Here is a 57,671-nt window from a genome sequence, read left to right as displayed (position 1 = left end):
TGCTCTCTGCTCTTCTTAAACGGTCTTCTACTTTTATCTCTTTTGATTTTTTGTTGTAGGATATGTAGTTTCTTACCAAAAGAAGCGTGGCAGCAAACAATAAAATGGCTATAGCTGCTCCTTTTCCAAAACTGATCAATGACAATATAACCCCTGATGCAATAAATGCAATAATGGCAGTACTGAACCAGCCAGCGATAACGTTAAGTACACCGGCTACACGGTATACGGCACTTTCTGCACCCCAGGCCCTATCGGCCAAAGAAGTACCCATGGCCACCATAAAGGTTACATAAGTGGTAGAAAGGGGCAACTTGTATGATGTGGCAATGGAAATTAGAATTCCGGCAACCATTAAGTTTACCGAAGCCCTGATCATATCAAATGCAGGTAGCTGAAGTACTTTGTCCTTGGAAAGGTTAACGGTAGGTTTTTCAAACCGCTTGTCAACCTTATTTTGCAAAGATGTTGGTATCGCGCTGGAGACCCACGTGGATAGGCCTATTGAAAACCTTACCAATCCTCTTGATAAAAAGTTGGGTTGGAACTTTTCTTTGGCCTCGCCTTCGCGTGAAAGGTTTATCTCGGTATCGGCTACGTACCTTGCTTTTTTGGACATCCAAAGAGTTACAACCATGATCATCCCGGAAAGGAACAATAACAATGTAGGTGTTTCTACCTTAGTGGACAGGATTCCCATGCTAAATTCAGTGGCTGGAATTCCAGAACCGATCCATGCTTGATACGATTGCCACGCAGCGATAGGCACCCCGATAAAATTCACAAGGTCGTTTCCTGCAAAAGCCAGGGCTAGGGCAAAGGTTCCAACGCCAATGATCACTTTGTAAATATTTACTTTGGCAAATTGGATAAGCATGTACGAGATCAGAGCCCAAAAGACAAAGTTGATCAATATTACTTGGTAGATTTGAGTCTCGAGAAATTCCTTGATCGTGATGCCTCCAATAAAACCATAGGTTTGATCGGCAAAAGGAGTTCCTTTAATACCTTTCAGCAATATAAAATAAGATATTGCAGATAGTGCGATACCGGCAAACACAGCTCCGACCCATTTTGCTTTTTTCTGAAATTGGTAGGACAACAGCAATCTCGATACCCATTGTACAAAAGCACCGATGGTAAATGCAATAACAACCGAAGACAGAATGCCAACGATAATTTCGATCGCCTTGTCGGTGTTGATGTAATTGACCACATCAGAGAAACTACCATTTGTGTCGGCTATTTTTAATATGGCCATGGCAACGGCAGCACCTAAAAGGTTAAAAACTATTGAAACCGTAGTTGATGTTGGCATTCCCAAGGTGTTGAAGAAGTCCAACAACAGAATATCCGTAATCATCACGGCCATAAATATGAACATGATTTCGTCAAAGTAAAACTCACCTGGATTAAAAATGCCCTTTCTGGCAACTTCCATAAGACCACTCGAGAAAATAGCGCCACATGCAATACCAACACTGGCAACGATCATTATGGTTTTAAATGAAATGGCCTTGGACCCTATTGCCGAATTCAAAAAGTTAACCGCATCATTGCTTACACCAACAACAAGGTCAGCAATAGCCAAAATCCCTAAAGCGACCAAAATCAAAAAATAAATGTTGTCCATAATTAAAATTCAGAAAAATTTTTCAAATATCTAGAGAATGCGTTTTTATTAGGTTACGTTAAGGTTATTTTTTAGAAATGTACGTCCACTTGTAAACGATACATTAATGTATCAAAGCCATCATCTATATCTAAATAACTCAAATCGGTTTGTACCTTTAGTTTATGGCCCACAATATATTTTGATAGGCCTAAGGTGTATTGTGTTTCAGGTTTTTTTTCAGTTATATGGTAATCTAAGTCAATATCGGTATATCTAGCCGATATCTCCCAATTATTTTTAAATAGGTAACCCGACTGTAGGTTAAGGCCATTTCCCACTTGCACAACATCACCCGTTTCGGTGTTGTCCGAGTTTAGGGCTATTGGACTTTCTGCATCACGGTAGGCGTATTCGCCCATCAGGGAAAAGCCACGATACTTGAACATTAAATCTAAAAATAAGGTAGAGATGTTGGTTTTGTGGAACCCAGTGTCATTGAACATATAACGTCCCATATTACTTCGAGTTTTTACAGCATTGTTGTTTAGGTCGTACGTGGCTCCAAACATTAACTTTGGTTTCGCTTCTCGGCTTAGGTCCGCAGCTTTGTAATCTCCCTTGTTGGCAAACTTCCCAAAAGGAAGTAGTTCAAGCCTAGTGGTATATTGGTGTCCGCCTAAATTACCTTCGGTAACGTTTCTGCCCTCACCCTGCGAGAAAGCAAATTTTTCACGGACCAAAAATGTGTTGCCCAAATAAAAATGATGTCTCAATTGAAAACCCATATCCCTATCAATATTGAACCAGGTATTCAATAAAGACCGATCTACTTGTTGAAGGTTTCCGGATGAGATGACCCTTTCAATATTACCGGGCAACTTTGTTTGTCCGAACCAAAGTTCAAAGTTTTGGTAAAAATTCCACATGACAACTGCATCTAAAATGTATCGAGGTGTATTTTTTGTGAATTCTGAACCTCCAGAAATATCTCTATTGGATAAACCAAGCTCTATTTTGTACCTGAGTTTTGGAGAATAGGCAAAACCATTGAACTTAATTCGGGCCCGTCGAACCAAAAAGTTTTGTTCTGGAACGGTAAGAGTGTTTTCATTATCATCTGTCCAGCTAAAACTGGATAACAACTGTATTCTAGTCCCCAATTTCATGGACCAAGTACTGTCTTTCCCCATTATGTTCAGCAATCCATCGCCAAACTTTGTGGAGGATAGCTCTTGTGAATAAGAAAATTGTATGCAAGCCAATAGAAAGGAAAACCCGATCAGGGTTAACTTTTGGGTATTCATTACGGTACTAGTTTTTGTCGCTGCAAATAACAGTACCCAATGTTAAATTAACATTTCCTCTATGTTATCATAAGTATGTTTTTTTCATAAAAAAGGCTACCTTTTTAAGGTAGCCCTCAGATTTCGAAGAATAGTCGACAAAAACTAATATCCGTATAGAAATCTTTGTCAAAAATGGACTATGAAAATTTCTTTACTGTAATTTTAAGTTTAATTAATTATTAAGCATTGCTTAATGGAGTGTTATCCTGTTTTCTTGGTGTATAATCTAGGTTAAACGTATATTGCACCAATAGTTAACTATGAACTGGGAGCAATTACTTTCTTTAAAACGACACGGAGATACAGGAAAACGATTACGAAAGGAACAGAACGAGACCCGTTTGGGGTTTGAGGTAGATTATGACCGAATCATTTTTTCATCCGCTTTTAGAAGTTTGCAGGACAAAACCCAAGTGTTTCCCATGCCTATAGCGGTAGGTTCCCAAAAAAACTTTGTGCATACACGTCTAACCCACAGCATGGAGGTCTCGGTGGTGGGAAGAAGTCTTGGACGAATTGCGGGACAGCAGATCTTGACCAAATATCCATTTTTGTCCGAAGTACACGGACATCATTTTAACGATTTTGGAGCTATTGTGGCCGCAGCGGCCCTTGCCCACGATATTGGCAACCCTCCCTTTGGACATAGTGGGGAGAAAGCCATTGGCAATTATTTTAAACAAGGCAAAGGAAAGCAATACAAGAATGAGCTGAGCCCTGAAGAATATCAAGATCTCATTGATTTTGAGGGGAATGCCAACGGATTTAAATTATTGACCGAGTCGCGTGAAGGAGTTCCGGGAGGTCTCCGGTTAAGTTATGCCACCTTGGGCGCCTTTATAAAATATCCAAAGGGATCGTTACCCAAGAAACCGTCGAAAAACATTGCGGATAAAAAATTTGGCTATTTTCAATCCGAAAAGGAGTTTTTCCATGAACTCGTGGAAGAAATTGGTCTGTTGCCCAACCCAAATCATCCTAAAACAGGGTTTTTGAGACATCCATTAACGTATTTGGTGGAGGCTGCCGATGATATCTGTTACACCATCATCGATTTTGAGGATGGCATCAATTTGGGATTGATTCCGGAGGAATATGCGTTGGAGTATCTCATCAATTTGGTGAAGGATAACATCAATACCAAAAAATACAATGCCATGACCACCTCAAGTGACAGATTGAGTTATTTGAGGGCACTTGCCATTAGCACTTTGATAGGTGATGCCGTGGATGTTTTTGTAAAAAATGAAGATCAAATCCTAAACGGTGAGTTTGATGTTTCCCTGCTCGACAAAGGTAAATACAAAGCACAGGTGGCCGATATCATCAAGTTGAGTGTGGAGAAAATCTATCAATCCACCGAAGTGGTGGACAAAGAACTGGCGGGATACCGTATTATTTCGGATTTGTTGGATATGTACACCACGGCCCTAATCAACGTAAAGGAGGGAGAGGATACCAACTACGACCGATTGCTCATTAAAAGTTTACCGGAAAATTATAGGAACACGGATAGCTCAATCTATAAAATATTGTTGGACACGAGTTGTTTTGTGGCCAGCTTGTCCGATAGTGCAGCGGTGCACATCCACGATAAACTTACAGGAAGAAAGGTCTAAGAGCCTGTTTAGGAATTGATATAGGCCATTTTTGATGCAGTTTGAGGCATAATTTTTAAGCATAGCCGTGGCTACGGTTCAAAATTAGGCCCTAAAACGAATAGAGCAACCCAACTCCCAATAACTGCTTAAACTGGATTTTGGCGACGCCAGGGCTTATTATCGTTCCGTCCTCAGCAATTTCCTCATCAAATTTAATGTCATCATCATAGATGATGTGGGTGCCGACGTTGGCGTTCAGATATTCGTTTACTTTTAGGTTAAAATTCAATTCCCAATCCACGTCTATATTCCCAAAACTCCGTAAATAATCGGTATAAAGGTTGAGGCGATGGCTCATGAGCACATTGTTTGCAATTTCGGTTTCCCAGGTATTGGTGATCAAAAAACCAAGTTCCAAAAACACATTTTCCCCTTCCTCGACCCCAAAGGCACCTTGATTGGACAGCACTTCATCCAAAACAAAAGTCGATTTCATGGTAGCAGGCGAGATATAAAGGTTGAATTTGTCCTTTGGTGGAATGTAAGAGGTACCGACACCCATAAATAAATAGCCCGGGGCCATAAATCTGGAAATCGGGTTTTCCCTATCCGGATATTTATAACCGTTGGAAAATTGGGTCCTAAAATTTGCTTTTACAGAATAGTACCAATTGGTAATGGTGTCCTTTCTAAAGCTTAAGGTGGTGGACAATCGAATCTGGTCGTCCGTTTTCCGAAGCTTTCTCCCCTCTTGTGCGTTAAGACCATATCGAAATTGAGCCTCGTTGTTCCAACTTAAATATCGGAATTTATAATTTCTGACAAAATCGGCGCTTGCCAGTGCAGAAACAGAATTATCGCCACCGGCATTCCAGTTTACAAAAGCAACTTCACTAATGTTAAGCCCAAATTTGTTTACCTTCTTCCAAAAAGAGGTGGGCTTGAACCGCTTGTACCAAACGCTCAGGGGCTTAACTTTGTTCAAAACCGTTCGTGGGTCGGTTAGTTTCGCATTTCTGGTCAAATATTTCAATTTCACATCTTTAATGCGAATTATTTTAAAGTTGCCATTGGTGCTATCAATTTCAAAGGCTTTTAATTGGGTTACCTGTGCATTGGCAGATAGAAAAACGGTGAGAAAAAGAATTAAAAAACAATTTATTCGCATTGGTCTAAGGTTGATTGTATGTGTGAATGTAGCGCATCAAAATCTATACCAGCCAATTGATGGGTCTCGGGTATTGTTCCCTGTTCCACAAAATGGTCGGGTACTCCAAAAATTTTAACAGGTTTTGATAGCCCTTCTGCGTTGGCAAATTCGAGAACGGCAGTGCCAAAACCTCCTATTTTCGCCCCATCCTCAATGGTTATGATGTGTTCGTATTCGACAAAAATGGTACGAAGTATGGTGTGGTCCAATGGCTTTACAAAACGCATATCGTAATGTCCGACCGCCTCGGGCCTATCCAATTTTTTGATAAGCTCTAAAACAGTGTTGCCAATATGACCAATGCTCAGCACAGCAATTTTTGAACCTTTCTTCAAGCATCGGCCAGTACCCATTTTAATAAGGTCAAACTTACTTTTCCAATCAATGGTCACTCCCCGGCCCCTTGGATATCGTATTGCAATGGGATTGTCCAGTCCTAGCTGGGCCGTGTACATGATGTTCCGCAGTTCCATCTCGTTCATTGGGGCAAAAATGATAAGGTTTGGGATGCAGCGCAAAAAGGCCATGTCAAAAACACCATGGTGCGTAGGGCCATCTTGCCCCACCAAACCAGCACGGTCCAAACAAAAAATTACAGGAAGCTTTTGGAGGGCCACATCATGGATTACCTGATCGTAGGCCCTTTGTAAAAAGGTGGAATAAATGTTGCAAAAAGGAACCAAGCCTTGTGTGGCCATCCCAGCGGCCAAAGTAACGGCGTGTTGCTCGGCTATGCCTACGTCAAAAGCACGGTCGGGCATTTGGTCCATCATAAATTTGAGGGAGCTGCCACTGGGCATTGCAGGGGTGATTCCCACAATTTTTTCATTTTTCTTGGCCAATTCCACAATGGTGTGCCCAAAAACATCTTGATATTTGGGTGGTTCAACCTGTACCGGTTTTTTTAATCGCTCTCCTGTGGCTTTGTCAAATTTTCCTGGGGCATGGTATACTACTTGGTCTTCTTCGGCCTGTTTTAGCCCTTTTCCCTTTGTGGTGATGATATGGAGCAGTCGCGGACCTTCAACTTTCTTTAGTCTTTCTAATTCTGCAACCAACGCTTTTACGTCATGACCATCGATAGGTCCTGTGTAGTTGAGGTTGAGACATTCAAAAATATTCTCGTCCTTGGCAGTTCCGGCCTTAACATTGGTCAGATACTTTTTCAAGGCCCCCACACTGGGATCTATTCCGATGGCATTGTCGTTTAAAACAATGAGTGCGTTCACCTTGGTCACCCCCAGATGGTTAAGCCCTTCGAAGGCCATTCCGCTGGCAATGGAGGCATCGCCCACCACTGCAATATGTTGTCTGGAGAAATCACCTTTTAATTTAGATGCCATTGCCATTCCCAAAATAGCTGATATGGCCGTAGAACTGTGACCCGTTCCAAAATCGTCGTATTTGCTTTCGCTTCGTTTTGGAAAACCACTTATTCCGCCCAATTGACGATTGGTTTCAAAAATTTCCTTGCGTCCTGTTAGAATTTTATGTCCATACGCTTGGTGGCCCACATCCCAAATAAGTTTGTCATCTGGGGTATTGAACACATAGTGCAGGGCAATGGTGAGTTCCACAACCCCTAAACTTGCGCCTAAATGTCCTTCTTTAGTGGAAACAATATCAATAATAAATTCCCGTAATTCTTGGGCAAGTCGGGGCAACTCATCCAATGGTATTTTTTTGAGGTCTTCGGGGGATTCGATATGTGTTAACAGTGTTTCCAATGAATAAAAAACAAAAGTATCGATTCTCCCCAAAATTATTTTATGTGTAGCTTAGCAATCTCTTGAAAAATGACATAATAATCGTGGAGAACCCATTTGATGACACTTATTTTATGAAGAAAGCCATGCAAGAGGCGGAAATTGCCTTTGAAAATGGCGAAGTTCCCGTTGGAGCCGTCATTGTGGTGAACAATAGAATTATTGGGCGGGCCCATAACCTCACAGAACGCTTAAAGGATGTTACGGCCCATGCTGAAATGCAGGCGATTACGGCAGCCTCCAATTTTTTGGGAGGCAAATATCTTCGGGACTGTACGTTGTACGTTACTTTGGAACCCTGCCAAATGTGTGCGGGTGGCTTGTATTGGAGCCAAATTTCGAGAGTTGTCTATGGTGCTTCAGATCTAGAACGCGGTTTTAGCGTAATGGGCGGACACTTGCACCCGAAAACCGAAGTGGTTGGAGGGGTTATGGAAAACGAGGCTGCTGAACTGCTGAAACGGTTCTTCATACAAAGACGAAACTTGAACTAAATAAAAAACCCCAGCAAAGCCGAGGTTTTTAAATCAAATCAAAATAAAATATTGTTATCCGATTACCTGCACTCGTGCAGCAACCACTCCTTTTCTTCCTTCTTCTTCAATGTATTCTACTTTGTCGCCTTCGTTCAGTTCCACACCGTTCAATGCCGTAGCATGAACAAAGATGTCTTTACCTGTGTCGTCGTTTGTAATAAACCCATAACCTTTGGATTCATTGAAAAATTTTACTGTACCAGTCATTAAAAAAATAAATAAATGTTAAATCACGAATGTAACTTTTTTTGTGGCTGGTTGGATAAAATGAAGTTTAAATTTTATGAAAATTATTGATTTTCAGTCTTTTCCCGCTCTTTTTCTTGCATTTTTTTAATGTTTTCATGGGTAAGCATATAATCTTTCATGTTTTTGAATCTACTCTCTTTCCAAAGAAAAAGCGGCATGGCCACCAAAAAGAGTCCCACCGTGCCTCCTCCAATATATTTTGGGGCCATGGGATCTTCGTTGTCCAAAGTAAGTCCGTAGCCAATGGTGCCGAGGGATGCCAACATGATTAGGAAAATGATATGTTTCAATTTGATTTTCATTGCGAATAATTAATAAGTTTTCTGCGGTAGGCCGTCAATAGTTTGGATTTGGATATAAAGCCTTCGTATTTGCCATTTTTAATGACAGGTAAATTCCAAGCACCGCTATCCTGAAATTTTTTCATGACTTGTTTCATATTGTCCGTTTCGTAAAAGATAACCTCTGGAGGGGCATGCATCAAACTTTTAACAAAAACAGTGTCATAAATTTCGGTATCGAACATCATAGGTCTAATATCGTCCAATACAATGATTCCAATCAATTTTTTGTCATCATCCAAGACTGGAAAAAGATTTCTTTTGGATTTGGAAACGGATTGATGCAACATTTCCCCCAAGGACATTTTTGGATGTACAGATCTAAAATTCTTTTCTATTACGTCGTCCATTTCCATAAGCCCAAGTACCATTTGGTCCTTGTTGTGTGATAATAGCGCCCCGATTTTGGCCAATTCTTTGGTGTAAATGGTGTAATCCAGTGCGTTTTTGGTTATTAAATAGGAAATCGCTGCCGTAATCATCAAAGGTACAAAGAGTTGGTAACCCCCAGTAATTTCCGCTATTAGGAAGATGGCGGTCAAGGGCGCATGGATTACCCCTGCAATGAGACCCGACATTCCAATTAATGTGAAATTGCTTTCGGAGACCGAAATGCCCAGCCCAAGATTGTTGATTACTTTGGCGACTACATTGCCCAGTGCACTTCCCATCACCATGGTAGGAATAAACACTCCACCTGCACCGCCTGCACCTATTGTGGCCGTCATGGCAATGGCCTTAAAAATGGTGATGCCGAACAATAGGGCGATTACCACCCAAATATTATGGGTATAGTCATCAAAGGGAGTGGTGCCGAGCGCTTTTAAATGGTCGCCATCCAATAGGTTGTTGATGAATCCAAATCCTTCACCGTAGAGTGGGGGAATGGCATAAAGCATCACCCCAATGGCAATTCCGCCTACCAAAAGTTTATATTTTGGACTTTTCAGTTGTTTGAAAAGCGATAGGATGTAAAAATACATTTTGGTGAAATAAATCGAGGCAAATCCCGTGCCCACGCCCAATAAAATGTAAAAGGCGGTGTCTTCCAGTTCAAAACCTTCGGAAAGGGAGAAACTGAACAATACTTCGTTTCCCAAAAAGAAATAAGAGGTCAACACCCCGGAAATGGATGCCAAAAGCAAGGGCAGCATAGACAGCATGGTTAAGTCCAACGTAAACACTTCCACGGCAAAAATGATGGCGGCAATCGGCGATTGAAAAATGGAGGAAATGGCCCCTGCCGATGCACAGGCCACCAAGAGTGTTCTCGTCTTGGCATCAATATGAAACAAACGGGTCAAATTTGAGCTCAATGCAGCACCCGATTTTACGGCAGGGCCAAGCAAACCTACGGAACCACCAAAACCCACGGTTATCGGTGCCGTGATCAGGGGTGTGTAAATGTCCTTGAGCCTGAGCAGCCCCCTTTTTTTGGAAAGGGAAAATATGATGGAAGAAACCGCGTGTTGTAAAGGTTCCTTGTGCACAAATTTTACATAGAGATAGATGAGCGTCAGTCCTATGGTGGGCAATATAAAGTATAGTTGGTTCTCCGAAAAAACAATCCCTTTTTTTAATAAGGACTCTATGAAATAGGTGGTGTTTTTAAGGGTAACGGCTACCAGTCCTGCCAAAAACCCAACAATCAGGCTCATTATTTGAATAAAGGTCCTGTTGGAGATATTTTTATATCGCCATTTAAGGAAACGGGTGAGCAGTTTTTTGTTGCTGTAGGGCATCGAGGTCTATAATACTATTAAAAGTATTAAAAAATCCCGCTAACAAAGCGGGATTTTAATTTATCATAGATCCAATTTTAAATGGAGCTCTTTGAGTTGCTCTTCGTCAATGTTTGCTGGGGCATCGATCATTACATCCCTACCACTATTGTTTTTAGGAAACGCGATAAAGTCACGAATGGTTTCTTGTCCTCCCAAAATGGCGACCAGTCTGTCCAGACCAAATGCAATTCCACCATGGGGAGGTGCTCCGTATTGGAAGGCATCCATCAAAAAGCCAAATTGTGCTTTGGCTTCTTCTGGGGTAAAGCCCAAATGTTTAAACATGGTGGCTTGAGTCTCTTTATCATAAATTCTTATGGAGCCTCCACCGATTTCGTTTCCATTCAATACCAAATCGTAGGCGTTGGCCTTTACTTCCCCTGGTTTTGAATCCAACAATTCCAATTGGCCAGGTTTTGGTGAGGTAAATGGGTGGTGCATTGCGTGGTATTTACCGGTTTCTTCGTCCAGTTCCAATAATGGGAAATCCACTACCCACAATGGGGCAAATTCATGAGCCTTTCTGAGTCCCAAACGAGTTGCTAATTCCATGCGCAAAGCGCTCAATTGTGCACGGGTTTCGTTGGTGTTTCCGGAAAGTACACAGATGAGGTCTCCTGGTTTGGCTCCGGTTACCTCGGCCCATTTGGCCAAATCTACTTGGTCGTAAAACTTGTCCACGGAAGATTTATAGGTGCCGTCTTCGTTACATTTTACATAGACCATTCCCTTTGCACCGACTTGTGGACGTTTTACCCAGTCCACCAATTTGTCGATTTCTTTTCTGGTGTACGAAGCTGCTCCCTGAACAGCAATTCCAACAACCAATTCTGCGGAGTTGAACACGTTGAAATCTTTGTGCTGGGCTACTTGGTTGAGTTCGCCGAACTGCATTCCAAACCGGATGTCGGGCTTGTCGTTTCCGTACAAGCGCATCGCATCGTCATAGGTCATTCTGGGGAATTCTTCCACCTCGACTCCTTTGATTTCCTTCAAAAGATGTTTGGTCAAGCCTTCAAAGGTGTTCAAGATGTCCTCTTGCTCCACAAAGGCCATTTCACAGTCAATCTGTGTAAACTCGGGTTGGCGGTCGGCACGGAGGTCTTCATCCCTAAAACATTTCACAATTTGGAAGTACTTATCCATTCCTCCGACCATTAGTAATTGTTTAAAGGTTTGCGGGGATTGGGGCAGGGCGTAGAACTGCCCTTCGTTCATTCGGCTGGGCACCAAAAAGTCCCTAGCTCCTTCAGGAGTGGATTTGATTAAATATGGTGTTTCAATATCGATAAAGCCTTGGTCGGATAGATATTTTCTGACCTCCATGGTCACTTTGTGCCTAAAAATGAGCTTGTTCTTAACCGGGTTCCTTCGGATGTCCAAGTAGCGGTACTTCATTCGGATGTCTTCACCGCCATCGGTCTCATCTTCTATGGTAAAAGGAGGAAGCAGGGACTTGTTCAAGATGGTGAGCTCGGTTACCAGCACCTCGATCTCTCCGGTAGGGATATTTAGGTTTTTGGAAGCGCGTTCTATCACCTGTCCCTTGGCTTGGATAACGGTTTCGCGACCCAATTCCCTGGCTTGTTCCAACAATGCTGTGGAAGTACGCTCTTGGTCAAAGACCAATTGGGTAATTCCGTAACGGTCGCGCAGGTCCACCCAAGCCACAAAACCTTTGTCCCGGAGCTTGTGCACCCACCCGCTTAAAACTACTTCTGAACCTATATCCGATGCCCTTAGTGCACCACAAGTATTGCTTCTGTACATGATGTTTGTTATGAGAGCGCAAATTTAATAGGAATGTAGATATTTTAAGGGAGATATGTTCTTTTTCTAGCTTGATAAGCTTTTTTGCTTTTAAATCACCCACAAAGCAGACAATTTTTACGTAACATTAAATTAACATTGATATTGATTTGTTGGCAATTTTGAAGGAATTAGGGTCATGAATCTTCGATAAAACGTTGACAAACCATCATTTGTGTAAAATTTAACTAATTGAAATACAGTTAATTAAAATTTTAAGGTTAATTTAATGTAAACTAAATATTATCTAAGCATTTATTTAACGTAAAATTTAAGTAACTTTGATACGTTATCACTAAGTATAAACAATATTAAATCCCATAAAGAATGAAAAAAGCAATATTATTTTTGGCGGTGATGTTTGCGGTTAGCGTATCTGCTCAAGATGCAAAACCGACCTTTGAAAAAATGGGAAAAATGGTGAAAGCCACTTATTTTCATGACAATGGCGAAATTGCCCAAACAGGTTATATTTTGAACGGAAAATTACACGGTGATTGGGTAATGTTCAATGTTGAAGGTAAAAAAATTGTCACGGGCCAATACGAAAATGGAGAAAAAACCGGTAAGTGGTTTTTTTGGAAGAACGATGGATTACGTGAAGTCGACTTTACGGATAACCGTATAGTACAAGTAAAAAATTGGAACCAAGGTGATGCCGTTACGGTAAATCAATAGTTGAAAATCAGTATTTAATAAAAAAGCCCCGACCAATTTGGTCGGGGCTTTTTGTTTGTTGAGACTTTTTATTCGGTTATTACTTCGGGTGTTTCATGCCTGCTCTTCCATTTTTGGATTCTAATTTTAAGCCTGTAGCTAATATTGAAAAGCACGGGCACAATGATCAATGTTAAGAATGTAGCGACTATCAAACCAAAAATAACGGTCCAGGCCAATGGTCCCCAGAAGATAACATTGTCACCACCCATATATACTTGAGGATCAAAATCCGAGAACAGGCTAACAAAGTTGATGTTCAATCCTATGGCCAATGGAATCAAACCGAGTACGGTTGTAATTGCCGTGAGCAGTACCGGGCGCAAACGGGCTTTACCTCCTTTAATTATGGCCTCTTTTACATCTTCACGGTTCAACAACTCATCATCGGAAAGGCCAAGCTGTACTTTTTTACGGTCGATTAGAATTTGGGTGTAGTCCAATAGTACCACGCCATTGTTCACCACAATACCAGCTAAGGAAATAATTCCCATCATGGTCATCATGATCACAAAGGGCCACCCTGTAATGATCAATCCACCAAATACGCCAATAAAGCTCAGGAATATTGCCATCATGATTATCGCTGGCTTGGAAATGCCCCCAAATTGGAAAATGAGCAGTAACATAATCAGACCCAGCCCTAAAAAGAATGCACTCATCAGAAAGGACATTTGTTTTTCCTGTTCTTCTATCTGGCCTGTATAATCAATTTTAACTCCTTCTGGCAAACCTTTAAACTCCTGCATTTCGTTCTGAATTTCCGTAACAATGGCCGCAGCATCGGTAAACCCTGGTTTTAAAGCAGAGTATACGGTCACCACCCTTTTAGAGTCGACGTGCTTAATGGCACTGAAAGACGAGGTGTTCTTTTGGTTTGCAACGGCGGATACCGGAATTTCCTTTATCTGCCCATTGGATGGATCTCTAAAGATGATTTTCTGATTGAACAGTGCACTTGTATTGTATCGGATGTCTTCATTAAACCGAACATTGATGTCATAATCTTCACCATCCTTTTTATAAATACCGGCCTTATCACCAAAAATAGACCTGCGCAGCTGCTGGCCCACTTGGCCAACGGAGACACCCAATTCTCCCGCCTTGGCTCTATCCACTTCAACCTGCATACCGGGTTTGCCTTTGTTTACATCCACTTTGAGCTCTTCAATGCCCGCAATGTTTTTACTGTTGATGTAGTTGCGCATGCGTTCGGCCGTACTTATCAGGGTATCGTAGTTTTGACCTTCGATTTCTATATTGATGGGATATCCCGCAGGTGGGCCCACAGCATCTTTTTCAACCGAAATGGTTACGCCGGGATAAACTCCTGAGAGCGTATCTTGAATTTGTTGGCGCAGCTCCTCGGTATCCAGTCCGTTCCGATATTTAAATTCACGCATCGATAGCGTAATTTTACCTCGATGTGGCATTTCTGCGGCAGAACCTCCCTCGGTAAATGGGTTTTCTGCACCCTTTCCTACTTGTGACACACTGGATTCTACCAAATAGTTAAAATCACCTTTCGTATACTTGTCCCTTCCGGTTACTCCATAAACCCTTTCCTCGATATCCTTGGTAATGGCATTGGTCTTTTCTATGTCGGTTCCCTGCGGATATTCTATGTATACAAAAATTTCATTAGGGGTATTATCTGGGAAGAACTCCACTTTGGTACGCTGTGACCCTAAGGACATCCCGAAGAAAACAAACGACAATATCAAGAGGAGGGAAGTGAGACCGAAATACCAATAAACGTTTTTGCCTCTGAGTGCCTTTTTCAACTGGCCTTCGTAAAAATTCTCCAGACTTACCAAACTTTTGGTCTGGAATCGACGTGCCGAAGGCTTTAAAAAGTATTTGTAGATCCAGAACATACCGGCAACTACGATCAGTAAAGTGCCGAGTCCACGAACAGGTCCTCCCACAAAGTAGATGAACAGTCCAAATACGCCTAGAATTATGCTCAATCGGATCAATTGTTTTCTGGTCAGTTCTTTTTCTCCAATCTGCATAAACTGTGAAACCAACATGGAATTCATAAATATGGCCACAAACAAGGAGGAGCCAAGTACTACCGATAATGTGATTGGGAAGAAAATCATAAACTCACCCATAATGCCCGGCCAAGTTCCCAATGGGACAAAAGCAGCGACGGTGGTAGCCGTGGATATGATAATGGGTATGGCTATTTCCCCAATTCCTTTTTTGGCCGCTTCTTTACGGGACATGCCTTCTTGCTCCATAAGGCGGTATACGTTTTCGACGACCACGACCCCATTGTCCACCAACATCCCCAATCCCATAATGAGACCAAAAAGAATCATTGTGTTCAGGGTATATCCGATTGCGGACAAAATCATAAAGGACATGAACATGGACATGGGTATGGCGAAACCAACGAACAGTGCATTTCTAAAGCCCAAAAAGAACATCAATACGGTTACCACAAGTATGATCCCAAAAATGATGTTGTTTACCAAGTCATCTACTTGGTTCAGTGTTCTGCTGGAAGAATCGTTGGCAATGGTTACCTCAAGGTCTTTTGGAAGATAGTTTTCCTTAGCTTCGTCCACCACTTCCCTGATGCGGTCCGATGCCTCAATGGTGTTTTTGCCAGATCTTTTCTTAATATCCAGCATTACAACCGGGGCACCATGCTCCCGGGCATAGGTGGTCTTGTCCTCTTCACTAAAAGAAACGGTGGCAATATCACGCAGATAAATGGCCCCATTCTCGGATTTGACCACAAAATTTTCCAATTCCGATGGCTTTTCGATCTCACCGATAATACGGATAGTCCTTCGTTGGCCACTGGTGATCAAGTTGCCTGCGGACATGGTCATATTTCCGTTGGATATAGCTTGGATAACATCATCGAAACTCACTCGGGAAGCCATCATTTTGTAGACATCCACGGCTACTTCGACTTCTTTTTCCTGCGCACCTCTAATATCGACCTCCTTAATTTGAGGAAGATCTTCGATTTCATCTTCCAAGTATTCGGCGAACTCTTTTAGCCTCTCAACCGGATAATCCCCGGTAAGGTTCACGTTCATAATGGGGAAAGATTCCGCCAAGTTTAAATCAAAAACATTGGGCTCCACTTTGGCCCCATTAAAAATAGGCCAATCTTCACCGGCTTTTTCGGAGTCCACTTCGTCCTTAACCTTTTGCTTGGCCGTCTCCACAGCAATCTCTTCGTCGAACTCCACAATGATCATGGAATAATCCTCTTGTGAGGTCGATGTGATCTCCACTACGTTGCTGATGTTCTTCAGCACATCTTCCAGTGGGTCGGTGATCAAACGCTCCATATCCTCGGCAGTATTTCCCGGATAAACGGAACTCACATAAATTTTGGTTTCTTCTACCTCCGGAAAGTCCTCTCGGGGCATAGAAAAATAGGAGGATAAACCTATTATGAAGAATAAGCCGATCATTACATAGACCACGGACGGATTGTCTATGGCCCATGATGATAGGCGAAACTCTTTATTTGCGTTCTTTTTAGCTTTTTCCATTTGGCTCGGTTAGTTTTTAGCGGTTGTGGTTGAGTCCAACACCTTAACGGTTTGGCCGTCCCTAATGCTTCGGGCTCCCTCAACTATAACTTGACTTCCGGCTGAGATTCCTTCAAGGACTTCTAAATAATCGCCTTGTGTCAAGCCAGGTTTTATAATGGATTTTTTTGCGATCAATTCTCCATCTTGATCGTCGATAATGTATACATATTGTTCGCCCTCTGCGTTTTCCGAAACAACGCTTTGTGGGATAAGAATGGCATTTTTATTTGTATAATCGTTGATTTTTACCTGAGCGGTAAGGTTTGGTTTTATATGTCCATTCTTGTTGGGAACGGGCACCTCTGCTATAAAGGAGCGATTGCTGGGGTTGATAAAGTTTCCGGTTTGGCGCACTTTTGTCTTGATGGTTTCACCCAATACAGGGAAGTAAGCTTCCACCTCTTTGCCAGGGGTCACATTGGGCAAGTGGGATTCAGGCACTTCTACATCGATGTACATATCGGAAAGGTTCACAATTCGGAACACTTCGGACCCTGGACCTGGACTGACCACGGTTCCTTCATCTTTGATCACATTGTCCACAATGCCGGAAAAAGGCGCACGGATTGAAGATTTTCCAACTTGGCTCTCCAATTGCTTTACGGCACTTTGTTGTGCCTCAAATTGCGTTTTGGCCTGTAGATATTGTATTTCTGAACCAATATTTTGTTCCCAAAGCCTTTTTTGACGCTCAAAAGTTGTCTTGGCCAGTTCCGCTTGTGTTTTTAATTGTGCCAACTGACTGGAAAGTCCACCATCATCAATGGAGGCCAACAGCTGACCTTTGGACACTCGCTGACCTTCTTTCACGTAAACACGGTACAATGTACCTGACATTTCCGGATACACCAGCACGTTTTGGTCGGTAACAACGTCACCTTGTAATTCCAAATAATGTTGGAATTCCTTAGGTTGTACAGTCAATGTGGAAACCAAAGGCAATTTGGAGTTATCGTCCAGTTCCAAGATGGCCTCGTCCAATTTTTTGACTTGCTCTTCCAGTGTTTTTAGTTCTTGGGTAACGGCGTTACGTTTTGTCCTAATGGCCTCAACGTCCTTGCTTGCAATTACTTCTTCCAAGGAGTTGTTGCCACTGCCTCCACAGGCCGCTAAAACGGCAGCCGTAAGTATTATATATATAGTTTTTTTCATGATGGAATGGTTTTCTCTTTTGTTATTGATTTAAAATATTTTCCAGTTCGGTTTTTCTATTGATTACATCGACCATGGATTGTAAATATTCTTGCTGAGTGGTATATAATTGGGTTTGGGCCTGTCTTAATTCAAAGCTTGTGGCCAAACCTTCGGAATATTTAATTTGATTCTTTTTTTCAATGCGCTCTGCCAGTTCAAGATTATCCTTGGATGTACTGTACTCCTCGATGGCAAGTGTGTAGTCGCTCTTTGCTCTTTTCCATTGAAGACGAAGCTGGGCTTGGGTTTCGGTAAACTGGGTCTTTGCTTTTTCCAAGGCAATTTTGGCACGTTGGGTGCTTGCACTCCTTCCCAAAGAACTAAAAATGGGTATATTAAGGTCAACACCTAAAATGGAGGAGCCAAACCACTGCTGGCCGCTGCTCAAAAAGTTGAAACGGTCGCTGAAGGAGTTCCCCCCATAATTTACAAAAGCGTTCAAAGTGGGCAGGGCACGGCTTTTGGCCAATTTCAACTCAAGGAAACGTTGCTCATTGAGGTTGACGGCCATTTTATAGTCCACGTTTTTCTCAATATTGAACTCTTCGTCCAATAAGCCCAAGTCTATTTTTTCTTGGGTAAGGTCATCCAAATTTTCGGTTAATACCGTTGGCGTTTCTATGGGAAGTCCTAAAACCAGATTCAACATTTGGAGCGTAATTTCTTCCATGCGACGCGCATTTTTGAGATAGTTGTCGACCGAGGAGAGTGTAATTTGCAATTGATCTACACTTTCTTCATCCCCTAAACCGTTTTCATAGGTTAGTTTGGTTTCATAAAGGTTCTCTTCCAATGTAGCTTTGTTCCTTTCGGATATCAAAACACTTTGTTGTGCCAAGAGTACATTGCCATAAGCCTCAACAACGGATTTACGAACGTCCAATTCAGTTTTTTCCTTATTGTTTTGACTGTACTCCAAAAATGTTTTGGTGGCTTGAACGCCTACGATGTAGGATCCATCAAAAATCTGTTGGGTCAATGTGGCGGTGGCCGTCATGGATTGTGGCTGGCCAAAAACCACTTCAACAAAATCCCCGTTTTCGCCTCCAAAAAAATCGGCCGGTATCTGGGAAACAGGTTGTTTTAATTGATTTTGGTAACTAACACCGCCATTGATTTGAGGTAGTCCGGTGGCAATGGTCTCCCATTTTTGCTTTTCGGCATCCAAAATATCCCTGTCTGCGTTTAGTGCGCTATAATTATGTTCAAGAGCATAGGTAATGGCCTCGTTCAAGCTAAAACTGGGTATGGTGTCTTGTGCCGATGCCAACCATGGCAGTATGAGTAGTAGACTGATTAACGTTTTTCGCATTTATTCTTGATTTGAATTGATGATTGAATTGAGTATTTTTCTTCCTTTCGGTGTCACGATGCCTCTTAGGTGATATTCCAGGTAAAAATCCAAAAGCTCGGGCTTGCTGAATATTTCCGTAGGAAACATAGTATTGTCCTTTATGCTGGTAATCCCGGTAAAGTATATTCTGGAAACAAACTCCACATTGAGGTTATCGCGGTAAATCCCCAAATCCATTCCTCTTTTTACATTTTTGGCCACGCATCTGTGGGTACATTCAAACTGTACATCTTTAAGAGAAGCATAGATTTTTGGATAATATTTTTGCAATTGGTAAAGTGGGGACGACTTTTCATCCTTTAAATGGACCATTATAAATCTTTTGATCTCATAAAGCTCCTCAATAGGGTTTTTTTGTAATGCTACAATATCGTCTATGCCACAGGTAATAAAATCGGACATTGTCATTGCCGTTTGTTGCACTAAGTCCGTTTTGTTCCTAAAATGTGAGTAAATTGTTTTTTTGGATATCCCTAGTTCGTTTGCTAAATCATCCATGGTAATGCTTTTAAACCCTAGGTTTAAGAACATTTCTGTTGCTTTGTTTATAATATTTTCCCTCATAATCAGGGAGCAAATGTAAGTATGGAAACTTTAAAAACAAAAAAAGTTTCCGTGGTTTTACAATTTCTTAACGAAGGATTGATTTTTTGTGTCAAATAGATTTTTTACCGTCCACAAAAACAGGCCGAAGTTGTAAATCTTTGCTGGAGTTATCGGAATCAATGTTTCCCAACTGCCAAAAAAAAGGGCTGAACTTGAGCGAATACTTCTTTTTTGTTCTATTTTTCTTCTGATTTATCATGATTTTCGTTTTTGATTTTTTCCACATATGTTTTAAAGGCTTCCTCACCTTCCTCTTTCCAAAATTGATCGTAGTGTTTCCACTCATCAAAATCCCTTCTCCACGGCGAACACTTGTTGGACGATTTAACCTTCTTTTTGTGACTGGAACTGCCCTTGCTTTTTCCACCACCTCCGCCTCCAAAGCCGAACAACAGCTTTGCTAGAACAAAAATGCCCAAGGCTTGCCAGTAAGTTACCGTTCCCACGCCAAAAAGGTCCGGCATGAGCCAGTTCCATAACCGCATCAATAAATAATTGGCCAATAGAAAGACTAAGATTCCCAGTATGACCATAGCGGTAATTTTAACCACTTTTTTTACAGTGCTCTCCACTTTTTTTTCCACGGCTTTCTCAAATTCTTTTTTATGTTCCATAACTCATCTCTTTTATATTTTCTAATTTTTTTGATAGTTCCGACATGGCACGGTGCCTTCTGGACATCAACGTACCTGCTGGTATTCCGGTTCTTTCTGCTATCTGTTTATAGTTATATCCTTCAAAATCGATGGCGATTATGATATCGCTATAGGCCGGTTTAAGATTTTCCACTGCCTTTTTTAGGGCTTGCTCCAGCTCTGGTGAATAACTGTTGTCCGCATCGCCATAAAAGAATTCAGCAAACTCCCGCCATTGGTGGTCAATATCCTCGCTCGGGAGTTTTCTTTCTTTCTTGCCCCGCATAATGTCAATAATTCGATTGCGAACGGCATTGTACACAAACCCACCGACATTGGTTATGGGTAAAGCGTCATCCGCTCTTGAAAACATTCGCAAAGCAACATCCTGCACAATATCCTCGGCATCCCGTTCCGATGTGTCCCTGATTTTCGACTGCACATAGGAGCGCAATGAGCCATACTCCTCATTAAAGAAGTCGGTCAGGTTATTTCGGTTATCGGTTTTGGCTGCCATTCAACAGGATCAGGTTGCTATTCACTTATAGAGACGAAGAAAAATCATTCTATTGCAGTTTTTCTGAATTTTTTTCAAAAACAGTGCAGTTTTTAGGGTTTGGATACAAAGTATCCAAGTTTTCAGACGGAGCCTTCTATTCAAATTCAATATTTGCACGTATTTTTGGTCCCATGTCAGATATCGATACCATTAGTCAATATAGGGAGCAGTTTGTTACGTATCTAAAAGCAAGAACCCAATTGGGAAAACCCAACAACCTCTACGAACCCGTTCAATATATTTTGGGATTAGGAGGCAAACGGATGCGACCCATACTCACTTTGATGACCGCAGAAGCCTTTGGCGGAAAAATCGAAAACGCCATGGATGCTGCTTTGGCCGTGGAAATGTTCCACAATTTTTCTTTGGTGCATGATGATATTATGGACGACGCACCTTTGCGGCGCGGAAAGGCCACAGTACACGAAAAGTGGGATGTAAATACGGGAATCCTTTCCGGAGATGCCATGTTGATTTTGTCCTATCAATTTTTTGAAAATTACCCTGCGGAGACCTATTTTGAGCTGACCAAGTTGTTCAGTAAAACGGCACTTGAGGTGTGCGAAGGCCAACAGTACGATGTCGATTTTGAGACCCGTGACGATGTTACCATTCCCGAATATCTTAAAATGATCGAATACAAGACCTCGGTTTTGGTTGCCGCCGCCATGAAGATGGGGGCCATTGTGGCCAAGGCTTCTAAAAAGGATGCTGACGCTATTTACGAGTTTGGACGTAACCTCGGGATTGCCTTTCAGTTGCAAGATGATTATTTGGACGCCTTTGGCGACCCCAAAACTTTTGGTAAACAGGTTGGAGGAGACATTATGGAGAACAAAAAGACGTATTTGTACTTAAAATCCTTGGAAAAAGCTTCCAAAGATGATCAAGATGGTTTATTGCATCTGTATTCTATTAAACCTGAAGATTCTACGGCCAAAGTGGAGGCAGTGAAAACCATTTTTAAGGAAAGCGGAGCAGTGGGGGAAACCAAAAAAGCAATCCATAACTTCACTCAAAAAGCGTTTGATGCACTGGCTGAAACTGGTCTTCCCGAAAAAAACAAGGCGTTGCTACAACAGTTTGGTAAAAGTTTGATGGAGCGGACGGTTTAGAACAGCCGATTGAACAAAGCTTTAATGAACGGCATGGGTTTGGGAGCTGTCACTATTTTTAATTCTTCCCACAGATTAGTTTCGTTTTCTAGGAATTTCAAAATCAAGGAAGCCTTTCTTCTTTTGAACATCGACTCGAAGATTTCGTGTCCTAGATGATTGCTCTCATATAAAATGTCCAGCAAAAGCATATCGTAGAACAAAAACCTGCTTTTTTGATGGAACTCAGACAACGGTTTCCCGGTTTTCAGATGACTTACCAATTTGGGCACTTGCAGGCTCGTGTTATAAAACGTGTAGCCTGTACTTGGTTTGGCCCATCCACCAGCAATCCCAATATGAAAAACACGATTCGTATTGTGTTGATGAAACGGATAGCAGGTCATGGGAATACTGCCAAACTCCGTTTCCTCAATGGTGTATTTGGTATCCTGGTACTTTTCTTTGATGTACGTTTTGATGGCTTCTTCGTATTCGCTTTTCTCCAAAAGATGTTCCGAAAACAAGGTGTATTCCACCAAAGCTTCGGTATCCGAAAGGGGAAGTACGTACATAAAGCGTGTATTACCTTTTTGAGACACGGAGAAGTCCATAAAGGTCGCCTCCTCTTTTTTAAATACCGACTGTTCGGTTTTTATTTGCCATCCTACAAAATGTTGTTGTAAAACGGGAAAATCCTTTTGCTTTAAAGGGATAGAAGCATTATATAGACTAGAAAATACCGTTTGTCCGATAAATTTTTGAGATGAAGTGGTCACTAAAACTTGGTTTTCTGTCTCTTCAATATTGGCAACCTCTTCCTGAATCCAAGTAATGTTGGGATAGGCTTTTACCTTTGGTAAAAAGTGGTTGTAGAAGTCAATGCCGCGGAGCATTTTGTAGGTGTAGGGTGCAATAGAGGTGGATTTTTCAAGTTGCTGTCCGCCCACATAAATGCTGTCCCAAGTTTTGTGGATCAAATCATCAAACGGGCCTTGGCCCTGTTCCCAAAAACACCAAGTACGGTCGTTTTTGGACTTGTCGTTCTTGTCAATTACCAAAATGGATTTGGAAGCAAAGAACTCATCCTTGCCCAAGGCATCCGCCAACAAAAGGCCGGCGGCACCTGCTCCTAAAATGATGTAGTCGTAGTTGGTCATACTTCAAAAAAGTAGGAAGATATTGGTTTCCTTAAAGAGTGACTTTATTTTTTATTAAACTCCTTAATGCGTAAATCATCTCTCATTTCTTTTATCAATCGATTTTCTATTTCTTCAAATGGTTTGTTAGATCTCAATTTATTTCCTGCCTTAAAAAAATCAGTTAGGTCTTCAGGGTCTTTATTTGAAATATGCATGTAAAAATTTTCAAATATATCCTGGAATTCCGATCTTAAAACTTTTAAATCAGATAGCATCGAATCCGAGAGAAAAGGTTGGTTAATATTATAGAACTGTATGTAATCATTTATGTTTTGCATTATCTCCGAACCCTCTTCTTTCGTTCCAACATATCTAAATCTATTGAGCTCTTTTTTTATTGAATATGTTTTTCTGAGAAGCTCTCTGTAGATGTCTATCTTTTCTTTAAAAACACCACTATAAGCAGTTTTTTGTCTTTCTATTGACTTATCCACCCTTCCTTTTATTCATAAATAAAAAATTAAATTACCAACTATGGTTAAAATGGCTGGTAGAATTGTCTTTAGCATAATAATTAGTATTTTGGATTCAATGACAACGTGGAAAGAGAAAGGTTTATCATCAACTAAGATAACCAACTTTCCTCATCTTAAAAAACCGTATACCGCAACCCAAAGAACCCGCGAATGCCTTGGTTGGGGCCGTACACGTAGGCGGGGTCAAACGTAAGGGCGTAGGGATTGTTCGGTGTAGCCACGGCATTACCAGAACTGTCAAAGGTTACTTCTTTGTCAAAGGGGTCGTTGGCTCTGGCGATGATAAAAGGATTGCCCCGGTTCGGCGTCCAATCCAACAGGTTTTTGATTCCTCCGTACACTTCAAAATTGTTCAGTCCTTTGTAGGTAAACTGGATATTCTGAATACTCCACGTATGCGAATATCCCTGTCTTGGGTCCAGTTCACCCAAAAGCGGCAATCGCATAGGGCCATATAAATTTCCCGTGTAGTCCGCTGTCAATTTTAACGAGTGAAAGGTGTACGACAAATTCCACGTAGCGGTAATGCTTTCGGTAAGGATTTGCTGCTGGGTCACCCCATTTTCAGTGCTGCTCACATCTTGCCAAGTGGCGCCCACCATAATCTTGAAACTGCTGGGAAAAGCAACATCCAAATTGGCACTAAGCCCTTGCGAAACTGATTTTCCATCCAGATTATCATAAATGATTTGGTTGGGATTGGTTTCGTAATCAGGCAAGATTACGTTGGAAAATCTAGTGTAGAACGCCGAAGCATCTAGTCCGATAAAGGTACCATTATCACTATAAATCTTCTTCAAATAGTTGATATTGACATTAACTGACCGTTCGGGTTTCAGCTCTTCGGCAATCACAACATCCCTTGCACCTGTGAGGGCAGCGTGATCTTCGGTAAACAAATTGACTACGCGAAATCCCGTTCCAGCGTTCACCCGAAAAATATCGTTTTTGGAAACCTTCCATTTGTAGGCGGCCCGGGGAGTTAAAATATTGCCGTGCCGTTGATCGTAATCATACCGAAGCCCGGCCAAAAAGGAGTGTTTGGCGGCAAATTTGTATTCATCCTGGGCAAAAAAGCTCGGAATCCAAATATTATCGGCCTCAGTGGTCGCAGGGGTGTTGTCGTCATAATAATTATACCGAACCGCACTCCCGAACAGCAAATCGTGATTGCCCGCGGTTTTGTCCCAAGTCAGTTGGGCAAAACCAATACGCTGGTTGGCCAAATATTCGGTGTCACCATATACCGAGTTTTGGTTGTGGTCGTTATAAGAAAAAGATAGGAGCAATTTTTCTTCAAACGGTAACTGATATTTCCCCAGCACTTCCCATCTTCGGGTATAGATGCTTTCGCCATAAATTTCATTGCCACCGCGAAACTCTGGTGTCCATTGCATTTCGCCACCCCAACGGTCCTCATAAAAAAAGCGTCCAGCCAAAGAGAACAAACGGTTATTACTTCGCTCAAAATCCCACTTTTGAAAAATGGATATACGATCTTGTAGCGTCAAATCGGTAAAATTGTCGCCATTATTGTCTACGGGAACGTCATAATTAAAGTAGTTGAGTCCCAAAAGCAGGTTTGTTTTGTCTCCAACCGAGATTTTGCTTCCCACATCCAAATTGTATTCGCCCCAACCCGTGGCAAAGCCATCGGCAAAAAATTCTGGTGCGCTCAAAGCATTTTTTGTGATGATGTTGATTAAACCGCCCACAGCTTCACTACCATAAAGTGAGGATGCAGGACCTTTTACAATTTCAATCTGTTCGATCAGAGAGTTAGGAATCCCTGTGAGGCCATAGACTGTACCCAAACCACTAACAATCGGCATCCCGTCGATAAGCACCAAAGTGTATGGTCCCTCTAATCCGTTGATGTGAATATCTCCCGTGTTGCACACATTGCAATTGATTTGCGGACGCACCCCGTTCACATTCTGGAGCGCATCAAAAACACTCGCCGTAGGATTCTTTTTTAGAAAAGTGGGGGAGTAGACTTCCACGGGAACCGGACTTTCCAATCGGCTCACGGGTTTGAGGGTGCCCGTGACCACGGTTTCATCCAAACTTTGTGCGGAAGGCTCTAGTTGTACATTGATGGTTTTATTGGCTCCCGCCTCAATATTGATTTTGGTTTGATACGGTTGATACCCCAAAGAAGTCACCAATACTACATAGTCGCCTGGCTGAATGTTGTTCAACTCAAATAAACCATCAATATCCGTGGCGGCTCCCATTTCTGTTCCTTTGAGCTGCATATTTGCCAGCGGCAACGGTTCTCCATTGTCCGTAACCTTCCCGTTTAAAGAAGCTGTTTGCCCAAAAGAACAGATGCTTATAAAACCAAGCAGCAAAAAAACGTTATGCCTGCAAATTATTTTCAATGGATATAAAATTAAATTTAGACAAAACTAAAAATAGATTTTGTTAAATAAAAATGTATTTTTGAAAAAATATTTTTTGATGACTAGATCGGAGGAGAATTATTTAAAGACAATTTTTCATTTAGGTGGTGGCGATTCCAAGTCCATAACTACCAATGCTATTGCGGAGCAAATGGAAACAAAACCATCTTCCGTAACCGACATGGCCAAGAAATTATCGGAAAAAGGATTGGTGGATTATGTCCGGTACCAAGGCATTTCATTGACCGATGCAGGGGTGAAAACAGCTTTGTCCATTATTAGAAAGCACCGATTATGGGAGGTTTTCTTAGTGGAAAAATTAGATTTTACCTGGGATGAGGTACATGAGGTGGCCGAGCAATTGGAGCACATTAAAAGTGAAAAATTGGTTGACAAGATTGATGAACTCCTGAATTTCCCCAAATATGACCCTCACGGCGATCCCATTCCCACCAAGGATGGAAAGTTCCAAGAGCGTGATGAAAAATTGCTCAGCGAAATGGCCATCAATTCCAAAGGAGTATGTGTTGGGGTTAAGGATTCCTCTGTGCCCTTTCTCAAATTCTTGGATAAAAACAATATTGCCTTGGGAAACACGATCAAAGTAATGGACAAAGAAGATTTTGATAATTCCCTGCGTATTCAAATGGAGGGCAAGGAAATGAGGATATCACACCAAATAGCGTCTAACCTTTACGTAAAAAAGAACGATTAATGGAACAAGTAATTCATTATTTTCAAGAAATAGACCCGGTATTGGCCGCGTTGTATGCGACGCTTTTTACATGGGGATTGACTGCTGCCGGGGCAGGTCTGGTTTTTTTGTTCAAAAACCCAAATCGGGCCTTGTTGGATGGAATGTTGGGCTTTACGGGAGGTGTTATGGTCGCCGCCAGTTTTTGGAGTCTTTTGGCACCAGGCATTGAAATGAGTCCCGGCGACGGTTTTGTTAAGGTGATTCCAGCAGCTGTCGGCTTTTTAATGGGTGCTGCCTTTATTTTTGGGCTCGATAAAATTTTACCCCATTTGCATATCAATTTTAAAATGGACGAAGCAGAAGGGGTAAAGACGCCCTGGCACCGCACCACGCTACTGGTCTTGGCCATTACCTTGCACAATATTCCCGAAGGATTGGCGGTAGGTGTCTTATTTGGGGGTGTTGCCTCTGGCTTTGAGGGCGCAACCATTGGGGGTGCTGTGGCTTTGGCCTTGGGTATTGGTTTGCAAAACTTTCCAGAAGGTTTTGCCGTTGCCGTACCAATGCGCAGGCATGGTCTCAGTAGAAGAAAAAGTTGGATGTACGGTCAGGCCTCGGCCTTGGTAGAGCCCATTGCAGGGGTATTGGGGGCTTGGGCAGTTCTTACTTTTGAGCCCATTCTTCCTTATGCCCTTTCGTTTGCCGCGGGGGCCATGATTTTTGTGGTGGTGGAGGAGGTAATCCCCGAAACGCAACAAGACAAATACACCGATATCGCCACAATGGGCTTTATCGGTGGATTTATAATTATGATGACACTGGATGTAGGACTGGGATAAATGCTATCCCCCGATCAAATCAAAAACACCTTTGGTCAAAAACTGATCGGTTTTGTTCAATTCTGTTGAGATGATTTCGGTATAACCATCATAGGTATTACCTTGTTTAACGGCGATACGTTCAAAAGTATAGCCTGCACCTTGTTTATTTACCAATTTCAACACGTAGGAAGTCCCCTCGGACTCAATTACTGCTTCTTCCGGCAAAGAGAGGGTTTTGATGGTGTCCGTCATAATCTTGGCATCCACGAACATACCGGGCAGGAAGTTCGCCTCTTCCTCATGTTCCAGATGCCCGTGTACTTTAATAGATCTTTTGGCATCGTCAATAGAGGTGCCCACCAAGTAAACTTCACCATTAAATGCTTCTTCGGAGGCTTCAGTAATCCTAAATTGTATTTTTTGTCCCTTCTTCACCTTCAGGATATCCTTTTCAAAAACCGTGAGTTCCAAGTGTACATGCTCATTGCTCACAATCTCCAAAATCTCGGTAGCGGAGGAAACATAACTTCCTTTGGCAACGTTCATTTTTGTGATGCTTCCCGAAATAGGTGCATAAATGGCGGCTTGCGACGAAATATTCCCTTGTTCTACCTTGCTAGGAGAAATGTTAAGCATTTGCAATTGCTCCCGCAAGCCTTGGTAACGGGCCTTGGCTGTTTCATAATTGCTCTTGGCCTGAAGAAAGTTCTTTTGCGAGGCTATTTTCTCTTCAAAAAGCGTTTCGTTTCGTTCAAATTCTGCTTTTAAATAATCCAACTGATTGAAAACCTCCATATATTCTTGCTGCATCTTCAAAAACTCCTGATTTTCCAAAACCACCAAAAGCTGTCCTTTTTTTACTTTGTCACCAACCAACAGCGACGTCTGTTTCACAAAACCACCCATAAAGGCCATAACGCTAGCTCGGTTTTCGGGGGGCACATCTATCATTCCAGAAGTCTCCACCATTTTGGGGAAAGTTCTTTTTTCCATTGGACCAATAGTGAGGTCATTGGTGTCGAATTGCTCTTGCGTGACCACGATTCCTGTTTCTTCTCCTTGCCCTTCAGAGGCTGATTCTTTGTTGTTTTTATTGCCACAGCCCATCAATAGAAGGAAAACAGCGGCTATTTGAAGTATATTTTTCATTGTTATAATGTTATTGTCAAGTAGTTAATGGCGATTACAGTTTGATTGTATTCGTTGAGCACATCCAGATAATTGAGTTGGATCTCGTACGCATTTTCCAAACTTTGAATGTATTGGAAAAAGTCGATTTCCCCATTTTGAAAGTTTCCAGAGGCCGCTTTCAAAATTTGATCGGAAAGATGACCGCCTTCATCTTCGTAATAGGAGAGTTCCTTGGCCTGTTGTTCCAATTGTCCCAACAAGGTTTTGTAACGCTGGTTCATCGCAACGGTAATTTCGGTATTCTGCATCTCCGTGATCTTGGTCTGGATCTTGGACGATTTCACCTTGCTACTGTGCCCAAAGAAGAAAAGGGGAATACGAACACCCAGCTGAATACCGTAGAGCGATGTTCCCAAGCCCTTGTTGGTCCCTTGAAAATACTCCAGGTTCAGGTCGGGCAGCAATCTATTTTCCTCCAGACTCTTTTGGGCATTGCTCAGTTCTTGGCGGTTGTCCAAAAAGGAAGTTTCCGTTTCCAACATTCCTTCCGCATTCAACACCCTAAGTTTTTGTGGTTCTTCATCCACAATTTCCAAGGTGTCCTCACTTTGCACCAAACTCACAATCTGATTATAGGTGGTGAGTAGTTGCTGCTGTATCTTGGAATAGGTGTTGGCAATTTGCCGTTGTTTGGCCGTGGCTGTCACCTTTTCCAGATAATTGGTCTCCCCGAGTTCAAAACGTCGGTCGGCTGCGTGCGCAAATTTGCTGTAAATACTGTCCAGCGAAGCGTAAAGCCTTGCTTTTTGGTTCAAGGTCTGGTATTGATAGTATGCCATGCTCAAGCTTTGGTACAGTTGCTTCTTTTTTATTTCGAACGATGATTTTTGAAGCTCATAGTTCGATTTTTGAAGCCTATTTTTTGCACCGTACACTGTAGGAAACTCAAACTGCTGCTGTGCCCCAAAAACTTTAAGTGGGGCTCCGTTCAATGCCAAATTGTTTTCATCATATTGGTAATAAATATCTGTTTTGTCAAACATAAAGGCAGTTCCCTTGAGACTTTCCGCCTGATCTACCAGTAAGGATTCTGCTTGGATTCCCTTATTGTTTTCAAGGGCAAGCGCCATTAAATCTTCGAGATTCAATTTAGTTTGCGAAAATCCTGGCGTGGCCATCAAGATTAGCATAATGGTCAAAGCGCTCTTGTTCGCTTTACGGTCTTTTCTTCTTTTTCTCATCCCACGAAACTTAATATTGTGTGAATACGCATATAACACGGGCAAAACCACCAAGGTGAGCATCGTTGCCGTTACCAATCCACCGATGACGACGGTAGCAAGCGGTCGTTGTACTTCGGCACCCGCGTTTGTGGATACCGCCATGGGCAAGAAACCTAGGGCAGCTGCAGAGGCGGTCAGTAATACGGCACGGAGCCTATCTTTGGTTCCCTGTTTGATGAGGTCTTCCATCGAATCAAAATCATTTCCCTTGAGTTCTTTGAAATGTTCGATCAATACAATTCCATTTAGTACTGCAATACCAAAAAGGGCGATAAAGCCGACCCCGGCAGAAATGCTAAATGGCATATCCCGTAACCAAAGCAAAAGCACACCTCCAACGGCAGATAATGGAATGGCCGAGAAAATGAGCAAAGCTTCTTTCACCGAACCAAAAGCAAAATAGAGCATGATAAAGATGAGCAACAAGGCAATGGGTACGGCAACCATTAATCTGGCTTTCGCATTTTGAAGATTTTCAAACTGACCACCATAGGTGATGGTGTAGCCCGGGGGTAATGTGATGTTTTCGTTGACCAAGAGTTGCACGTCGTCCACCACAGATTGAAGGTCTCGGTTCCTTACGTTGATACCGACAACGATTCTTCTTTTTGTATCGTCACGAGAGATTTTTGCCGCACCTTTTTGGTAGGTGATATCGGCCAGTTCGCTCATTGGAATTTTTCCACCGTTGGGAATATCCACATAAAGGTTTTTTAAGTTAGAAATATCTTGACGGTTCTCGGAATCCAAACGAACGGCCAAATCAAACTGTCGCTCGCCCTCAAATACACTACCTACAACTTTTCCTGCGAATCCCATGGAAATCATTTCGTTGAGGTCGGCTATGTTGAGTCCGTGGCGTGCAATTTTGGCCCTGTCAAAGGAAACGTTCATTTGCGGAAGACCCTCCACTTTTTCCACAACAATATCGGAGGCTCCCTCCACATTTTGGATGAGATCTTTGATTTCGTTGGCCTTTTTGTTCAAGGTTTCCAGATTTTCACCAAAGATTTTGATGGCAATATCGGCCCTTACCCCGGTAATCAATTCATTGAATCGCATTTCAATGGGCTGGGTAAATTCCACCTCCATCCCTGGGATTACTGATAGGGCTTGCTTGAACTTATCCGCTAGTTCGTCCTTGGTCTCGGCAGATGTCCATTCACTTTTTGGTATAAGTGAAATGATTACATCGCTTTCCTCCATGGACATGGGGTCCGTTGGTACTTCCGCGGCACCAATACGACTTACTACCTGTTTTACTTCGGGAAATTGATCTATTAATATCTGTTCGATTTTCGTGGTAGTTTCCACTGTTTTAGACAAAGAGGTGCCCGTTTTCAATACAGGTTGTATTACAAAGTCACCTTCATCCAATGTGGGTACAAATTCACCTCCCATGGAAGAGAACAGTAAAACAGCTCCAACCAACAATGCGGCCGCTAATGAAAGCACCAATTTTTTACTCCTCATTGCCCATTCGATGACAGGCCCATATTGCTTATTGATCCAGTTGACCAAACGTGTGGAGATACTTTTTGCAGATTCTTTGGATGGCTTCAGGAACATGGCCGATGCAACGGGTACATAAGTAAAACACAAAAGAATTGCCCCTAACAAGGCAAAGCTAAACGTCAAGGCCATAGGCTTGAACATTTTGCCCTCCACACCGCTCAGTGAAAGAATAGGAATAAATACAATCAAGATGATAAGCTGCCCAAAGACTGCGGAGTTCATCATTTTCGTGGCACCTTCCAATGTTATGGTATCCTTGATGGCTTGCGTTTCATTTTTTCCCAGATTGGCAAGCTGTCCTTTCTTTTGGGTAATTTGGAAAGCAATGTATTCCACAATAATGACCGCACCATCTATAATTATACCGAAATCAATCGCACCAAGGCTCAACAAGTTGGCATCCACACCAAAAAGGTTCATCAAGGTCAGTGCGAACAACAAACATAGTGGAATTACCGATGCCACTACAAGGCCCGAACGCCAGTTGCCCAAGAGCAAGACCACCACAAAAATGACGATCAAGCACCCCAAGACCAAGTTCTCGGTTACGGTGAATGTTGTCCTTCCAATGAGTTCACTACGGTCCAAAAACGGATTAATATAAACGCCTTCGGGCAAGGATTTGGAAATGGCGGCAACCCTTTCTTTTACGGCCTCTATTACCCGTTTGGAATCGGCATCTTTTAGCATCATAATCTGCCCGAGCACTTTTTCGCCTTCTCCATTACCAGTAATGGCTCCAAACCGTGGTGCACTGCCAAAACCAACTTTGGCCACATCCTTAATATAAATAGGGATACTGTTTCGGGTAGTTACCACGATATTTTCGATATCCTTTAGGTTGCCCACCAAACCTTCGCCCCGGATAAAGTAGGCTTGGTTTACTTTTTCAATATAGCCGCCTCCGGTAACACTGTTGTTCTTTTCCAATGCCGTAAAAACCTCCCTCGCCCTAATGTTGAATGCATTGAGCTTTTGGGTCTGAATGGCCACCTCGTATTGCTTTAAGTGTCCACCCCAAGTATTGACCTCGACCACGCCAGGAATACCTGAAAGCTGACGTTTTACAATCCAGTCTTGAATAGTTCGTAGCTCCATAGGGGAATACTGATCTTTATATTCGGGTGCTACATCTAGAATATATTGATAGATTTCTCCCAAGCCCGTTGTGATGGGTCCCATCTCAGGGCTTCCAAATCCCTCAGGGATTCGGCTGGATGCGGATTTTATTTTTTCGGCGATGAGCTGCCGTGGCAAAAAGGTGCCCATATCGTCCTCAAAAACGATGGTGACCACCGAAAGGCCAAACTTGGACACGGAACGGATTTCCTTAACGCCCGGTAAATTTGCCATTTCCAATTCTACTGGATAGGTCACAAATTTTTCCATATCCTGGGTAGAGAGGCTCCTTGAGGTTGTAATAACCTGAACTTGGTTGTTGGTAACATCGGGAACGGCCCCGATAGGTATTTGTGATAGCGAGTACAACCCGACCAGGGCTATAGCAGCTGTAAAGAGTAGAACAATGAATTTGTTCCTTATACTAAAACTTATAATTTTTGAAAACATGATTCATAGAAAATGATAGCATTATTAAAATGGAGTTAGGCTTGCTAAAAGGTGTTCAACAAACCCGAAATACTATGAATTATGCGTTTTTGGGCGGTTGGAATGGGTCGTCTCCCCAAATGAGGGAGTAAGACATTTGATAGTGAAAATTCCCTTTGGAGGCCAAAGGAATTTCCGAATAAGAATTAATAAAGTTTTCCTGCCCCAGCACAAAGACCAATGGTTGTGCGCAGGGGGCTTGATGATGTTGAAATGGAAGTTTTTCGTGCTCTTTTTTCTCCTCTTGGTGTTTTTCACTGTGAGAAGCTTTGAGCTCTCCGTAGTGCTTGGATACAAAAACCATAAAGTTATCACCATATTCCTTATTGTGGAATTGGTAGTGCTCCACCAATTGTCCAAGCTCCACCAAATCCTTAAAATGGACGTTGGAGCTCTGAAGCAATAACAGCAGGGATATCCCTATGATAACTATTTTATTCATCCTAACTACGTAAAGTTACGAATATTACGTAGCAGGATCAATAATAGGGCTTAATTTAGAATAAGTCTCATTTTTAAAAACCATGAGCGGCTAGTTGGCCTCGATGGTCGATATTCCATTATCTTTCAAAATAGCATTCACTTTTGGAAGCTCTCTGTCCAATGTGCTGTTCAGTTTGGACATATGACTGTCCAACTCTGCCGTAAGCTCATCAAACACCACATAGGCGGCATCAGTTGGTCTTGCATCCCCATTCTCAATGCTACGTTGCAATGCATTGAATCTGTTGTTCAATTTAATGGGGAAGTTCAAGGGGTCTTGTCCCGATTGGTTCTTGGTTTGATAAAGGTCTTCCTCAATCTCTGTAAGGGTTCCCATAAAATCTTCTGAAAGCTTTTTGAACTTTCTGCTGGAAACGCCTTTGCCCAAACTATCCATTTGTTTGCGGATGCTTCTGATCTGAATCACAGCTTCGTTGGCAATGGTAGCTTTGTCGGTTATTTTGGAAGCCAATTCAAACTGTTTTTGAAGGTCTTCCGCAGTGATTCCTTTCAAATTGGGATTCATTTCTATCTCAAATGGATAGCTTTTGATGACTTCTTCACCTACTTTCATTTGAATTGTATAAGTGCCGAGAGGTGCTTTTGGGCCTGTGCTGGCCGATGCCCCCCAAATTATGATGCCATCAAAAGTGGTGGGTCCAGGATATCTTAGGTTCCAGGTAAAGGTATTGATGCCCTTTGCCGTGGTTGGTTTGGTACTGTTCCCTCGACTCCACCAAGATGCATTATCGTCTTTTTCATATTCTGGTTGGTTGCCGCCAAAAGACTCAATTAAATTATTGTCAGCATCAAAAACTGAAAAGGTAACCGTATCCACTTGCTCTTCCAAATAATACTGAAAGTTAGCTTTGTAGATACCTCTAATCGCATCTGTGGGCTTAAAAAGCACATTTTTTTGACTTTTTAAGTCTTCGGAATATTCCCGAAAAGGTTGGATGTCGTCCAAAATCCAAAATCCTCTACCGTGAGAGCCCAAAACTACATCGTTGTCTTTGATCACCAAGTCCCGAATCGGGGTGTCGGGCAAGTTCAATTGAAGCGATTGCCATTCAGCCCCATCATTGATGGAGAAATAAACCCCGTGTTCGGTAGCCAAGAACAATAGACCTTCTCTCTTGTGGTCTTCGCGGATAGCTCTGGCAAAATGTCCATCTTTTATTCCGGTAATGATTTTTGTCCAAGTTTTACCGTAATCATGTGTTTTAAAAACATACGGGGCCCTATCATCTACTTGGTATCTGTTGGCGGCCATATATAAAGTTCCAGGGTTATGGATGGATTCTTCGATGATGCTCACTCGGGAGTATTTAGGAAGCTCTTCTGGAGTAATATCTTCCCAGTTTTCCCCACCATCTCTTGTAATGTGTATTTTTCCATCATCCGATCCGGCCCAAATGGTGTTGATATCGTGATTGGATGGTGCCAAAGCAAACACGGTGGCATAAATCTCCGGTCCGTTCATGTCCATAGTGATGACACCGCCGGTTTTGCCAAGGGTTTCTGGGTCGGCATAGGTAAGGTCTGGACTTATCTTTTCCCAGGTCTGTCCGTCGTTAGTGGTTTTCCAAACGTGTTGGGAACAGGTGTACATTACGTTGGGATCTTTGGGAGCGAACATAATGGGGAAGGTCCATTGCCAGCGCTCAGGAAGGGCACTGGCAGGTTCTCCGGAGAAAAACCGCGGATACACCTGAATGTCACGGGTTTGACCGTTGCTTCTGTCATAACGTGTTAAGAGTGCGCCTTGGCTTCCTGCATAAAAAATATCGGGGTTGGTCGGGCTTTGGGTGATCCAACCGCTTTCGCCACCTCCAACGGCGTAGTACCATTCGGAACTTGGACCTCTCGCTTGCATAAAGTCCCATCCATCGCTGGGCATGGCCAAGGTAGAATTGTCCTGCTGGGCACCTGCCACATGGTAAGGAACGTCACTAGTGGCCATTACATGATAAAATTGCGATGTAGGATAATCCTGCTCGGTCCATGTTTTACCTCCATTAATGCTCACCACGCCCCCACCGTCGTTAGCGTTGATCATCCTGTCGGGATTGTTCGGATCTATCCAAAGATCGTGGTTGTCACTATGGGGAGTAGTTATTCTTTCGTCAAATGTTTTACCTCCATCGGTAGATTTAAAGAAACCAACGTTTAAACCATACACTACATCTTTGTCTTTGGGGTCGGCATAGATTCTGGAGTAGTAAAATGCTCTTTGTCTCAATTTACGTTCGTTATTGGTCAATTCCCAAGTTTTACCCGCATCATCAGAACGAAAAACACCCCCTTCGTTGGCCTCTACAATGGCCCAAACACGGTCGGAGTCCACAGGAGAGACGGTCACGCCTATTTTACCAATGGGACCTTCGGGCATACCTTGGTTTTGCGTAAGGTCTGTCCAAGTTTCTCCACCATCCGTGGATTTCCACAGTTTACTATCGGGGCCACCGCCCCACATTTTCCACGCTTTACGGTACACTTGCCATGTGCTGGCATAGAGTATATTGGGATTGTTTCGGTCTATTATTAAATCAGCGGCACCTGCTTTGTCGCTTACATAGAGGACTTTTTTCCAAGTTTTGCCACCGTCCACAGATTTAAAAACACCACGTTCTTCGTTTTCGCCATAAGGATGGCCAAGCGCGGCAACGTAAACAATATTTTCATTGGTGGGGTCTACACGAATCCTGGAAATGGCCTGGGTTTCTTCCAGTCCTAGGTGTGTCCAAGTTTTTCCACCATCTGTGGTTTTGTAAACACCATCACCTTGGGTAATGCTTCCTCGCAATTGTGTTTCCCCCATCCCGATATATACCACATCTGGATTGGTTTCGGCTACTGCGACCGCTCCCACGGAAGAGCTTGTTATTTGGCCGTCGGTAACAGACTTCCAAGTGTTTCCACCATCAACGGTTTTCCAAAGACCACCTCCTGTGGCTCCAAAATAATATTCGTTGGGCCTAGAGGGGCTTCCAGCTGCTCCTAAGGATCGACCCCCTCGGTTGGGACCAATGTTCCTCCATTCGAAACCACTGTAAAAACTTGTGTCAATGGTAACGGGGGATGCATTTTGTGCGTAAATAAATAGTGTTGAAAAAAATATGGAAAGCAGTACCCATATCTTTGTTGAGGTTGTTGGTATTCGCATGATGTCAAGGTTGGTTGTGAGTAGTTAGAATAAAGTTACAATTTAATCAAACTTTTTGAATTGGATAAGTATTCCGATCATAGTTCCAAATCATCATAATTGATTCCTGGTGGATTAAAGAGTCCCCATCGGTCCAACGAGTAGTTCCAAGGGTCGAAAGTTTTCACCCATTCTGCAAAAAGAAGCCTAAACCCCTCAATTTCTTTTCGCAACAACTCAAGGTACTCGGAATGCTTGAAACCCCATAATTCCAGTCCCGAACAACCAGTTTGGACTTCACGTGCGACCTTTCTGATAATGGTGGCATTTTCCATACGTATTGCATAAAGATCGCCTCCTTCAGCTCCTGCTATTTTAGGGCAAATAAGCATGGCATCGTTACGTAATTGGTCGGCATGGTGACGCAACAGGCCTAGCTCTGTTTCTTCAAGAGCTGCATACTCCTCTTCATCATTTGCCAACGATGCGATTTTATCTGCTAAATCAAAAATGACCCATCCCTTTTTGTAAATGGGCATCTTTTCAATATCTCGTCTGCCTTTGCCAGGCTCATCATCGTCTTCAAACATGCTTTTTTAGTCGTTTAATTGTTGTAAAATAACCCCATAATCGTGTTGCAAGTCTTCATGAAGCAATGGGATTTTTTTGTTGATGTACTCCAATTGTCGGTTGTATAAGTTTTTTAGCGTAGTATTTCTGTTGATGGATGGACGAAAGGACTTTAGCTTCCCACAGAAGTACAGCAACAGTTCCACCTCGGTGGCTTTATTTCCCGAATAGCGAATATACTTTTTGATGGTCCGCAGTATTTTCCGAACGCTTTTTTTGATATAGAAATAACTATTGATGTTGATGTCGTCAAACATGGCGTCGACCTCTTCCTTTACCGCTTCAATATAGCCTTCTTCGCTTTCGGATTCAAAAAGAAGATAGGTTAGGAGTTCCTTGTTCTCTTTTTTGAACCTTGCCAATCGCAAACAAAGTTGCATGGTCTCTTCCTGGGATTTAAACTTCAGTTCTTTTTTGAGTTGTGCAACCGTAGCAGCTTTCATAATAAACTATCTTAAATAAGAAGCTCCGTTCACATCTATAATCGTTCCTGAAGAATAGGCCGCTTCGGAAGATGCCAAGAACAATATGGCATGGGCTACTTCTTCGGGTTGTGCCATTCGTTTAAAGGGTGATTCGCGGAGCAAGTTTTCGCGCTCGGCAGGGGTTAGGGTCTCTTTGGCCATTTCCGTTTCGGTAAACCCGGGCGCAACAACTCCAACATAAATGTTGTGCGGGGCCAGCTTTTTGGCAAGGGATTGGCTCATGGAATTCAATGCCGCTTTGCTGGCCCCATAAGCTGGTTTGGTAGGCTCTCCGCGAAAAGCACCACGGGAGGAAACGCTCACAATATGTCCGCCCCCTGTTTTCATCATGGCCTTGGCTCCCCAATAACACAAATTGGCCACGGCAAAAAGATTGGTTTCAAAAGTCTTTTCCCAAGCGTTGGTCCAATGTTCAAAGTCGACTTTGTCTATTTCGTGAAAAATGGAAATGCCCGCATTGTTCACCAAAATGTCCAGTTGGCCATAGGTTTTTATAAAATCATCGATCAAGGCCTGTGTCTCTGACTTTTGGGAAATGTCCCTTTTAAAAAGATGGTGCCCTTTCCCTGTCAATTCTGCCAGGGTTTGTTGGGCCACTTTGTCATTACTTCTATAATTGACGCCAACTTTGGCCCCTTTTTTGGCGAAGGCCATGGCCGTTGCTTTTCCGATGCCCCGTGAGGCACCGGTAACTAGTACATTTTTTCCTGTGAAATCCATAAACAATGTTTAATACTTCAAATATACTAGGATTGCATGTTCTTGACCCTTAAAAAGAATTGAACTACCTTTAAATCTTACCAAATAGCACTTAGCTGTAAGAAGATGAGCAAAAGAAAAAGACATTGGTTGTGGAATGTATTGATTGTACTGACTGTAATATTTTGTGTGCTTGTTTTTGTGGAGCATTATAAAAATTGGCACAAAATAGAAGAGGGCAACCTCAAAATATTTTCAGGAATCTATTATCAAAAAGTACCGTTGACGGAATTGGACAGTGTGTTATTGGTGGAAAAACTCCCCGAGATGGAGCGCTCGAGCGGATTTTCTTGGATGGAAAAGGAAAAAGGAGTTTTCAAGGATTCCATCACAAATACCAAAGTTTATGTTTTTGTGGATGACCTGTATCAACAAAAAATTAAAGTGGTACACCACGATTCCCTAAAAATGTACCTGAATCTTAAGGACAGTCTGGAAACCCAAAAATTATATGCTATTTTGCAGCGTAATTTACTGGGTGATACTGAGCAACCCAAATAATTTCCTAAATAGTCCTGAATTATCATGAGAATACTCCTTTTTGCTCTATTTTTAGCCCCTTTATCCATGTTTTCACAAAATAGTATTTCGGTTCATGTGCACAATGTGCCATCCAACAAGGGGCATGTAAATGTTGCTGTCTATAATTCGGATGACACTTTTTTGTCTTTTGATGGAGTGTTTAAAGCTGGGACAGAAGTAGCTCATGAAGGTATTGTTCAATTAGTGATAGAAGATTTACCTGAAGGGGAATATGCCCTGGCAGTTTTCCATGATGAGAATGGAAATGGGCAACTGGACACCAATTGGTTGGGTATACCTAAAGAAAAGGTGGCCTTTTCCAAAGGAAAGATGAAAACCTTCGGTCCTCCTAAATACAAGGAGTGTGCATTCCAAATCCACTCAGATTACGAAATCAACATTAAACTTTAAAAGTTAAAAGATGGGAACAATTTTTATGGCCCAGCTTATGGGAGCCTTGTACGGATTATTGGCTGTAATATTTGGTGCTTTTGGAGCCCATGCCTTAAAAAAGAAATTGACCCCCGAACTGTTACAAAGTTTTGAGACAGGGGTCAAATATCAAATGTATCACGCTATCGTACTTTTGGTTCTGGGCTTTAATTTAAGCTTCGACAAACCATTGGATGCTTGGATAGTGAATAGCTTTATTTTCGGAACTTTATTGTTCTCCTTTAGCATTTATGCCCTTTGTTTGGGTGCGGCAAAAGGCAATAAGCCACGGTTTTTAGGCCCAGTTACCCCAATTGGAGGTCTGCTTTTGGTCGCAGGTTGGGCCCTATTGCTCTATTCTTTTGTTTCCAATCTGATCTAGAGACGCAGGTACATATTTCCGTTTATCGTGTTGAGTTTTAATCGATGGGTTGCATTGTCAAATCTGCCCTCTACTTTTTGGCCAACGTAGCGGTCACTTACGTTAAGGTCCATACCTTGATCAGCGTAAATATTGCCATGTATGGTCTCGGCAACCAGTCTCGTATTCTTTAATACCAAATCTATTTCACCATTGATGGTCCGTAGGTCCATGTCACCGTCATATTTTTTGATGTCGATGTCACCATTGATCAAATCTGCGGTAAAATCCCCTTCAATAACTTCGGCCCTTAGGTCACCGTTTATGCTGCTCACTTTGAACGTTGCGTTTTTGGGAACGTATAGGACATAATTGAAATCGTAGGTGTCATCCGAAAAATAGTACCCCTTTTTATTGGGTCTGGTTTTGTCCCATTCCTCCTTAAAAGCATCAAAAACATTCTCAACATTGGAAGCAATGTTCAGGGAGCTGGAACTTTCATCAATATCAAGTTTGTATTTATCCAAATACTTTCCGTCTTCAATAGTGATATCTGCCTTAAAATAGACGGTGGATTTATCCCAGGTTTTTACCTCGATGTTGTTGGCAAATTTCACATCCAAATCAATGGATTGCCCTGAGTAGTTAAAGCTTTTTTCAATAATTTTTTGAGCACTCAAGGATAAGGTTGCCAATCCCACAAATGCTGTGATGATTAATTTTTTCATGACTGTTCGATTTTTGATTTTAATATTGAATTGATGTGTTGTCATCTTGAGCCTTTCGACTTCGCTCAAGGCAAGCTCCATCAAAAGATTGAAACGCATCTCGACTGCGCTCGATATGACAGTTTTATTTTTTTCTGAGGTACATGTTTCCGTTGGTGGATTTCATGGAAATTTTTACACCACCACCGTTAATTGATGCCTTAATGTCTCGTCCCAAAACTGATTTTAGTCCGTTTTTGTCCTCGGCCTTTACGTCAAAGTCCGTGTACACATTCCCATTTAGGGTACTTAGGGCCAAATTGGCCGGTGTGCTGCCGGGAAGGCTTACGTCTACTGCACCGTTGGTGGAGTAAAGGGAAATAGGAGAGTCCTGAGTCACTTTTCCGAAAACAACTTCGAGTTGACCATTCAAAGAATTGGCCGTAACAGGTCCGTTTACGTTCCATATTTTTACACTGCCGTTTAACTGGGCATCTGCCTCAATTTCTCCAGAAAAGCCATCGATTTCAATATCACCGTTCCATGTGCTTTTTACAGCAACATTTTGTGAAGCGGGCAAATAAATTTCGGCCCCCTTGCTTTTTCGGAGGTTGTGAACAATAAGCGTGTTTCCGTCCTGTACTACGGAAAAACCGATGTTGGTGTTGTCCGTGCCTCCTTCGCCGACCAATTTTAAGCCTTTGGCCTTTTCCGGTGTTTTTACCTCAGGCCCGGACTTAATCAGAAGTTCGTTGGCACTATGGGTTTTTACCACAATGTCCGTTTTGGACTCTATTTTTACCCATTGGATGCCACTTAGGGATTTGGTGTAATCGCTTTGCGCTTTGGCAATACTGCCCACAAAAAGGGCCATTAAAATTAATGTGAATTTTCTCATGATATTCGCTTTTTTGATGTTTATGATATACTTGGCAATACTGCCCTGATTTGATCTTTTATAAAGGGTTGTGTATCTTCTTTTTCCAATAATTTCTTCATGGGTTCGGCCGCTTTTTTCTCCTGAATCTGAACCAATGCCTGAATAATGGCCACCTGAATACTTGGATTTTGTTCTTGTTCCAAGGCTTCGATAAAAGTGTTTTTTACGGTTTCGGACGAAGTGAACTTGACCAATGCCTCGAAGGCCGTCATCCGAACGTTGTCGTTTTCATCGTACAGCAATCTATTGGCGAGTGCTTGGATGATGGCTTCATCGGGTTGTTCAAATTCCTCGATATAGTTTACCCCTTGGATTCGCTTGCTCGCGGATTGATTTTCCATGAGCGATAGCATGGCTGTTTGTTTCATCTGATTTGTTTCATCCTGTAATTGAGCAATATTTTGGTTCACTTTTCTTTGTTGAAATACACTTCCCATTTGAAAAGCTGCCACCAAAAGGGCAATGCTGGCTGCAATTTTTAGCACATTTCCAGTCCAATTAAATGAAGGTTTGGATTCCATGTGAACCACTTTTCCCTGATTCATTTTTTCTTCTTCAAGGACTGAATCAAATTTTGCTTTTATTCTATCGGTTGGTACGGGAACATCTTCTTCAAGAACATTGAAAAAGGTTTTCATCTCTTCCAATTCCTTTTGACATTCGGCACATTGTGCTACGTGTTGTTCAAACTTGGTCTTTTCCGACGAGTCCAACCTGCCATCTAGATAATCCGGTATTTGGTCAAAAACATGTTTCTTTTCCATGGCTATATACTTTCTAAGTAAATATTCTTCAACTTCTTTAAAATCCTGCACACTCGGGTTTTTACAGCTCCTGGGGTACTTCCCATTATTTCTGCCAGGTCTTCGTACCTCACTTCCTTGTATCGGTTCAATATCACCAATTCACGGTCATAAGGGTCCAACTGGCTCAAGGCATATTGTAAATGAGCATTGTTTTCGGAAATGTCATTTTCCTCTTCCACTGCTTTGTATGCCAGAACTTCGATATCGTCATGCGGTCTTTGGTTTCTTGTGTAATGTGTTTTTAGGTTGTTCCGTGCTATGGTGAACATCCAGGACAAGAAAGACCCATTGTTGTATGAGTTCCGATACTTGATCAGTTTGTAAAAAACATCCTGTGTAAGATCTTCGGCCAACATACGATCACCCGACATTTTGTACAGAAAATTGTACACGTGTTTGTGGTGTCGGTCAAAAAGTTCCTTGAGCAGATCCAAGTTGCCCTCGGATACTTTTTGCATGATCATTTCATCTGAAAGTGTTTCCAAATGCTGTTTTTTAGTTGGCGTTTACTATATATAGTCAGGAAATTAAGAAAGGTTACACGAACAATTAAAAAAAATGTGTTTTTCTAAGTTTTCGGAAAGAATGAGGGTTTGTAAGCCTATTGATGTGTGGTTATTTTAATAACCCCACTAGCGGCCCTTGAACCATAAGAAGCAGCTTCTGAACCGCTTAGGGCATCAATACTTTTAATGGTGGCACTATCCACTAATTGATCAAGGGATTTAAATGAGTTGCCCAAAATAAAACCATTTAATACATATAATGGCTCGGTCGCCGTTCCGGAGATTTGGTTTGCCGACTTCATAAAATAAGGTGTGCCGCCTCTAAGGGTGATTCCGGGCAAACGCCTTATCCTGTCCAGTAACGGAATGGTTTTGTTGTTTTTTTTGGATATTTCTTCGGAAAGATTCTTGTTGTAAACGGTGTTTTTGCTTGAAGAGCAACCACCCAATATCGAAAGAAATATTAGCAAGAAAATAATCGCAAGGTTTTTCATCAGAATGAAAATATCCTACAATCTATCGATTTTTGATGAATAATAGCATAGAAAAACAGCTAGTAAATTAACCACAGCCACAATTGTCCTGACCACAGGAATTGGAATTGTTGTTCCCTTTGTTGAAGAGTGATTTGGGAAGCAAGAATTTCCAAACCAAATAGCCTGCTGCTACAAGCAAGGTTCCGTATGCCAGTATTTGTTGAATCATCTTTGTATTAACTTAGGATTTGGTATGCTATCAAAGCTATAATATAAGCAAAAACACTCATAAAGCCCAATTGGATCATGGGCCATTTCCATGAATTGGTCTCTCTTTTTACAATGGCAAGCGTACTCATACATTGCATGGCAAATGCATAAAAAAGCATCAAAGAAATACCCGAGGCCAAGTTGAACAGTGGTTCGCCATCTTCGTCCAGCTCAGCGGCCATCCTATTTTTAATGGTTTCTTCTTCGTCGTTGCCCACACTGTAAATGGTTGCCAAAGTTCCCACGAATACCTCGCGGGCGGCAAAGGAGGTCAAGACCGCTATTCCAATTTTCCAGTCGTACCCCAAAGGTCTTACCAAAGGTTCAAAGGCTTTTCCGGCTTGGCCAATATAGGAATGCTCCAGCTTATAGCTCGATATTTCCTGTGCTATGGCTCTTTCTGAAAGTTCTGCTGTCAAAACCTGAATGGAATCCTGAATAACCTTGGGTGCCATACCTTTGGCTTTTGCGAATTCACGATAGGATGCTATATTGTTTTGAATGTAATTTTGGCTGTAGGCGCTTAGCCCTTTATTTTCTATACGTTCCGTCACAATACGGTCGGCATCCTGAAAATCATCGGAATAACCATTGGAACCCAAGAACCACAATACAATGGAGATGGCCAAGATGATTTTACCAGCACCTAGCACAAAACTCTTGGTTTTTTCTATTACGGTGTATACCACATTTTTCACCAAAGGAAGGCGGTAGGTGGGCATTTCCATCATAAAAACGGACCTACTTTGTATGTTGAGGATTTTATTCAACACCATTGCGGACAATAGGGCCATTCCAAAACCAATCATGTACAAAAGCATCAAGGTCAATGCTTGGTAGCTAAGCCCCAAGAAGCTGCCTTCTGGAATTACCAGGGCGATCAAAATCAAATACACGGGCAATCTGGCGGAACATGTGGTAAAAGGTGTTACCAATATGGTAATGAGCCTTTCTTTCCAGTTTTCAATGGTACGGGTGGCCATAATGGCCGGGATGGCGCATGCATTTCCTGAAATCAAAGGAACAACGCTTTTACCACTCAACCCAAAAGGCCGCATTAAGCGATCCATTAAAAAAACGACACGGCTCATATAACCCGATTCTTCCAAAAGGGATATGAAAAGGAACAAAAAGGCTATCTGAGGGATAAAAATTACAATTCCACCAATACCGGCGATGATACCTTCGGCCAATAAATCCGTAAACAAACCTGCTGGCAAGGTGTTTTTCACCCATTCACTGGCCATGGCAAATTGTTCATCAATAAAATCCATTGGGTAGCCGCTCCAATCGAAAATAGCTTGGAATATGAGCAATAAAATGGCAAAAAAGATGAGGTACCCAAAAACTTTATGGGTAAGAATTTTGTCCAAGGAAGCACGTAGGCCTTTGGCAGCCATAAAATCGACCTTGTAGGTTTCCTTTAAAATATTGTTGATGAGCTGATACCGAAGTACGGTTTCCTTATGCTGTAATTTTTTAAGTTCGTCCTTGGACTTTGTGGCAAAATCCGTGGCATCCTGAATCCTCTTTTTTTCAATGGGCATAAAGTTCACGTCTTGCGTGATCACCAACCATAGTTTGTACAAGTCTTCCTGTGGGAAGGTCCTTTTAAGACGATCAAAATACTCAGGGGAAATTCTGGTCGGGTCCAATAAGGGTTTGGCAGAAATGCTTTTATAGTCTGCAATAAGCTCCTTTATGCGTTCAATTCCTGTGTTTTTTCGTGTACTGACCAAAGCAATCTTGGTGTCCAACTTTGTTTCCATGGCATCAATGTCAAGGGATATTCCCTTGCGATCCATCCTATCTGCCATATTGATGACCAAAATGGTCGGAATCTTAAGGTCTTTTATCTGGGTGAAGAGGAGCAGGTTCCTTTTCAGGTTTTCCACATCGCTGATGACTACGGCGACATCGGGATAGTCCTTGTCATTTTTATTGAGAAGGAGCTCCACTACGAGGCTTTCGTCCAAAGAAGTGGTGTTTAGGCTGTAGGTACCCGGAAGGTCGAGAATATGTGCTTTAACTCCTCGAGGAAGTTTACAGATTCCTTCTTTTTTCTCTACAGTAATACCAGGATAGTTTCCTACTTTTTGCTTGAGTCCGGTAAGTTGATTAAAAACTGAGGTTTTTCCGGTATTGGGATTGCCGATGAGGGCTACGTTGATGTTTTTGCTCATTTGGCCTTTGTTTCATCAATAATATCCAGCTCAATGAGCACTGCCAAGGACCTTCTTATTGCCAAATGACTTCCGCTGAGATTAATGTAGATGGGATCGTTTAGGGGCGCAATTTGTAAAAGTTCGACGCTGTTCCCGGGAAGACAGCCCAACTCCATTAATTTTACAGGGAGGATATGTTCGGTAAAATCCTTGATGATGCCCTTTTGTCCATATCGTAAATCTGCTACGGTCGCCACTGTTCTTATTTAGAATAAATTTAATTAAGAGCAAAAATAAGTAAAAAAGTGAAATTACGAGGTGTATTCATAGAGAAAGGTGCTAGGATTTACTCTTTGTAACTGGCTTCAAGTATTTTAATGTCTTCCAAAAGCTTGTCGATATCTTTACAATCGGTACCATCATAAAAGCCACGAATGCGTTTTTCCTTGTCCACCAAAATAAAGTTTTCGGTATGGATCATATCAAACGGCCCTCCATCACCATCATTTTTAACAGCTAAATAGGATTTTCTGGCCAGCTCGTAAATTTGTTTTTTATCGCCGGTAACCAAATTCCATTTACTGTCGATTACCCCTTTTTCAAGTGCATATCTTTTTAGTTGTGCAACGGTATCGATTTGTGGGGTTACCGAGTGGGAGAGCAGCATAATATTGGGGTCGTCCTGAATGGCTTCCTGAACTTCACCCATATTCTTTGTCATTATCGGGCAAATGGTAAGGCATGTGGTAAAAAAGAAATCGGCCACATATATTTTACCCTTATAGTTTTCTTGTGTAATGGTGTCCCCGTTTTGGTTCACCAAGGCAAAATCGGCCACTTTGTGGTACTTCTTTGTGTAGTGCAAGGTGCTGTCAACCAAAGATTTATCGACCATGGAAGGCTGATATACGGGAAGCATTTTCTTGGGTTGCAAGGCGTTATAGAAAAGATAAACGATAACTGCCGAGAGTGCCAACATTACAATTCCGAACAACTTATACTTAGCAAAGAATGATCCCATAGCTACAAAATTACGGCCCAAACGGCTATTCATCAAGGAGAAAGCCATGTTTTGTTGCTAAATCTTTCTTAAATAATAAATAGGATTAAAACCGAGTTTTTTTATCAATACCTAAAAGGTTACTTTTGTTCGTTTTAAGAAAATAAGACGGATGACCCCTATAGTTATAAAGACCATACAATTCTTTTTGAGCTTATCGCTTCTCATCGTGCTTCACGAGTTGGGGCATTTTATCCCTGCAAAGCTTTTTAAGACCAGGGTGGAGAAGTTTTATCTCTTTTTTGATGTGAAGTTTTCCCTCTTTAAAAAGAAAATAGGGGAAACCGTTTACGGAATTGGTTGGCTGCCCTTGGGCGGATATGTGAAGATTTCCGGGATGATCGACGAGAGCATGGACAAGGAGCAGATGCAGCAAGAGCCAAAACCTTGGGAGTTCCGAAGTAAACCAGCTTGGCAGAGATTGATCATTATGCTCGGAGGGGTTACGGTAAACTTTATTTTGGCCGTTGTTATTTTTATTGGATTGGTGTTCACCTATGGTGAGCAGTACATAGCGAATGATAGCCTAAAGGATGGAATCTGGGTTATGGAGAAGAGCTTGGGTGATGAATTGGGAATCCAGACAGGAGATAAGATTTTATCTATTGACGGTAAAAAAGTAGAGGCTTTACAACAGGTGCTTCCGGAAATGGTATATGGTGAAACCTATACCATTGAAAGAGATGGGCAGGTTATCGAAAAAGGAATTCCGGTTGACTTTATAGAAACTTTGTCCGAGGATAAGGAAAAGGCGCGTTTTATTTACTATAGGGTTCCATTTGTAATCAGTGCTGTTCCAAAAAAATCGCCAAACGTGGACAGCGGGCTCCAAAAAGGCGATGCTGTGGTTGAGATGGCCGGTAGGCCAGTGGAATACAAAGATCAGGTGATTCCAATATTGGAGGCCAACAAAGGAGGGATGGTTCCCGTAAAGGTAAAACGGAATGGTGAATTGGTCGATTTAACCTTAAAAGTGTCTGAAGAGGCTGCATTGGGAGTTGCTTTGGGGATGACCCCGGAAGAATATAAAGAAGCAGGTTACCTTGAGCAAAAGACTTTAAAATACTCTTTTTTAGAATCTATCCCTGCTGGTTGGAACAAGGGAGTAAAGACCCTTTCTGATTACATTAAGGGGATGAAGAAAATATTTAACCCAGATACTGGGGCCTATAAAGAAGTAGGTGGTTTTGCGGCAATTGGAGGCATGTTCCCCGATACTTGGAACTGGCCTGCATTTTGGGCCACAACGGCATTTATATCCATTATTTTGGCCTTTATGAACATTTTGCCCATTCCCGCATTGGACGGTGGACACGTTATGTTCTTGTTGTATGAAATGGTTACGGGCCGTAAGCCAAGCGATAGATTTTTGGAGTATGCCCAAATGGTCGGCTTCTTTCTGTTGATTGCTTTGTTGCTGTTTGCCAATGGAAATGATTTATATAAATGGCTTTTTAAATAGAAAAGCAAATTTTTTGTTTGTGGTGTAAAAAAGATTCTTTTATATTTGCACCCGCTTAAGGTAAAATATTCCTCCTTAGCTCAGTTGGTTAGAGCATCTGACTGTTAATCAGAGGGTCCTTGGTTCGAGTCCAAGAGGGGGAGCAGATATAGAAATCCAATACTTTTGATAGTGTTGGATTTTCTTGTTTTACAAGGGTTTTCAAGGATTTGAAAAATTTTAGAATCCCCAATCAATCTTTATAACCTTAGAAAAAAGGTATACAAAAAGGTTGCATCAGTAATTAAAAAAGGTTGCAACCTTAAAATTCCGAATTGTGTGCCAATTGTTTAATCAAAATCAATTGGTATGAATCAAAAGAAATTATCTATTCGCTTTATCATAAATAAGGCAAGAGAGAACAAACAGGGGAAATGTCCTTTGTATTGTAGAATGACCTATGGACAAACTCGAAAACAGTTTGCGACGGGTCACTTTACTAGTTATAAAGAATGGGATTCTCAGAAGCAACTCTCCACTAAAAAACTACTTAATTCTCAAATCGAGGTGATTATTTCCAATATTCGCGCAGCCTATTTGAAGCTTCAGTTGGAGAAGGAGTATTTCAATGTTGAAGACATCTATAATCTTTATATTGGTAAGGATGAGGAACGTAAATCCATCCCTGGTACTTTACAATATTTTTCAGACTATTTAGACCATATCAAAAGGCTAATAGGGTTGGATATTACTCAAAGCACTTTCAATAAATTCCAATATATATATAATCAAGCTGAGGAGTTTGTTCAATGGAAGTATTCCACAAAAGACATTGCTCTCGATAGGCTTAACATGAAGTTTTTAGCTGATTTTGAGCATTATCTTAAAACAGAAAGGGGTCAGGTTCAGATAACCGTTAATAAAGCAATACAACGATTCAGAAAACCAGTAAGGCGTGCAGTACAAGAGGGAATACTCAGTGTAGACCCTTTCTATTCCTATAAACCTAAAAGGGTTAAAAATGGAATAGTATTTCTTACTAGTGATGAATTGAGCAAATTAGAAAAATTCAAGTTCACTCAGTCAAGATTGAAATACATAAGAGACTTGTTTATATTTTCTTGTTATACAGGGTTGCCCTATCAAGAAGTAATGTCATTGCAAAAAATGGATATTCAGACTTCTTTTGATAAAAAGCTCTGGATTTCAATTTATAGAAAAAAAACTTCCAGAAATTTATCGGTTCCCTTATTACCCAAAGCATTAAACATAATTGAAAAATATAAGTCAGAAGAATCAAATGTATTTCCACGAATCAGCAATCAAAAGGTAAATTCATATCTAAAAGAAATAGCTGATATAGTTGGTATAAATAAGCGAATTACCCATCATACTGCCAGAAAAACATTTGCATCCACTGTGCTACTTTATAACGATGTTCCAATGGAAATTGTTAGTGAATTGTTGGGGCACTCTAGTATCAAAATTACTCAGGAATACTATGGTAAAATTGTTCAAAAGAGGATTAGTGAGGAGATGAGGAGAATTTCAAAATATTTACCATGAAAGCAAATTTTAATGGACGAATATCTTTTTGTGGTTAGTGGAAATATTTATATCTAATTTTCAATTTAATTTATCCTACCCTTTCAATAGTAATTTGCTTTATTCTATTTATGAGCGTGTTTTTATTCTGCTAAAATTGTTAGTACATTTAAGCTTATCCGCCTAAATTATGAATAATGACAGGAAGAAAAGTCCTCATACTATTTATTTTGTTTTTTTCATTTTCGCCCATGTGCCATTCTCAATACAACACATTTAGTATTGAAAGACCATTTTCTCTTGGTGATTTTGAGCCATTAAAATTGGTGCAGATTGATTTAACCGAAGAATCCACTTTACTACATTTTACCTTCACAAGCCCTTCTCCGTTACAAAACTGCTTTTATGTTAGCAAGGATATTAAGTTGATTGATTTTGCGACTAAGAAGCCTTATCGACTTATCAATAGTTACAATATGCCCCTGGAAAATGGCAATGAATTTGGGTGTTTGATGAAATTTGGAGACAGGTTGAATTTTACTTTGGAATTTGAAAAGGTCAAAAAAGGTTTCAATTACTTTCATTTGGTTGAAAAGGAAGGAGATAAAAATGCATTTAACATATATGGAGTGCTTATTGATAAGAACAAGACTATGGACTCCTATATGGATCTGGATGACTTCCTGAATCAAACACCATTATTAAAGAAAAGATACTTTTACAATGATGGAGATATAGTTCAGTTCGCTTCAGATTCAGGTGGATTAGTAATAGCCGCTCAAATAGAAGTGGATAAGACCTATGGAAAATATTTCCAAGTTGATTTGTCCATTAAGAATCTTACCGGTCAAAGTATAGAGATAAAACCAGCGGATATTTATGTAGATTATATAGATGAATATGGAGAACTTGCACGCCAAACAAAACCACTTAGTCATGAAGAGTATATGAAAAAAGTGAAACGACGTCAAAACTGGAATTCTTTCGCATTAGGTTTAAGCGCAGGGGTTTCAGCAGCTTCAGCAGGCTATTCAAGCTCAACTTCTTATGAAAGCACCTATAATTACACAACGTATCCCTCAAGCAATTTTAGCACTACATACACAACTAGTTACAATGGTACAGCTGCCTATATAGCTCAACAAAATGCAGCAAACGAGCTTAACAACTTACAAGCTGAACAATATGAAATTAAGAATACTCTAAATGACGGATATTTAAAGAGACATACACTTTTTAACGAAACAGAATATTTAGGATTTATAAATATCCCATATTCCAGAAAAATAAAAGGGTTAAATGTAGTTGTTCCATTGAACGGTAAGAAATATACATTTGTTTTTTAAAGTAATAGACTGTGTAGAAGTTAAAAGAAAGATTCCTGAAGTGATAGTTCCTGCACGGAATGTCCCAAATATTTAAACATCTACATCTTTCTTTGAAAAAATTTTATTTATTAAACTTTTCTCGGGGAAACCATTTTGCTTATTTGCATTGCATCTTTTACAGGCTAAAACAAAGTTTTCAAAATCATTGGAACCAAAGGATTGAGTTTTTACTTTTTTACCTGGTTCAGCTTTTAGTTTTCTTAGTTTTTTATTCAATTTATTGGATGACAAAGGAATAAAATGATCTACTACCGTTCCTTTGTTTGAACAATCAGGATGATTATTTAATTGACACAAATCACCGTGTTGTTTATGTAACATTTTAAAGACTTTGTTTCTTATTTTATTGAACTCATTCCTTTTGTCTTTTGAAGGGCGAAAGTCAAAAAGATGAATATTCCGTTCAACTCCACCATAGTCTTCAAATAGATCATCGAAGAACTGTTCATCCTCTGGATATTCAAATGATTTTGTCATATGGATTAAAAATACTTATTTCATTAAGGCATTCAAATTACATTGTTGATATAACCAAAAGATTGCATCCATAGCTCGACTGCAATACCTTTGCACCTATAATCTTTCAAAACAGTAAGGCTCCATTAGAAATAGTCAGTGAGCTATTGGATTCAGATAACTGAACAGCACTATGGGAAAATAGTACAAAAAAGACTGAGTGATTAAACTACGGATTAAGAAACAAATAAACCATCAATACTTCATAAAAATTTAATAGAGACGTCAAGTCTTGTCTTTTCCAAATATTATGTTTATCGGATAAAATAATCATATGGATTTAGAGGAAAAGCTAGGAAGTATTTATAATTTAAGAACATGGGGCTTTATCGAATCTGGCATACCTGCCCTAGATGATAATAGCACATTTGAGCAGGGAAAAACAACATTGTTTGCTGCACGCCCAGGAATGTTTGCCAAACGTTTGATAGGTCAGTTAATTTTAAGGGTGTGTATACAATACAAAAATCCCTTAGCCCATTTTAGCTTTGAAAGATCAGTCAAGGAAACCATTGACCATTTTCTTTGGTGCTTGACCTTGGACACTAGGTTTCTATCATCAGATTCATTCTCTGAAGAACTTGGAAATTCAGAGGCAATTGATAATGCCTTTAAATTGATTAAACAATCTCCATATTGGATAGAGACCCGAAAGGAATACGCCTGTCTTGAAAGTTTGATAGACCTCCTTAGAAAAAGGGTGAAAAATCATAATATAAGATTGGTTGTAATAGACTATCTAGAGCTTTGTAGTTCAATTGAGCTTTCAAAAAACAAGTCAATCTCCAATGAGGAAAAGAGGGGTTCTGAGCTAAAAAAGCTAAAAGCAGTCGCTCGTGAATTAGACGTTCACATTATTATAACAAGTGTATTAAGCAATTATGTTGATTTAAGGCCGTATCACGAAAAGCGACCAGAGATTGATGATATCAATATTGAAAAGCCATTTCATTGTGTTGATAGTATTGTGCTTTTCTATCGCCCCGAGTTTTATGGCATCAAACAATGGGATATTTATGGTAATAAAAAAGAAAGACTGTCTACTCGTAATTGCATAGAAATATCTCTGCATCAAAAGGAATCTTTCTCTGGAAAATGTTTATTGGAATTTAATAACCCATGTACCGAGTTTAGAGATATTACACCTTTTTAAAGTACTCTATGCAATCAATTCTAGAAGTGCATTAATATGTAGTTCTTCCTTTTTCCCCATAGGATGCTCGGTGACAATTATATTCAAATTATCCACAAAGTACTGTTTAGTTTCATATTTGGACCACGGAATAACCCTATCTGGCTCGGGTAGGTTGTTTTGTTTATCCAAGCCCATGAGGTTTTTTAGGAAAAATCCCTCCCAACCACCTGTAAACATTATGATGGTCTTAGGTTTGAAAATTTCCAGTTCCTTTCGGAATATACTTATGCAATCCTCCCTTTGTAAATCCCGCAATTTGGGATTTGGATTCATTCCAGTGTTATTCGGTGATACTTTGAAAAGATTGCTCCAAACAACATGCGAAAACCAATTTTCATTTCTTTTCTGGAGATGAGCTTGTGTCGTTTTTTTGATAACTCTCCAAAAAGCTGAACGTTTGGTATTGTATTTATTTTTGTCATTTTCTCGCTCATATACCCAACGCATTTGGTCCCCTCGATTGAAAATTCTATCGTTTCCCTCACCAAAAAGTATATCGGCATCCAGAGAATTGTTTATCCAACCATTTACAGATCGTCCGACAAACATAATACGTTGCTTGGGCTCTAAATCAAAATAGTGTTCGCCCCATTGTGCGCAGAAAGCACAGCTATCATTGGCAAAATCTGATTCTTTGACTTTTTGGAGCATTGGTACATACAATTGTTTCAGTTCTGCTTGGTGATTTTTCAAATCAATCATAATCTTTTGTAAGGTTCTTTGCCAGTTTAACGGTTTGTTTTAATATAGCTTTTTTTAGTGAAGGAGGTTCGACAGATATTAAACTGCCTCCATAGGAAACCAGCTTCATGATAAAATTATGCTTGGGAACAAGCAAAAAACCAAAAGACGTTGATTCTTTGGTCTTACTAATAATGGTTTGACTATAGTGTAACGGTGCTGCTTCCAAGAAGTTGGCCTGAAATTTCGATAGTGTAATTATTATTTCCACTGGTTCCTCATTAAGACTTGGCTCAACACCATAGGTATGTTTAAAATAGTCTTGAATATCATTTTTATCTTCAGGGTAAGTTTCTTTGAGCAATTCAACGTTTTTTATTCGGTCCAAGCTGAAAATCCTAAAAGAATTTTTTTCTATATCGTGCCCAAAAACATACCAGCGTTGGTCATGCTCCTTGATACCATAAGGGAATAGTTTCCTTTTCTGAGGTTTTTTGATATAATCTTTATTGTGAACAAATGAGAGACACTTTTTTTTCTGAACTGCCTCCAAAACAATAGAAAGATATTTTGAGGATGCCTGATTGTTTTCTTGTGGAATAATATAATCAGGAAGACTGGCCGAGGCGCTCAATGCCATTAACACATCAAGGTGGCCCAATATGTATTGTGTGGGCTTTCTAGCATCCGATTGATCGACAATGCTATACTTTAAAGTTGATTTGTCATACTCAATAAATATTTGATATATCGATCCAATATTCTTTATATCCCTTTGAAACGTTCTTAATGAGAGCCTAAGGTCCTTGTCCAACAATATTGATTGGGAATCTAAATAATCAGCTATTTCATCAAAAGTTCTGGGTCTTGTTCGTAGACATTGTACTATTTTTTGTTGCCGTATGGTAATTTCTTCAAACCTCACGTGTTCTCTTGAATTAGGTAAATTTTTCTCGTAGTAGAGGAACTCATTTAATGAATTGCTCCATTTCTCAAAGATAGAATCCATAATGTAAAAGTATAGATGTGCCGCGACAAAAGTTGTCGTCACACAGGAAGGTTAACAAAATTCTTTAGACTGTCCGTTAAGAAAGAGGATTAAGCTACTTTAAAACAAAAAAAAATAACATACACTTCAAAAAGTGTCAATCAAAAAGCTCATTAGGTTTAATCTGGAGGCATTTCACAATGGATTGAACAGTTATTATAGTTGTATTGATGACGCCCCGTTCAATTCTGCTTATTTGGGATATTTCAACATCAAGCTCATTGGCCAGTTGTTCCTGAGTATACCCCTTACGCAAACGCAATTTTCTCAGGTTTTGACCAAATTTAATAAGAAATTCTTTTTCACTTGATTTATCCACTTTCTAAAAATCGTGGACTCAGTAATTCTTTTTATAGGCATATATGCCTATTTTTATCTAAATCGATTCATCATGGGTACACTTGGTTATTTCGTTCTTTTCCTCCTGTTATTTTTGGTGGGAAAGTTTATTTACGATTCTTATTTGACTAAAAACACGGAAATTAAATGGAAGGAGTATTCAAATTCAAAATCTTCTCACGAGAAAACAGCTAAGGCAATAGCGTTACAGGTGTATCATAAAGCCGTAAATGAATTCGATAGAAATGAATTTGAAAATGCTTTGAGCACGATTGAATACCTTTTAAAATTCAAACAAAGAAAAAATGTCGAGTTACCTTTTTTAGGTGAGCTTTATGCACTTAAAGGACTGTCAAATCATGGCCTAGGAAAAACTAAAGAAGCTATTAGCGATTTCAATCTGAGTATAAAAATCGACCCAAAAACAATAAACGCCTTCCTTTATTTATTGATGGTAGAGTTAGAGACCAATAATATGGATGGTGCGCAACAGGTAATGGAACGAATAAAATTGGGCTACTATTCAAACTATTTCAATGCAATGGACGATACAATTTATATGTTCTATCAAAAAATTAAAGAAGAGTACTATTCAAAACTAGAAATAGAAAATGGGAGGAACCTTAATTTTTAATGGTATGGAAGGTAATATTGGCGATTTATTTCTGGCGCTTCTAATTTTTGGCGTTAGTTTTATAGTAGTTGCAACATTAATTGATGTTTTAGGTTCAAAATTTAAGGCACAAGCGAAACGGAAATTGGCAATCAGTTTGATAAAGCAATATGCTAGCAAAATGACTATAAACACAACCGTCGAAACCGCCAAGCAATATGTTTCCTTGTACTTTCCACCATTACGAATCGAACAACTATTAAACCATGCTCGAGAAATAGAAAAATTGATTGATATTACAGGGGCTAACTATATCGTTGCCCACTTTGATGATGAGAGCAGAGGCATCTATGCTGTTTCAGTGGACTTTCGTTCCCAGTTTAAGATGCCTGCTGATGCCGAACCAACTGGAAATACTATTTCTGGTTTTATGGAATATGTGAAGTTATTTCGTGTTGGTGGAGAAAAGCGAGATGAAGATGGAGGTATTATAATGTGGGATGGGATTAAGGAAGGTTATTTCTACAAAAAATAAAAGTCTTTGAATTACGAAAACAACAGGCAGTTAATTAAAAAATCCATTGAAACATTAAACCATTGTTATTTGGATGGTTTGGATGTCGAAGTGTCCTATTCTTATGATTATAGGCATGAATTGCAAGAGAAACTTAGGATTAGGTTTAAGGAACTTAAAGCCATTGGGGTTAATCAATTACATTCTAAACCATTTCACTGTAAGTGCTATCCAAAAGGCGAAGGTTTCATTTTTTATGATTCTCATACTCGTGAAGAAATATTAAGAATTTTTATTTGGAGGAAAACAGAAAGCTTCCTTCACATAGGAGAATGTTACAATCGACCACTTCGAGATAATTTTATGGAGCTATTTGATTAACAACCTAGCTCTTTCGAAAATTTTTTTCAAAATTTTTCTGAAACTGCTTTTTGTTGCTAACCCACAATCACCCCCGCCCTTTTTTTCATTTGGGGAAGGTCCCCTACCTAAAGTATAAACCAAAAAAAGAAAGAAATGGTTAAAGTAATTGATTTTGAATCCCGTCAAAATGATTTGGGAGAGCAATTTAATGTACTCATAGTACAAGGAGGTGTAATGCCTGTAGTAAGCAAGGAAACAGGTAAATTTTATTTGACTTCCAAGAAAGCATCGGTGCCCTGTACCTTAGATGCGCAAACATGCGATGAACTTATTGGCTCTACCTTGGAGGGTTCGGTAGTTAAGGTTGAAACGGAACCCTATTCCTATACCATTGAGGAAACAGGAGAAACCATCCAACTTGACTATCGCTATGAGTATGCGAATGAGGCGGTATTGGTTGAAAAAGAGCATCTTGTTAATACCAGTGATGTGATGTGAAAATTCTAAACAATCAAAAATAAAGGAGGGTCAATTAATGGCTCTCCTTTTTTATTAGATGTCATATGAAAATTTATTAGAAACCATAACAATTTTAGATATGAAGTTGAAGAAAGCAACAAAAAATGGAATTAAACTAAGAATTGGACTCAGTGGTGCCTCTGGTTTTGGAAAAACCTATAGTGCTCTTTTAATGGCTTTTGGAATTACCTCTGATTGGTCAAAAATAGCAGTTATAGATACTGAAAATGAAAGCTCAAATATATATGCTCACTTAGGGCGGTTCAATGTATTTTCCCTCAAAGGACAATATGGTCCTCAGGATTATATTAATGCAATTAAGATATGTGAAAATGCATCTATGGAAGTGATAATCATAGACACTATTACTCCAGAATGGAAAGGTGCTGGAGGATGCCTTGATATACATAGAAAATCTGGTGGAAGGTTTCAAGATTGGTCTAAGGTTACACCGATACATGATTCTTTTATAAGGGCTGTTCAGGATTCATCCTGCCATATAATCACAACTGTAATGTAAGCTCCCCTTAAAACCGAACTGTTTAAAAGTAGAATAATAATCTTAATTTTAAACAGCATTATGAGGAAGAGCAAATTTTCACCAACACAGATCGCAAAGATTTTAAAGGAGTTCGACAACGG

Annotated in this window: 54 protein-coding genes and 1 tRNA gene (1 of these 55 running past the window's edge); 18 read left to right on the top strand and 37 right to left on the bottom strand. The window is 40.8% G+C overall.

The window, feature by feature from the left end; all coding sequences use genetic code 11:
* Positions 1 to 1,633, bottom strand: the 5' portion of a protein-coding gene (locus J4E06_RS07370; RefSeq protein WP_349523394.1) for an inorganic phosphate transporter. The gene continues 662 nt to the left of window position 1, outside the view; the window shows 1,633 of its 2,295 coding nt (coding positions 1-1,633); its start codon is at positions 1,631 to 1,633; the stop codon falls past the left edge of the window.
* Positions 1,634 to 1,704: 71 nt separating this feature from the next.
* Positions 1,705 to 2,919 (bottom strand): porin, encoded by a 1,215-nt coding sequence (locus tag J4E06_RS07365; protein WP_349523393.1) that lies wholly within the window; start codon positions 2,917 to 2,919, stop codon positions 1,705 to 1,707.
* Between the two features lie 302 nt (positions 2,920 to 3,221).
* Here J4E06_RS07365 and dgt point away from each other — a divergent pair, with 302 nt between their 5' ends.
* A complete protein-coding gene (dgt, locus tag J4E06_RS07360; protein ID WP_349523392.1) occupies positions 3,222 to 4,580 on the top strand; it encodes a dGTP triphosphohydrolase in 1,359 nt (452 codons plus the stop codon).
* 91 nt (positions 4,581 to 4,671) lie between these two features.
* Here dgt and J4E06_RS07355 read toward each other — a convergent pair whose 3' ends face one another.
* The gene (locus J4E06_RS07355) at positions 4,672 to 5,730 is read right to left on the bottom strand and encodes a DUF3078 domain-containing protein (protein ID WP_349523391.1); all 1,059 of its coding nucleotides are present in this window, start codon (positions 5,728 to 5,730) and stop codon (positions 4,672 to 4,674) included.
* Positions 5,721 to 7,499: a 1-deoxy-D-xylulose-5-phosphate synthase gene (locus J4E06_RS07350; protein WP_349523390.1), complete on the bottom strand. Its 1,779-nt coding sequence runs from the start codon at positions 7,497 to 7,499 to the stop codon at positions 5,721 to 5,723. Before J4E06_RS07350 ends, J4E06_RS07355 begins: the two co-directional genes overlap by 10 nt.
* A gap of 83 nt (positions 7,500 to 7,582) precedes the next feature.
* Here J4E06_RS07350 and J4E06_RS07345 point away from each other — a divergent pair, with 83 nt between their 5' ends.
* Positions 7,583 to 8,032 carry a nucleoside deaminase gene (locus J4E06_RS07345; protein ID WP_349523631.1) on the top strand — a complete coding sequence of 150 codons (450 nt, stop codon included), beginning with the start codon at positions 7,583 to 7,585 and terminating at the stop codon, positions 8,030 to 8,032.
* A 54-nt stretch (positions 8,033 to 8,086) separates the two neighbouring features.
* On the opposite strand, the gene J4E06_RS07340 is transcribed toward J4E06_RS07345, so the two are convergent.
* The 4 genes from J4E06_RS07340 to aspS form a co-directional block, all read right to left on the bottom strand.
* Positions 8,087 to 8,281: a cold-shock protein gene (locus J4E06_RS07340; protein ID WP_349523389.1), complete on the bottom strand. Its 195-nt coding sequence runs from the start codon at positions 8,279 to 8,281 to the stop codon at positions 8,087 to 8,089.
* 83 nt (positions 8,282 to 8,364) lie between these two features.
* Positions 8,365 to 8,625 carry a hypothetical protein gene (locus J4E06_RS07335; RefSeq protein WP_349523388.1) on the bottom strand — a complete coding sequence of 87 codons (261 nt, stop codon included), beginning with the start codon at positions 8,623 to 8,625 and terminating at the stop codon, positions 8,365 to 8,367.
* Entirely contained in the window at positions 8,622 to 10,406 is a 1,785-nt protein-coding gene (locus J4E06_RS07330; RefSeq protein ID WP_349523387.1) for a chloride channel protein, read from the bottom strand. Before J4E06_RS07330 ends, J4E06_RS07335 begins: the two co-directional genes overlap by 4 nt.
* Positions 10,407 to 10,469: 63 nt before the next feature.
* Complete coding sequence (aspS, locus tag J4E06_RS07325) at positions 10,470 to 12,218, bottom strand: aspartate--tRNA ligase (RefSeq protein WP_349523386.1); 1,749 nt, start codon at positions 12,216 to 12,218, stop codon at positions 10,470 to 10,472.
* Between the two features lie 366 nt (positions 12,219 to 12,584).
* Between aspS and J4E06_RS07320 the strand changes: the two genes are divergently transcribed.
* Positions 12,585 to 12,935: a toxin-antitoxin system YwqK family antitoxin gene (locus tag J4E06_RS07320; RefSeq protein ID WP_349523385.1), complete on the top strand. Its 351-nt coding sequence runs from the start codon at positions 12,585 to 12,587 to the stop codon at positions 12,933 to 12,935.
* A gap of 68 nt (positions 12,936 to 13,003) precedes the next feature.
* Here J4E06_RS07320 and J4E06_RS07315 read toward each other — a convergent pair whose 3' ends face one another.
* The 6 genes from J4E06_RS07315 to J4E06_RS07290 form a co-directional block, all read right to left on the bottom strand.
* On the bottom strand, positions 13,004 to 16,498 hold the full coding sequence (locus tag J4E06_RS07315) for an efflux RND transporter permease subunit (RefSeq protein WP_349523384.1): 3,495 nt from the start codon (positions 16,496 to 16,498) through the stop codon (positions 13,004 to 13,006).
* A 9-nt stretch (positions 16,499 to 16,507) separates the two neighbouring features.
* Positions 16,508 to 17,692, bottom strand: a complete 1,185-nt coding sequence (locus J4E06_RS07310) for an efflux RND transporter periplasmic adaptor subunit (RefSeq protein ID WP_349523383.1) — start codon at positions 17,690 to 17,692, stop codon at positions 16,508 to 16,510.
* 22 nt (positions 17,693 to 17,714) lie between these two features.
* On the bottom strand, positions 17,715 to 19,046 hold the full coding sequence (locus tag J4E06_RS07305; protein WP_349523382.1) for a TolC family protein: 1,332 nt from the start codon (positions 19,044 to 19,046) through the stop codon (positions 17,715 to 17,717).
* Positions 19,047 to 19,652, bottom strand: a complete 606-nt coding sequence (locus J4E06_RS07300) for a TetR/AcrR family transcriptional regulator (RefSeq protein ID WP_349523381.1) — start codon at positions 19,650 to 19,652, stop codon at positions 19,047 to 19,049.
* Between the two features lie 218 nt (positions 19,653 to 19,870).
* A complete protein-coding gene (locus J4E06_RS07295) occupies positions 19,871 to 20,308 on the bottom strand; it encodes a hypothetical protein (protein WP_349523380.1) in 438 nt (145 codons plus the stop codon).
* On the bottom strand, positions 20,298 to 20,846 hold the full coding sequence (locus J4E06_RS07290) for an RNA polymerase sigma factor (protein WP_349523379.1): 549 nt from the start codon (positions 20,844 to 20,846) through the stop codon (positions 20,298 to 20,300). Before J4E06_RS07290 ends, J4E06_RS07295 begins: the two co-directional genes overlap by 11 nt.
* A gap of 182 nt (positions 20,847 to 21,028) precedes the next feature.
* On the opposite strand from J4E06_RS07290, the gene J4E06_RS07285 reads away from it, so the two are divergent.
* On the top strand, positions 21,029 to 22,003 hold the full coding sequence (locus tag J4E06_RS07285) for a polyprenyl synthetase family protein (protein WP_502877344.1): 975 nt from the start codon (positions 21,029 to 21,031) through the stop codon (positions 22,001 to 22,003).
* Here J4E06_RS07285 and J4E06_RS07280 read toward each other — a convergent pair.
* The 3 genes from J4E06_RS07280 to J4E06_RS07270 all read right to left on the bottom strand — a co-directional run bounded on the left by J4E06_RS07280 (position 22,000) and on the right by J4E06_RS07270 (position 26,044).
* A complete protein-coding gene (locus J4E06_RS07280; protein WP_349523377.1) occupies positions 22,000 to 23,142 on the bottom strand; it encodes a lycopene cyclase family protein in 1,143 nt (380 codons plus the stop codon). The genes J4E06_RS07285 and J4E06_RS07280 overlap by 4 nt on opposite strands.
* Before the next feature lie 44 nt (positions 23,143 to 23,186).
* Entirely contained in the window at positions 23,187 to 23,618 is a 432-nt protein-coding gene (locus J4E06_RS07275; protein ID WP_349523376.1) for a hypothetical protein, read from the bottom strand.
* Positions 23,619 to 23,773: 155 nt separating this feature from the next.
* Positions 23,774 to 26,044 (bottom strand): TonB-dependent receptor, encoded by a 2,271-nt coding sequence (locus J4E06_RS07270; protein ID WP_502877341.1) that lies wholly within the window; start codon positions 26,042 to 26,044, stop codon positions 23,774 to 23,776.
* A gap of 79 nt (positions 26,045 to 26,123) precedes the next feature.
* On the opposite strand from J4E06_RS07270, the gene J4E06_RS07265 reads away from it, so the two are divergent.
* Complete coding sequence (locus J4E06_RS07265; RefSeq protein WP_349523374.1) at positions 26,124 to 26,780, top strand: metal-dependent transcriptional regulator; 657 nt, start codon at positions 26,124 to 26,126, stop codon at positions 26,778 to 26,780.
* Positions 26,780 to 27,601 carry a ZIP family metal transporter gene (locus J4E06_RS07260; protein WP_349523373.1) on the top strand — a complete coding sequence of 274 codons (822 nt, stop codon included), beginning with the start codon at positions 26,780 to 26,782 and terminating at the stop codon, positions 27,599 to 27,601. The genes J4E06_RS07265 and J4E06_RS07260 overlap by 1 nt, the downstream gene beginning before the upstream one ends.
* Before the next feature lie 3 nt (positions 27,602 to 27,604).
* Here the strand turns inward: J4E06_RS07260 and J4E06_RS07255 are convergent, their stop codons facing one another.
* The 7 genes from J4E06_RS07255 to J4E06_RS07225 form a co-directional block, all read right to left on the bottom strand.
* Positions 27,605 to 28,732: an efflux RND transporter periplasmic adaptor subunit gene (locus J4E06_RS07255; protein WP_349523372.1), complete on the bottom strand. Its 1,128-nt coding sequence runs from the start codon at positions 28,730 to 28,732 to the stop codon at positions 27,605 to 27,607.
* Positions 28,733 to 28,734: 2 nt separating this feature from the next.
* Positions 28,735 to 33,081, bottom strand: coding sequence for a CusA/CzcA family heavy metal efflux RND transporter (locus J4E06_RS07250; protein WP_349523371.1), 4,347 nt, complete (start codon positions 33,079 to 33,081; stop codon positions 28,735 to 28,737).
* Between the two features lie 79 nt (positions 33,082 to 33,160).
* Positions 33,161 to 33,562, bottom strand: a complete 402-nt coding sequence (locus J4E06_RS07245; RefSeq protein ID WP_349523370.1) for a hypothetical protein — start codon at positions 33,560 to 33,562, stop codon at positions 33,161 to 33,163.
* A 90-nt stretch (positions 33,563 to 33,652) separates the two neighbouring features.
* Complete coding sequence (locus J4E06_RS07240; protein ID WP_349523369.1) at positions 33,653 to 36,769, bottom strand: VPS10 domain-containing protein; 3,117 nt, start codon at positions 36,767 to 36,769, stop codon at positions 33,653 to 33,655.
* A 77-nt stretch (positions 36,770 to 36,846) separates the two neighbouring features.
* Positions 36,847 to 37,338 carry a hypothetical protein gene (locus J4E06_RS07235; protein WP_349523368.1) on the bottom strand — a complete coding sequence of 164 codons (492 nt, stop codon included), beginning with the start codon at positions 37,336 to 37,338 and terminating at the stop codon, positions 36,847 to 36,849.
* A gap of 6 nt (positions 37,339 to 37,344) precedes the next feature.
* Entirely contained in the window at positions 37,345 to 37,821 is a 477-nt protein-coding gene (locus J4E06_RS07230; protein ID WP_349523367.1) for a hypothetical protein, read from the bottom strand.
* A gap of 6 nt (positions 37,822 to 37,827) precedes the next feature.
* The gene (locus tag J4E06_RS07225) at positions 37,828 to 38,583 is read right to left on the bottom strand and encodes an SDR family NAD(P)-dependent oxidoreductase (protein ID WP_349523366.1); all 756 of its coding nucleotides are present in this window, start codon (positions 38,581 to 38,583) and stop codon (positions 37,828 to 37,830) included.
* Between the two features lie 105 nt (positions 38,584 to 38,688).
* On the opposite strand from J4E06_RS07225, the gene J4E06_RS07220 reads away from it, so the two are divergent.
* From J4E06_RS07220 to J4E06_RS07210, 3 genes are read left to right on the top strand one after another with little or no spacing between them, the layout of a single operon-like run.
* Positions 38,689 to 39,123, top strand: coding sequence for a hypothetical protein (locus tag J4E06_RS07220; protein WP_349523365.1), 435 nt, complete (start codon positions 38,689 to 38,691; stop codon positions 39,121 to 39,123).
* Positions 39,124 to 39,147: 24 nt separating this feature from the next.
* The gene (locus J4E06_RS07215; protein ID WP_062787441.1) at positions 39,148 to 39,555 is read left to right on the top strand and encodes a DUF2141 domain-containing protein; all 408 of its coding nucleotides are present in this window, start codon (positions 39,148 to 39,150) and stop codon (positions 39,553 to 39,555) included.
* 10 nt (positions 39,556 to 39,565) lie between these two features.
* The gene (locus J4E06_RS07210; RefSeq protein WP_349523364.1) at positions 39,566 to 39,958 is read left to right on the top strand and encodes a DUF423 domain-containing protein; all 393 of its coding nucleotides are present in this window, start codon (positions 39,566 to 39,568) and stop codon (positions 39,956 to 39,958) included.
* Here J4E06_RS07210 and J4E06_RS07205 read toward each other — a convergent pair.
* The 9 genes from J4E06_RS07205 to J4E06_RS07165 all read right to left on the bottom strand — a co-directional run bounded on the left by J4E06_RS07205 (position 39,955) and on the right by J4E06_RS07165 (position 46,828).
* Positions 39,955 to 40,665: a DUF4097 family beta strand repeat-containing protein gene (locus J4E06_RS07205; RefSeq protein WP_349523363.1), complete on the bottom strand. Its 711-nt coding sequence runs from the start codon at positions 40,663 to 40,665 to the stop codon at positions 39,955 to 39,957. The genes J4E06_RS07210 and J4E06_RS07205 overlap by 4 nt on opposite strands.
* Positions 40,666 to 40,789: 124 nt before the next feature.
* The gene (locus tag J4E06_RS07200; RefSeq protein ID WP_349523362.1) at positions 40,790 to 41,542 is read right to left on the bottom strand and encodes a DUF4097 family beta strand repeat-containing protein; all 753 of its coding nucleotides are present in this window, start codon (positions 41,540 to 41,542) and stop codon (positions 40,790 to 40,792) included.
* Positions 41,543 to 41,562: 20 nt separating this feature from the next.
* Positions 41,563 to 42,348, bottom strand: a complete 786-nt coding sequence (locus J4E06_RS07195; RefSeq protein ID WP_349523361.1) for a HEAT repeat domain-containing protein — start codon at positions 42,346 to 42,348, stop codon at positions 41,563 to 41,565.
* A gap of 2 nt (positions 42,349 to 42,350) precedes the next feature.
* The gene (locus J4E06_RS07190; protein ID WP_349523360.1) at positions 42,351 to 42,875 is read right to left on the bottom strand and encodes an RNA polymerase sigma factor; all 525 of its coding nucleotides are present in this window, start codon (positions 42,873 to 42,875) and stop codon (positions 42,351 to 42,353) included.
* Between the two features lie 116 nt (positions 42,876 to 42,991).
* Positions 42,992 to 43,390, bottom strand: a complete 399-nt coding sequence (locus J4E06_RS07185; RefSeq protein WP_349523359.1) for a TonB-dependent receptor plug domain-containing protein — start codon at positions 43,388 to 43,390, stop codon at positions 42,992 to 42,994.
* A 67-nt stretch (positions 43,391 to 43,457) separates the two neighbouring features.
* Complete coding sequence (locus J4E06_RS07180; RefSeq protein WP_349523358.1) at positions 43,458 to 43,601, bottom strand: hypothetical protein; 144 nt, start codon at positions 43,599 to 43,601, stop codon at positions 43,458 to 43,460.
* Positions 43,602 to 43,608: 7 nt separating this feature from the next.
* A complete protein-coding gene (gene feoB / locus J4E06_RS07175; protein WP_349523357.1) occupies positions 43,609 to 45,825 on the bottom strand; it encodes a ferrous iron transport protein B in 2,217 nt (738 codons plus the stop codon).
* Entirely contained in the window at positions 45,822 to 46,064 is a 243-nt protein-coding gene (locus tag J4E06_RS07170; protein WP_349523356.1) for a FeoA family protein, read from the bottom strand. The genes feoB and J4E06_RS07170 overlap by 4 nt, the downstream gene beginning before the upstream one ends.
* A gap of 89 nt (positions 46,065 to 46,153) precedes the next feature.
* On the bottom strand, positions 46,154 to 46,828 hold the full coding sequence (locus tag J4E06_RS07165; RefSeq protein ID WP_349523630.1) for an SCO family protein: 675 nt from the start codon (positions 46,826 to 46,828) through the stop codon (positions 46,154 to 46,156).
* Between the two features lie 151 nt (positions 46,829 to 46,979).
* Between J4E06_RS07165 and rseP the strand changes: the two genes are divergently transcribed.
* The 4 genes from rseP to J4E06_RS07145 all read left to right on the top strand — a co-directional run bounded on the left by rseP (position 46,980) and on the right by J4E06_RS07145 (position 51,199).
* On the top strand, positions 46,980 to 48,329 hold the full coding sequence (gene rseP / locus J4E06_RS07160) for an RIP metalloprotease RseP (RefSeq protein WP_349523355.1): 1,350 nt from the start codon (positions 46,980 to 46,982) through the stop codon (positions 48,327 to 48,329).
* A gap of 69 nt (positions 48,330 to 48,398) precedes the next feature.
* Positions 48,399 to 48,472, top strand: a tRNA-Asn gene (locus J4E06_RS07155).
* A gap of 205 nt (positions 48,473 to 48,677) precedes the next feature.
* On the top strand, positions 48,678 to 49,874 hold the full coding sequence (locus tag J4E06_RS07150; RefSeq protein ID WP_349523354.1) for a site-specific integrase: 1,197 nt from the start codon (positions 48,678 to 48,680) through the stop codon (positions 49,872 to 49,874).
* 176 nt (positions 49,875 to 50,050) lie between these two features.
* Positions 50,051 to 51,199, top strand: a complete 1,149-nt coding sequence (locus J4E06_RS07145) for a hypothetical protein (RefSeq protein WP_349523353.1) — start codon at positions 50,051 to 50,053, stop codon at positions 51,197 to 51,199.
* Between the two features lie 72 nt (positions 51,200 to 51,271).
* Here J4E06_RS07145 and J4E06_RS07140 read toward each other — a convergent pair whose 3' ends face one another.
* Positions 51,272 to 51,718 carry an HNH endonuclease gene (locus J4E06_RS07140; protein WP_349523352.1) on the bottom strand — a complete coding sequence of 149 codons (447 nt, stop codon included), beginning with the start codon at positions 51,716 to 51,718 and terminating at the stop codon, positions 51,272 to 51,274.
* A gap of 313 nt (positions 51,719 to 52,031) precedes the next feature.
* Between J4E06_RS07140 and J4E06_RS07135 the strand changes: the two genes are divergently transcribed.
* Positions 52,032 to 52,910, top strand: a complete 879-nt coding sequence (locus tag J4E06_RS07135) for a DnaB-like helicase C-terminal domain-containing protein (protein WP_349523351.1) — start codon at positions 52,032 to 52,034, stop codon at positions 52,908 to 52,910.
* Positions 52,911 to 52,916: 6 nt separating this feature from the next.
* Here J4E06_RS07135 and J4E06_RS07130 read toward each other — a convergent pair whose 3' ends face one another.
* The 3 genes from J4E06_RS07130 to J4E06_RS18410 all read right to left on the bottom strand — a co-directional run bounded on the left by J4E06_RS07130 (position 52,917) and on the right by J4E06_RS18410 (position 55,000).
* On the bottom strand, positions 52,917 to 53,654 hold the full coding sequence (locus tag J4E06_RS07130) for a hypothetical protein (protein ID WP_349523350.1): 738 nt from the start codon (positions 53,652 to 53,654) through the stop codon (positions 52,917 to 52,919).
* Complete coding sequence (locus J4E06_RS07125; protein ID WP_349523349.1) at positions 53,647 to 54,447, bottom strand: helix-turn-helix transcriptional regulator; 801 nt, start codon at positions 54,445 to 54,447, stop codon at positions 53,647 to 53,649. The genes J4E06_RS07130 and J4E06_RS07125 overlap by 8 nt, the downstream gene beginning before the upstream one ends.
* Positions 54,448 to 54,778: 331 nt before the next feature.
* Complete coding sequence (locus tag J4E06_RS18410) at positions 54,779 to 55,000, bottom strand: helix-turn-helix domain-containing protein (protein WP_502877340.1); 222 nt, start codon at positions 54,998 to 55,000, stop codon at positions 54,779 to 54,781.
* Positions 55,001 to 55,072: 72 nt separating this feature from the next.
* On the opposite strand from J4E06_RS18410, the gene J4E06_RS07120 reads away from it, so the two are divergent.
* From J4E06_RS07120 to J4E06_RS07105, 4 genes are all read left to right on the top strand, one after another.
* Positions 55,073 to 55,654 carry a hypothetical protein gene (locus J4E06_RS07120; protein WP_349523348.1) on the top strand — a complete coding sequence of 194 codons (582 nt, stop codon included), beginning with the start codon at positions 55,073 to 55,075 and terminating at the stop codon, positions 55,652 to 55,654.
* A complete protein-coding gene (locus J4E06_RS07115) occupies positions 55,632 to 56,168 on the top strand; it encodes a hypothetical protein (RefSeq protein ID WP_349523347.1) in 537 nt (178 codons plus the stop codon). Before J4E06_RS07120 ends, J4E06_RS07115 begins: the two co-directional genes overlap by 23 nt.
* A 495-nt stretch (positions 56,169 to 56,663) precedes the next feature.
* Entirely contained in the window at positions 56,664 to 57,008 is a 345-nt protein-coding gene (locus J4E06_RS07110) for a hypothetical protein (protein WP_349523346.1), read from the top strand.
* 100 nt (positions 57,009 to 57,108) lie between these two features.
* The gene (locus J4E06_RS07105) at positions 57,109 to 57,549 is read left to right on the top strand and encodes an AAA family ATPase (protein ID WP_349523345.1); all 441 of its coding nucleotides are present in this window, start codon (positions 57,109 to 57,111) and stop codon (positions 57,547 to 57,549) included.
* The last annotated feature ends 122 nt before the right edge of the window (positions 57,550 to 57,671 follow it).

Source organism: Allomuricauda sp. NFXS6 (assembly GCF_040148835.1).
GTDB lineage: Bacteria > Bacteroidota > Bacteroidia > Flavobacteriales > Flavobacteriaceae > Flagellimonas.
This window is presented reverse-complemented; position numbering and strand designations above follow the sequence as displayed.

Bases quoted from the DNA above. Each gene is read 5' to 3' on its own strand.
- J4E06_RS07135 (WP_349523351.1), top strand. From the start codon at position 52,032: ATGGATTTAGAGGAAAAGCTAGGAAGTATTTATAATTTAAGAACATGG.
- J4E06_RS07260 (WP_349523373.1), top strand. From the start codon at position 26,780: ATGGAACAAGTAATTCATTATTTTCAAGAAATAGACCCGGTATTGGCC.
- J4E06_RS07245 (WP_349523370.1), bottom strand. From the start codon at position 33,562: ATGAATAAAATAGTTATCATAGGGATATCCCTGCTGTTATTGCTTCAG.
- J4E06_RS07180 (WP_349523358.1), bottom strand. From the start codon at position 43,601: ATGATTCAACAAATACTGGCATACGGAACCTTGCTTGTAGCAGCAGGC.
- dgt (WP_349523392.1), top strand. From the start codon at position 3,222: ATGAACTGGGAGCAATTACTTTCTTTAAAACGACACGGAGATACAGGA.
- J4E06_RS07210 (WP_349523364.1), top strand. From the start codon at position 39,566: ATGGGAACAATTTTTATGGCCCAGCTTATGGGAGCCTTGTACGGATTA.
- J4E06_RS07365 (WP_349523393.1), bottom strand. From the start codon at position 2,919: ATGAATACCCAAAAGTTAACCCTGATCGGGTTTTCCTTTCTATTGGCT.
- J4E06_RS07290 (WP_349523379.1), bottom strand. From the start codon at position 20,846: ATGGCAGCCAAAACCGATAACCGAAATAACCTGACCGACTTCTTTAAT.
- J4E06_RS07300 (WP_349523381.1), bottom strand. From the start codon at position 19,652: ATGAGGGAAAATATTATAAACAAAGCAACAGAAATGTTCTTAAACCTA.
- J4E06_RS07355 (WP_349523391.1), bottom strand. From the start codon at position 5,730: ATGCGAATAAATTGTTTTTTAATTCTTTTTCTCACCGTTTTTCTATCT.
- J4E06_RS07330 (WP_349523387.1), bottom strand. From the start codon at position 10,406: ATGCCCTACAGCAACAAAAAACTGCTCACCCGTTTCCTTAAATGGCGA.
- J4E06_RS07315 (WP_349523384.1), bottom strand. From the start codon at position 16,498: ATGGAAAAAGCTAAAAAGAACGCAAATAAAGAGTTTCGCCTATCATCA.
- J4E06_RS07220 (WP_349523365.1), top strand. From the start codon at position 38,689: ATGAGCAAAAGAAAAAGACATTGGTTGTGGAATGTATTGATTGTACTG.
- J4E06_RS07200 (WP_349523362.1), bottom strand. From the start codon at position 41,542: ATGAGAAAATTCACATTAATTTTAATGGCCCTTTTTGTGGGCAGTATT.
- J4E06_RS07115 (WP_349523347.1), top strand. From the start codon at position 55,632: ATGGGAGGAACCTTAATTTTTAATGGTATGGAAGGTAATATTGGCGAT.
- J4E06_RS07130 (WP_349523350.1), bottom strand. From the start codon at position 53,654: ATGATTGATTTGAAAAATCACCAAGCAGAACTGAAACAATTGTATGTA.
- J4E06_RS07140 (WP_349523352.1), bottom strand. From the start codon at position 51,718: ATGACAAAATCATTTGAATATCCAGAGGATGAACAGTTCTTCGATGAT.
- J4E06_RS07310 (WP_349523383.1), bottom strand. From the start codon at position 17,692: ATGAAAAAAACTATATATATAATACTTACGGCTGCCGTTTTAGCGGCC.
- rseP (WP_349523355.1), top strand. From the start codon at position 46,980: ATGACCCCTATAGTTATAAAGACCATACAATTCTTTTTGAGCTTATCG.
- J4E06_RS07150 (WP_349523354.1), top strand. From the start codon at position 48,678: ATGAATCAAAAGAAATTATCTATTCGCTTTATCATAAATAAGGCAAGA.
- J4E06_RS07185 (WP_349523359.1), bottom strand. From the start codon at position 43,390: ATGAAAAACCTTGCGATTATTTTCTTGCTAATATTTCTTTCGATATTG.
- J4E06_RS07215 (WP_062787441.1), top strand. From the start codon at position 39,148: ATGAGAATACTCCTTTTTGCTCTATTTTTAGCCCCTTTATCCATGTTT.
- J4E06_RS07105 (WP_349523345.1), top strand. From the start codon at position 57,109: ATGAAGTTGAAGAAAGCAACAAAAAATGGAATTAAACTAAGAATTGGA.
- J4E06_RS07120 (WP_349523348.1), top strand. From the start codon at position 55,073: ATGGGTACACTTGGTTATTTCGTTCTTTTCCTCCTGTTATTTTTGGTG.
- J4E06_RS07165 (WP_349523630.1), bottom strand. From the start codon at position 46,828: ATGGGATCATTCTTTGCTAAGTATAAGTTGTTCGGAATTGTAATGTTG.
- J4E06_RS07335 (WP_349523388.1), bottom strand. From the start codon at position 8,625: ATGAAAATCAAATTGAAACATATCATTTTCCTAATCATGTTGGCATCC.
- J4E06_RS07265 (WP_349523374.1), top strand. From the start codon at position 26,124: ATGACTAGATCGGAGGAGAATTATTTAAAGACAATTTTTCATTTAGGT.
- J4E06_RS07305 (WP_349523382.1), bottom strand. From the start codon at position 19,046: ATGCGAAAAACGTTAATCAGTCTACTACTCATACTGCCATGGTTGGCA.
- J4E06_RS07295 (WP_349523380.1), bottom strand. From the start codon at position 20,308: ATGGAACATAAAAAAGAATTTGAGAAAGCCGTGGAAAAAAAAGTGGAG.
- J4E06_RS07240 (WP_349523369.1), bottom strand. From the start codon at position 36,769: ATGCGAATACCAACAACCTCAACAAAGATATGGGTACTGCTTTCCATA.
- aspS (WP_349523386.1), bottom strand. From the start codon at position 12,218: ATGTACAGAAGCAATACTTGTGGTGCACTAAGGGCATCGGATATAGGT.
- J4E06_RS07250 (WP_349523371.1), bottom strand. From the start codon at position 33,081: ATGTTTTCAAAAATTATAAGTTTTAGTATAAGGAACAAATTCATTGTT.
- J4E06_RS07235 (WP_349523368.1), bottom strand. From the start codon at position 37,338: ATGTTTGAAGACGATGATGAGCCTGGCAAAGGCAGACGAGATATTGAA.
- J4E06_RS07340 (WP_349523389.1), bottom strand. From the start codon at position 8,281: ATGACTGGTACAGTAAAATTTTTCAATGAATCCAAAGGTTATGGGTTT.
- J4E06_RS07320 (WP_349523385.1), top strand. From the start codon at position 12,585: ATGAAAAAAGCAATATTATTTTTGGCGGTGATGTTTGCGGTTAGCGTA.
- J4E06_RS07205 (WP_349523363.1), bottom strand. From the start codon at position 40,665: ATGAAAAAATTAATCATCACAGCATTTGTGGGATTGGCAACCTTATCC.
- J4E06_RS07195 (WP_349523361.1), bottom strand. From the start codon at position 42,348: ATGGAAAAGAAACATGTTTTTGACCAAATACCGGATTATCTAGATGGC.
- J4E06_RS07145 (WP_349523353.1), top strand. From the start codon at position 50,051: ATGACAGGAAGAAAAGTCCTCATACTATTTATTTTGTTTTTTTCATTT.
- J4E06_RS07255 (WP_349523372.1), bottom strand. From the start codon at position 28,732: ATGAAAAATATACTTCAAATAGCCGCTGTTTTCCTTCTATTGATGGGC.
- J4E06_RS07225 (WP_349523366.1), bottom strand. From the start codon at position 38,583: ATGGATTTCACAGGAAAAAATGTACTAGTTACCGGTGCCTCACGGGGC.
- J4E06_RS07110 (WP_349523346.1), top strand. From the start codon at position 56,664: ATGGTTAAAGTAATTGATTTTGAATCCCGTCAAAATGATTTGGGAGAG.
- feoB (WP_349523357.1), bottom strand. From the start codon at position 45,825: ATGAGCAAAAACATCAACGTAGCCCTCATCGGCAATCCCAATACCGGA.
- J4E06_RS07280 (WP_349523377.1), bottom strand. From the start codon at position 23,142: ATGACCAACTACGACTACATCATTTTAGGAGCAGGTGCCGCCGGCCTT.
- J4E06_RS07230 (WP_349523367.1), bottom strand. From the start codon at position 37,821: ATGAAAGCTGCTACGGTTGCACAACTCAAAAAAGAACTGAAGTTTAAA.